The sequence below is a fragment of the Roseateles rivi genome (assembly GCF_043555845.1).
Classification (GTDB): domain Bacteria; phylum Pseudomonadota; class Gammaproteobacteria; order Burkholderiales; family Burkholderiaceae_C; genus Roseateles; species Roseateles rivi.
Genome location: NZ_JBIGHZ010000001.1, coordinates 736,925 through 793,288, shown reverse-complemented (window position 1 = coordinate 793,288; position 56,364 = coordinate 736,925). Strand labels below are relative to the sequence as shown.

The following is a 56,364-nucleotide window of genomic DNA, read 5'->3' as shown; positions in this document are numbered from 1 at the left end:
TGGGCCAGCTCATTCTGCGAGACCTCGCCAGCGGCAAGGAAACCGTGCTCACCCCCGAGCCGGGCAAATACCTCTCGCCCCAGCTCTCACCCGACGGCCGCCAGGTGGTCTACAGAAAGGCGCGCAGCGGTGCCCTCACCGGGCCGGGCGGCGGCTTGGACAGCGGCATCTATGTGGCGCCCACCCAAGGCCGTGGCGCGCCGGTGCGCATCACCCGCGACGGCGAGGCGCCGCAATGGGGCGCGGACGCCAGCGCCGTGTACGTGCAGCGCAGCCGCAGCACCAGCGAAGTCACCAGCCAGCAGCTGCTGGTGCGCATTGACCTGAGCACACGCGCCGAGCAGGAGCTGGTCAACGCCGAATACGCCAACAGCTTCACCCTCTCGCCCGATGGGCAGTGGCTGGGCTTTGTGGACCGCTACCACACCTATGTGCTGCCGCTGCCGCAAACCGGCCGCCCGCTGAGTGTGGGCGCGCAGCAAGACAGCCTGCCGCAGCGCCGCTTGGACCTCAATGCGGGTGCCGAGCTGCACTGGAGCGGCGACAGCCGCACCCTGCACTACGCGCTGGGGCGCGAGCTCTTCAGCGTGGCGCGCGAGCAAGCCTTCGCGCCGGGCTTCACCCCGCCCGAGCGTGGCCTGGCCATTGGCCCGCAGCTGCGTACCTCGTTGGCCCCAGGGCGGGTGGCCCTGGTGGGCGCGCGGCTGCTGACGCTGCGCGCCAATGCGCCCGAGGAAGTGATTGAAAACGGCACCGTGCTGGTGGAGAACGGCCGCATCGCGGCCATCGGTGCGCGCGACAGCGTGCCCCTGCCGCCCAACACCCAGGTGGTGGACGCCTCGGGCAAGACCATCATCCCCGGGCTGATCGACATCCACTGGCACGGCGCCATGGCCGAGCAGCAGATCACGCCGCAGCAAAACTGGCAGCAGTACGCCTCGCTGGCCTTTGGCGTGACCACGCTGCACGACCCCTCCAACAACACCGGCGACATCTTCACCCAGGCCGAACGCCAGCGCGCGGGCCTGAGCGTGGGGCCGCGTGTGTACTCCACCGGCACCATCCTCTACGGCGCGCGCGCGCCCATCATCTCGGAGGTGCGCTCGCTGGCCGATGCGCTCACCCACCTGCGCCGCCAGCAGGCGGCCGGGGCCTTCAGCGTCAAGAGCTACAACCAGCCGCGGCGCGAGCAGCGCCAGCAAATCCTCGAAGCCGCGCGCCAGACCGGCATGATGGTGGTGCCCGAAGGCGGCTCGCTGTTTCAGATGAACATGAGCATGCTCATCGACGGGCACACCACCATCGAGCACGCCCTGCCCGTGGCCAAGGTCTACGAAGACGTGCTGCAGCTGTGGCCGCAAACCGGCGTGGCCTACACGCCCACGCTCAACGTGGCTTATGGTGGTCTGGATGGCGAGCACTACTGGTATGCCCGCACCGAGGTGTGGAAGCACCCGCTGCTGAGCCGCTTTGTGCCGCGCAATGTGCTGCAGCCGCGCGCCGTGCGCCGCCCCACCGCGCCGGATGAGGACTACAACGTGCTGCAGGTGGCCCGCACGGCCACGCAGCTGGCGCGCGCCGGTGTGCGCGTGAACATCGGCGGCCACGGCCAGCGCGAAGGGCTGGGCGCGCATTGGGAGATGTGGATGCTGGGCCTGGGCGGCATGCGGCCGCTCGAAGCCCTGCGCGCGGCCACCCTGAGCTCGGCGCAAAGCCTGGGCTTAGACGCGCACCTGGGCTCGCTGGAAGTGGGCAAGCTGGCGGACCTGGTGGTGCTCAACGGCGATGTGCTCAAAGACATACGCCAGAGCGACCGCATCCACGCCGTGATGCAAAGCGGCCGCCTCTACAGCCTGCCGCGCCTGGACGAAGTCTGGCCACGCCAACGCGCCCGCGCCGCCTTCTTCTTTGAGGGCCGCGACGCCCAGTCCGCCGACGATGACGGCGAACTCACCCAAGGCCACGGCCACCAGCACTGAGCCCGTGGGCACGGCGCTGCGGCGCCTGCGCCACATAGCACCAACGCTGGGCCACTGGTCTGGCATGGATTGTCCCCACTTCGAGGGGCTGCAAGCATGCAGCCCCCCCCGCACTTCTTGCCCCAGATCGGGACAAAAAGTGCGCCGTCGCAACAGGCGCCCCTCCCCGGGCGTCTATACAAACGCCAAATTCAACAAGGGGTTTCCACCCCTTCATTTGACGGAGTTGTGAACTTTGTCACGCCAACCAAAGATGCATTCAGCCCCTGCCAAGGACGCAAGGGCATTCATCTTCGGGAAAGGACAACTCCATGGCTGCATCGTTCATCTTGCGTGCCACTGCCGCCGCCACCCTGCTGTTGCTGGGTGTCAGTGCGCAGTCGGCCATCACTGTCTACAACACAGCGGCGGCATTTGCCGGGGCTACAGCAAGCTCGGGCACTGACACCTTCACGGGCATGTCGGTGACTGGCACAACACCTTCACCCCTGAACCGCATGGCTGGCAGCTATGCCTACATGGCCACGTCCACCAGCGGCGCGTTTTATGCAGGCGGCACGACCAGCGACCCCTTCCTGTCGACCAACCGCTTCGACGACATCATCACCATCACGCCAACCAGCTCAGGCATCAGTGGCATTGCTGGGAATTTCTTTGGCTCCGACGTGTTGGGTTCCTATGCGGGTGGCCCCGTCACTCTGACGGTGACGGACAGCTTTGGCATGTCGCTGACCCAAGTCGTCAACGCCTCCAGCATCACCTCGGGCAGCTATATGGGCTTTGTGTCGGACGGCACCATCACCAGCCTAAGCATTGCCTCGGCCTCCAACCAGACCGCCCCTTTCGTCTGGCCCTCGGTGGACAACCTCACCCTGGCCACCGCAGCACCCGTGCCTGAGCCCGGCACCTGGGCCCTGATGGCCCTGGGCCTGGTGGGCATGAGCCTGACACGCCGTCGGCGCGCTGACTGAACCCGACGCCCTCCCTCCCTGGGAGCGGCGTTTGTGTTCTTGTATCGAGCGGTCAGTACCCAGAAGGTCGCTGACCGCTCGGCTGTGTATGACCGCGCTGTGCCCCCATCCAACGGCATGGTGCTTGGCCAAAGTCGTTATAAAAATGCATCAAACCCTCACTCTTCGCAGCGCCATTGCGGGCGCCTTGCTGCTTGTGGCAGCCAGCGCTCAGGCCGCACTCACCGCCTACAACACACCCGCGAGCTTTGCAGCAGCCACCACGGCTTCTGGAACAGACACGTTCTCTGACCTGATCGACAACGGCTCCGTGGGGGTCATGCTCGATCGCAACGCTGGCAGCTACAGCTACCGAGTCTCGGCACCCAGCGGCTTGTGGGCCTCAGGGCCGGCCGACAACCCCTTCATGTCAAGCTCCAACACCAACGACGCCATCACCGTGGCGCCGTTGGGCAGCATGGCCAATGGGATTGCGGGGAATTTCTTTTTCTCCGACATCGCTGGCAATTTCGCCGCTGGCCCCTTGGCCGTGACCGTGCAAGACAGCACCGGCGCCAGCTTGACCCTGACCGTGAACCCCAGCGGCTACAGCAGCGGCAGCTTCATGGGCTTTGTCTCCAGCGGGTACATCACCAGCTTGAGCGTCTCCGCCCCTGCTGGGCAACCCAACACCACCGCATGGTCCTCGCTGGACAACCTCACCCTGGCCGCCGCAGCGCCCGTGCCCGAGCCCGGCACCTGGGCCCTGATGGGGCTGGGGCTGGGGCTGGCAGGCCTGGGTCTGGTGCGCCGCCGCCGCACCCAGGGCTAAAGCCCGGGTCCACGGTGCAAGACCCGCGCTTGCACCGGTTCACTGCCCACCCCGTGCGCGTCAATGACGCGCTGCCAATTTGCATCGCGGGCGCTGGGCGCACGCCCTCAGTCACAGGGGTGACTCTGGACGCTGGCCTGCTGCAGAATCGTCGCCACCGACAACGACTGCCCGCAACGCCATGCGCCTCACCCTTCGGACCCTCGCCGCCGTGTCAGTTCTTGCGGCCTCCACCCTTTGTGCAGCCGCACCATCCATGACCGAGGCCGAACTGCGCCAAGCCATGGGGTTGCAGGGCTACCAGCTGCGCTACGAGGACGCTCAGGGTCGGCCGGTCAGTTTTGACGCCCTGATGGCCCTGCTCAAGACCACTGGGGGCCTCAGTATCGAGAAAGACGCGGACAAGAAAACGGCCGTGATCAAACAGAGCTCTGTGGACGCCAAAGGCAAGGCAGGCCAGATCAAACCTGAGGTCAAAGTCGGGCAAGTGCTGCCAGCGGCCACAGGCCAAACGCTGGAGGGGCAGGCCAGAACGGTGCCGCTCGAGGGCGCCAAGCCCACGCTGCTGAGCCTGTACTTCGCACGCTGCCCGCCCTGTGTGGCCGAAGTGCCGGAGCTCAATGCGCTGGCCCAAAAGTACCCAGACGTCAACTTCCTGGGCGTGACCTTTGACGACGCAAGCACCGCGAAGAACTTTATCGACGAGCACGGGCTGAAGATCCCGGTGCTCGTCAGCGCCCAGCCCTACTTGAAGCAAATCGGCGTCAGCCGATTCCCCTCCTTGATTCTGGTGGACACGGCCGGCCGCGTCAGTGCCGCCAAAACCGGGGGCACGCTTCCTGGGGACGCCGGCGGGACCGGCATCAGCGACTGGTTTGCCCAGGCCCTGAAAGGCCTAGCGCCCACCGCGCGCCAATGAACTGGCCGCGGTGAGCGGCCTCAGTCACCCGCCCGTGGGCCCGCGGTGGAAGATCAGTTCTTCCACCGGCTCCCCCCCCACCAAGTGCTCGTCGATGATGCGCTGCAAGTTGGCGCCACGGGCGTTGTAGTACCACACGCCGTCGGGCTGCACGCACATCACCGGCCCGCCTTTGCAGGCGGCAAAGCAGCTCACGCGGCTGCGCTTGACGCGCAGCTCGCCCTCGTTCAGGCCGGCGGCTTTGAACTTCTCACCCAGGCTGTCAAACAGCGCTTGGGACTCGCCGTCTTGCGTGCAGCGCGGGCCCGTGCAGACCAGCAAGTGGCGGCGGTAGGCGCCGATTTTGGGCTTGCTCACTTCGGGGCTGTCGGGGCTTGTGTCTGGCGGGGTCGAGCTCATGGGGAGCGTCCTTTCTTGCTGCGAATGGTGATGCGTTGGCGCAGGCGCCGCCAGGCCAGCACGCAGCCAGCCAGAGTCAGCACCGTGGCGGCCAGGGTCCAGCCGATGACGACCACATCCCGCGCCAGCGGCCAGCTGTGCAGGGGCGGCCAATCCCAGCGGTGCAGGGCCGAGAACAGCCAGCGGTCGGCGCGGTCGCTGCTGTCGCTGCGCAGGGCCACGCGCGCGCCTTGCGGGTCGAGGTAGTAGACGGTGGCGGCCGCGTCGGCCAGGGCCACGCGCAGCACCGGCAGGGGGCGGTTGCCTTGGGCTTGGCTGTGGCGCAGGGCGTAGTAGTGGAAGTCGTACTCGCGCAGCCAGCGCGCCTCTTGCGCCACGCCGGGGTACATGGCTTGCAGCGCGGCTTGCATCACCGCAGCGGGTAGGCCCTCGGGCAGCGGTTGGCCTTGCGCGTCCAGCAGCAGCGCGTGGCGCTGGCCCTGCGCCCAGGTGTGGGCCAGCCAGTAGGTCTGGCCGTTGACGCTGCGCCACTCCAGCTCGCGCCAGGCCATGGCCGTGGGCAGCGCAGGCACCGTGGAGGGCCAGCCGGCCGTGGCGGCCCAGGGCTGGGCGGGGCGGGTTTTGCTTGCCGCATCGTTCCAGCCCCAGGGGTGCATGGACAGCCAGCCGCTGAAGATCCAGGCCGCCAACACCAGCCCCGCGCCCAGGCCCCAGAGGTGGTGCTGGCGCTGCCAGGGCTCGCGGTAGGGGCTGCGGCTGCCGCTGGCATAGCCGCGCCAGCGCCAACGCTGCCAGCCCAGCACCAGCCCCAGCAGCGCCAAGCCCAGGGCCGCACCGCTGGTCCACAACACCACCTGGCGCCACAGCGCGTTGTCCGCGCGCAGGGGTGTGAAGTAGAGCCAGTGCGTGACGCTGCCCAGCCAGTTCCAGCCTCGCTCCCAGCGCGTGCTGTCCTGCACCCACTCACCGCTGGCTTGTGACAGATAGAACTCCGTGCCCAGCGCGTCGTCCAGCTGCACATGCCAAAACGGGCTGTGGGGTTTGAAGCGGCCGTAGATGGTCCATTGGTCGCGCTCGATCAGCGCCGCACGCGGCTGCGCCCCAGGGGTGCGCCCCAGCGCGCGCTGCAGGGCCTCGGCCTGGCTCAGGGCCGCGTGGCGCTGGCCGCTTTGCGCGTCCACCGCCACCCAGCGCCCGGGGGACTCGCGACTCTGCAGCAGCCAGCTGGCATGCGGGCCCTGCATGAGCAAACGCGCGGCTTGGGCCTGGCCCGTGAGACCCGCTTGCTGCGCGGCCTGCTGGGCCGACAACAAGCCCTGTGTGGGCGGCAGCGGGGCTTGGGCTTGCAGGCGCTCGGCCAGCGTCAGCGAGGGGCGCGGCACGTAGAGCAGCACCACGCCCGACACCAGCCAGGCCAGCACCAGCAGAGCCAGCGCAATGCCCAGCCAGCGGTGAATGAGGTGGAGCCAGCGCTTCATGGTCTCAATGCGTGTAGTGCAGCGTCAGCATGAGCTGGCGCGGCTCGCCCAGCATCACTTGCGTGGCGCTGTAGCTGCTGGTGGCGTAGACCGTGTCGGCCAGGTTTCTGAGCTGCGCGCCCACGCTGAGCGCGGGGCTAAGGCGCTGCGTCCAGTGCGCGTCAAACACGGCATAGCCCGGCAGCGAAAAGCTGTTGGCGGCACTGGTGTAGCGCTGCCCCACCCAGCGGCTGCGCAGCCCCAGCTCCTGGCTGTGCGCGGCCCATTTCAGCCCCAGATTGGCCAGCGTGCGCGCGGCATGGGGCGCTTGATGGCCGCTCAAATCTTTGCCGCTGAGCACCAGCTGCTGGTAGCGCGTGCGGTTGAGGCTGAGGTTGCCGTCCACCGACCAGCCCTGGCCCAAACGCCAGGCGCCACCCAGCTCCAGGCCGTAGGACTGCAGACGGCCGCCTTGCACGGTGCGGGGCTCCTGCCCGGGCAGCTTCTCGGTGGTCAAAAGCCCGTCTTTGTCGATGTGATAGAGCGCCGCCGTCAGCTCGCCGCGCGCGAAGGCATGCTTGCTGCCGAGCTCCCACTGGCGCCCACTGCTGAGCTGCCAGTTCGCCGCGCCCTTGCTGATGGTGGCGATATTGCTGACCGGGTCGGTGGCCACCCCGGTTTGCACATAGAGCTGGTGCCCGGCTTGCAGCTGATGCGACAGCGCCAGACGCCAGGTGTTGGGCGTGAAGCGGGCCGACCAGGCGTCTGCCTTGGGCACCATGACCTGGCGCTGCACGGCGGCGCGCTCGTGGCGCAGCGCGGCGCTGGCCGTCCAGCGCGGCAGCAGGGCCAGCGAGGCTTCGGCAAATGCCGCGCTCTGGCGCAGCTGCGAGCCCATGCGCGGCAGCATGGGGCGGCCACCCAGGTAGCTGCCCGCCTCGGGCTGCCAGGGGTCGACCACGGTGGTGACGGTGTAGTTGTAGCCGTCGTTGACGTGGGTGAAGTTCAGGCGCAGCTGCTGTGCGCCCAGCAGCAGCTTGAGTTCACGGCCCAGCACCTGGAGCTGGCCTTGCGCCTGCACACTGCCGCCGCGCTGGCGCAGCTGGTGCTCGATGGCCAGATAGCCCATGCGCTCGACCGCGCGCCCGTCCGCGCTCAGCGCGTACTCCTCCAGATTGCGCCAGCGCCGATTGATGTCGAAGTGGTAGAGCTCGGCCTGCAGCTTCCACTCGGGCGACAGCTCATAGCGGCTTTGCAGGCGGTGGCGGTCTTGGCGCACATGCCACAGCCCGTCTTGCACGTTGTAGTTGCGGTCGCGCAGGTCGCTGGCAATGCGGCCCTGGCGCAGCGGCGTGCCGAAGTAGGCGCTGTTGCGGTCGCGGTGGGTGTCGGTGAGCAGGTCCACCTGCCACTGCGCCAGCGGCTGCCAGCGCAACGTGCTCATGAGCTTGCGCTGGCGCCAGTCGCCGCGCTGCACGGCGCCGTCGCCGCCTTTGTCCAGCAGGTCCAGGCGCAGCGCCAGCAGCGGCTTGTCCGCGCGCAGCCCTTGCAGCAGGGGCTGGTTCAGGCCCAGGCCCAGGCGCCAGCTGTCAAATCGGCCCAGGCCCAGCTCCAGGTCTTGCGAGGCATGGGCCTGCGGCTGCTTGCGCACCAGGTTGATGGCGCCGCCAATGGCACCGTCGCCATGCAGCACCGAGGCTGCACCGCGCAGCACCTCCACGCGCTCGTAGCCAAAGCCGTCTTGCGGCAGGGACTGCGTGCCCGAGGTGGTGGGCACGCGCACGCCGTCTTCGAGCTGCGCAATGCTGTCGTTGCCCGAAAAGCCGCGGCTCTGGAAGGTGGAGCCCGAGCCGGGCGAGCCCTGGAAGCTGAAGCCCGCTGCACGCTGCACCAAATCGGCGGTGTTGCGCACGCCCTCGCGCGCCAGGCGGTCGACGTCCAGGCTGTCAGCGCTGGCAGGCGTGTCCAGCAGCGATTGACCCAGGCGCGAACCCGCCGTGCTGGTCTTCTTCAGCGGCGCGTAGGGGCTGGCATTGATATGCACTTTGCGCAGGCGCTTGCCTTTTTCAGGGGCCTTGGGCACCGCGCCCGCTTGGGCTTGGCGGGTGTCTGCATCGGCGGCCGCTTCGGTGGCGGCCCGGGCACTGAGGCCTGTGGCACACAACAAGGCCACAGCCAGCGCTACGCGGTGAAAGGGAGAGAACAACATGTCAGAACACTCTTAAAAAAGCAAACTCGAAAAATCTGGGCAAAGCTGCGCCCACAGCGCCTCTGGGGCCAGAGGCGGCTGGGCTTTGGCGCGCGCGCGAGCGCGGCGGGCTTATTCGTCTTGGCTGGCGGCGCTCAGCGTCAGTTCCTCTTGCAGCGGCTCGGCCAGCACGGCCTCGATGTAGTCCAGCGGCAGCTTGTGCAGCTGGCTGAGCGCGGCGGCGCTGGCACCTTGGGCATGGCGCTCATGCAGGTCTTGGTACCAGCCGCTCAAGCCCGTGGAGAGGGAGCGCCCGGGCTTTTCGCCCTCGCGCGTGCTGCCGCCGTCGGCCACGTCGTATTTGTTGGCGTAGCCACGCGGCGTGACCATGCGGCCATGCTGAATGGTGGTGTTGCTGTTGCCGATGAGCACGGTGGAGAGCATGCCGATATCGGCCTCGCACATCTGCGCCAGGGTGGTGAACTCAATGCGCTCGCGCCGCCGGTAGGCGCTCTTGACGATGGCCACCGGCGTGTCGGGGCGGCGGTGGCGCAGGAAGAGGCGCTGGGCCTGCACGATTTGCTGCGTGCGCCGCCCGCTCTTGGGGTTGTAGAGCGCCACCACAAAGTCGGCTGCGGCTGCGGCATCCAGGCGCCGGGCAATCACCGGCCAGGGTGTGAGCAGGTCTGACAGCGAGATGGAGCAGAAGTCGTGCGTCAGCGGTGCCCCCACCCGCGCGGCGCAGGCATTGATGGCCGAGGCGCCAGGAATCACCTCCACCTCCACGGGGTGTTCGGGGGTCCAGCCGGCTTGAAAGAGCACCTCGTAGGTGGGCCCGGCCATGCCGTAAACACCTGCATCACCCGAAGAAATCAGCGCCACCTTGTGGCCTGCCTGGGCCTCTTCCAGCGCTTGCACGGCGCGGTCTAGCTCCTCGGTCATGCTCTTGCGCACGATGCGCTTGCCCTCGACCAAATCGGCCACCAGCTTGATGTAGGTGACGTAGCCAATCACCACATCGGCCTCGGCAATGGCGGCGCGCGCGCGCAGCGTCATGTGCTCCACGCTGCCCGGGCCAATGCCCACCAGCATGATTTTTCCCGGCGCCACACCGGCGCTCTCTTCAATGACGGTGTCAGCAAAGTCCACCGCGTTGTTCTCAGTCATGCGTACTTCCTCCCATCAGCGCCACGGACACGGTGGCGTTCTTGCCGCACAGGCCCTGGTGCTTGTGTTTTTCAACTTGCAGCGCCGCCATGGGCTGCGCCCCTCTGCCCTGCCCCGCCGCCAGCAGCGCTGCGGCCTCCGAGACCGAAGGCGTGCCCATGAAGCGCAACACCGTGGCGCTGGGGTTGGGCACAGGCACGGCCGCCAGCTGCGCTGCGCTGTAGAGCTGCAGCGGCAGCGCCAGCTGCTGGGCCAGCTGCACAAAGGCCAGCTCGTCGCCCTTGGCCTCGATGCTGGCCAAGGCCGCCACCTGCGCGGGGCTGGCGCCCAGGCGCTGCAAGGCTTGCTCCAGGGCCTGGCGCACGGTCTGCAGGGGTGTGCCGCGGTCGCAGCCCAGGCCCACGGCGTAGCGCGCAGCGGCGGCGTTCTCCATCAAGCCTCAGCCTCCTGACCCAGCGGCGGGCGGTACAGCACCAGGGCCTCATGCCACTGCGCCCAGCATGCAGCGTCCACCTCGGCGCGCGTCACCCACAGACAGGCTTTGAAGCGCTCGCGCTGCACATCGCTCATGCGCTCAAACACATGGATGCTGGCCGGCAGCGGCGTGGCGCGCGTCCACCAGCGGCGGCTGCCCGCCTCTTGCACCAGGGCAATGGGCTCGCCATTGACCACATGGGCCGAGACGCGCGTGATGTTGATCTTGGGGCACTCCACCGCCCAGCCCAGCTCGCGCCCGAGGATGTCCACGGGAATGGTCTTGCCCACATCGCTGGCGGTGGTGAGCACGGGCGTGGCCTGCAGCAGCGCGGCGATTTTTTCCGCCCAGGCATTGGCCCCGCCCACATGGCCGGACAGCACGGGAATGACAAAGGCCGCAGCGTCGTCCACCACCAGCACACCGGGGTCTTCGTCCTTGCTCTTGAGGTGGGGCGCAATCAAGCGCACCACGGCCCCGAGCGAGACGAAGAACACGATCTGGTCGAACTCGGCAAACAGCCGCGCGATCTCGTCCTTGAACGCGCCCTCATAGGCTTGCACCGGGTTTTGCAGCGCGCCCATGAGCGGCGCGAACTTGGCCGCCACACACACGCTGGCCTGCGGCAAAGCCTGCGCCAGCGCAGCCACCTGGGCCGCGCCGTGTTTGGTGATGGCCACCAGCACCACGCGCACATGGGCGGCGGTGGCGGGGTCGGGGATGGGGTTGGTGGTGGTCATGTGGTCGGGATGTTGGGCAGAGGGTCCGGGAGAGGGGTTTTCTTCTTGCACCCCTTCACCCTGTCCCCCCGCAGCCGCTGCGGGTTCTTCACGATCAGCAGCGAGAGGTAGTTCACCTTGGTGCCTTGCAGCTGCAGCAGCTCCGTGCCGCGCAGCACGCGCTCGTCAGGTGCACCGGCGCGCTCCACAAAGTGGCTGTGTTCGAGCAAGCCACGGCGCGAGAGCAAGGTCAGCAGCTCGTCCAGCAGCGGCTTGATCTTCATGAGCACCAGGGTGTCGTAGTCGTCGAGCTGGCGCTCCACCATGTCCACGCCGTAGGCAGCCGGCACGATGGCCACGGTGTCGTCCTGCTCCGAAAACGGCAGCTGCAGCCGCGCGCAGGAGGCGTGAAACGAGGTCACGCCTGGGATGATTTCCAGCGCCACCTCAGCGTCCAGCGCCTGCACGGTGCGCGCCAGGTGGCCGAAGGTGGCGTAGGTGGAGGCGTCCCCCTCCACCAGGAACAAAACGTCGCGCCCGCTGCGCAGCACGGGCAGCACGGCCTCGGCCGCACGCAGCCAGGCACGGCTGAGCTTTTCCACGTCGTGCGTCATGGGAAAGATGAGCTGCAGTGCGTCCGCAGGCACGGCCAGCCCGGCGCGCTGCGCGATGGCCAGCGCATAGCTGTCGGTCTTGAGCGAGCGCTGCGGGTAGCTCCACAAGGCATCGCTGCGCTGCAGCTGGGCCCAGGCACGGCGGGTGATGAGGTCGGCATCGCCAGGGCCGAGGGAGACGCCGATCAAGCGACCGGGGGCCTCTCCCCTGGCCCCTCTCCCAATTTGGGAGAGGGGGATGGAAGTCGACACATCGCCAGTCTTCAGCCCCTCGCCCACCTTGGGAGAGGGGTTGGGGAGAGGGCCCCGCAGAGGGCCCGCACACACCACCCACACCGGGTTTTCAGCGGCCATGCGCTGCATGTCCAAAATCGGCTTGGAGCGCGCAGCCTGCAGTTGCAGCACATCCCAGCTCAAGCGCCCTTCGCCACTCAAACGCTTGAGCACCGCGGTGGCGGTGGCCAGGTTTTCCAGGGTCACGAAATTCATCACCAGCTGACCACCGGGGCGCAGGCGCGAGATGACGAGTTCAATCAAGCCCTCCAGCTCGCCGCCCGAGCCGCCCACAAACACCGCATCGGGGTCGGGCCAGTGCTGCAAGCCCTCGGGCGCTTTGGCGTGGAGCAGGCTGTAGTTGGACAGGCCGCTGGCCTGCCAGTTCTGCGTGGCAATGGCCACGTCGGCCTCGTTCTTCTCCACCGCGTACACATGGCCGCGCCGCGCCAGGCGTGCGGCCTCCAGGCCCACCGAGCCCGAGCCCGCGCCGATGTCCCACACCACGCTGTCCTCGCGCAGCTGCAGCCGCGCCAGCGACACGGCACGCACTTCCAGCTTGGTGATCAAGCCCTTGTCGGGCTGGCGCTGGGCGTAGCTGGCGTCGGGGCGGCCCATGAGCACGGGCAGCGCCTCGCGCCGCGTGCGCCACAGCAGCAACACATTGAGTTCGGCAAAGCGCATCTGCGCGGCCTGCGCCACGCTCAGGTCTTCGTGAATGCGCTCATGGGGCTGGCAGAGGTTTTCGGCCACGGCCAGCTGGAAGTCCTCGCCCAAGCCCTCGGCCAGCAGCATGCGGGCAATGCGGTCGGGGCTGTTGAGCGGGCTGGTCAGCACCGCCAGGCGTTCGTGTTGATTGATCAGCTGGCGCAGTGCGTAGAGGCCGTGGCGCGCGTCGGCGCCACGCACCCACTCGCCCGCGTCTTTGGCGTGGACGGAGGTGAACTTCATGTCCTGCCAAGGCAGCACCAGGCGCGCGCAGGCCAGCTGCAAGGTGCTGAGGTTGGGCAGCACTTGCAGCGCGTCAATGCAAAGCTGCGCAGCCAGGTAGGCGGCAATGCCAAAGCACAGCGGGTCGCCCGTGGCCAGCACCACGGCGCGCTGCCCCAAGGCCTGAGCCTCGCGCACCCACACGGGCACGCTGGCGAGCTGGCCGGTGAGATCGAGGCGCCGCGCCTCAGGGCGAATCTGCGCTTCGAGCAGCGCCAGCGTGCGCGTGCCGCCAATCACGCAGTCCGCACTGCGCAGCGCCGCCAGGCCCTGCTGGGACAGCGAAGCCACGCCATCGTCCAGCACCCCCAGCACCACACAGCGGTGGCCGCCCTTGAAGTAGCGGCCCTCGTAGGTCAAGTCTTCAGTCATGTTTGGTCTTGATTGAGCGGCGAGTCGCACTGCGCCTGGGCCAGCTTGCGGCCGTCAAAGTCACACACCAGCACGCGCAGCGCGAACTGGTGCGGGTAGCGGCCCTTGAGCGTGCGCACCACGCCTTGGGCCAGGGCGGTGTGGAAGGCCTCCACCAGGCCCAGCGCCTCCACGCGTTCGCTGGCGTAGCGCGCCGTCTCGGCGTTGCGGATGTCCTCGCACACCTCGGGCGGCACGCCAATGCCCGCACACAAATCGGCCAGATAGCCGGTGTCCACCTCGGCACGGTTGGCGTGGGTGATGGTCTCGCCCTGGGCAATCTTGGTGAGCTTGCCCACCATGCCGCCAATCACCACCTGCGCAATGCCGCTGGACACCGCCGTATCCAGCGCATAGCGCAGGAAGTCACCCATCTGCACATAGCAGGCCTCGGGCAGGCCGGGCAGCTCTTGCATGACGAATTTTTCCGTGCGCCCGCCGGTGGTCAGCACCACCACGCCCGCGCCGGTGGTGGCGGCCACCTCCACGCCCTGCACCACGCTGGCACGAAACGCCGCCGTGGAATAGGGTTTGACAATGCCCGTGGTGCCCAAAATGGAAATGCCACCCAGAATGCCCAGGCGCGCGTTGAGCGTCTTCTTGGCCATTTCCAGGCCTTGGGGCACGCTGATGCACACCTCCAGCCCCACCTCGCTCAAGAGGCTGTCGCCGACCTCGCGCACGTTGTCTTCGATATTGCGCCGGGGCACGGGGTTGATGGCGGGCCCACCCACCTCCAGCCCCAGTCCTGGCATGGTCACCAGGCCCACGCCATGGCCGCCCAGCAGGCGCACCACGCCGGGCTCCTGCGGCAGCAAGCGCACTTCGGCCGTGAGATGGGCTTTATCGGTGCAGTCCGGGTCGTCGCCCGCGTCCTTCACCACATAGGCCCGCGCCCACCGCGCCATGCCCTGCCCCTCCAGCTGCCCCCCCTGCACCTCAAAGCGCACACGCTGCCCGTTGGGCAGCAGGCTCTGCACCGCCTCCGGCATCAGCCCCTCCACCAGCCCCAGCACGCAAGCCCGCGCCGCCGCAGCCGAGCACGCCCCGGTGGTGAAACCGGTGCGCGTGCCTTTGGGTTTGGCTTTGTCCATCATGGCAAGGTTCGATCAAGTGCCAGACAGCGTTTTGGTGTAGGTGCGAAACACCAAGTCCCGCTCCCAGCCCCGGCTTTCGTACAGCGCCTGGGCAGTGGTGTTGGTGTGCGCCGTGGTCAGGTCCAGCCGTGCCACGCCGCGCTGGCGTGCCGCCTCCTCCACCGCAGCCATGAGGGCATGGGCCACACCCTGGCCACGCGCGTCGGGGTGAACGTAGAGGTCATACAGCACCCAAATCGGCTCTGCAATGACGGAGCAAAACGTGGGGTAGCACTGGCACAGGCCCAGCGCATCGGTGCCCGACCAAGCGCCCCACAGCAAGGCTTGGCGCAAAGTCTGGCGCTGCTGCAAAAAGCGCAGCGCGCGCGGCAGGTCCGAGGGCTGCTCGTAGAACTGGCGGTAGGCGTCGAACAAGGCCGCCAGCTGCGGCAGCTCGTGGCCCAGGGCCAGCTCCACACGGACATTGCTGCTCATGCGGGCTCCTGGGGCGATGTGGGGTGCGCCATCAAGCCGTCGCCGTAGCTGCGCAGCACTTGCGAGACCACCACGCGGTAGCCCTGCAGCCACTCGGTGTAGCGGGCTTTGGCTTGCAGGTGCGCGGGGTGTTGCATGAGTGCGCGCAGGCCGCTCTCATCGCTCCAGTAGTAGACGTTGCACAGGCGGCCCTGCGCCTCGTTGCGCCATTGCTCCTGGCCCAGATAGCCGGGGGTTTCCAGCACGGCGCGTTCGATGGCCGCGTCCAAGGCGTGAAAGGCTTCGTCGTAACGGCCTTCGTCGAAGATGAAGCTGGCGCTGATCACGGTGCCACTCCGGCCGCTTCTTGGGCTTCAGCCAAACCCAGCAGGGCGTGAATGGCCGCCACCACCAGGGTGGAGCCGCCTTTGCGGCCGCGGATGATGAGCCAGGGCACTTCGTCGACCTCGGCCATGAGGTCTTTGGATTCAGCCGCTGAGACAAAGCCCACGGGCAGGCCCACCACCAGCGCGGGGCGCAGGCCTTCTTCGCGGATCAGCCGCACCACCTCGATGAGGGCGGTGGGCGCGTTGCCAATGCCCACGATGGCGCCTTGCAGCAGGCCCTGGGCATGGGCTTTGCGCATGGCTTGCACGGCGCGCGTGGTGTCTTGCTCGCGCGCAGCGGCAATGACGTCCTCGTCAGAAATGAACTGGTGCGTGCCCATGCCGAAATGCTGCAGGCGCGGCTTGGACAGGCCCACGCAAATCATCTCCACATCGGCCACCACGCGGCTTTGGCGGCTGCGAATGGCGGCCACACCAGCGCGCACAGCTTGGGGGTGAAAGTCGGTGAGGCCGTTGAAATCAAAGTCGGCATTGGCGTGGATCATGCGCCGCACGATGGGCCACTGCTCAGGGCTATAGCGGTGCGACCCGACTTCGGCGTCGATGACGGCAAAGGAGTCATGCTCGATGGCGCGGCCCGCCGCGGTGAGCTGCTCGGTGACGGTGTTGTGCTGCGCGCTGGTGTGCAGCGCAGCGGCAGCATCCAGCAAGGCGGGGTTGAGGCTCATGGCGTGTCTCCCAGGGCTTTAGCGGCAGCGGCGCACCACGGCCACGGGGGTGGCGTGTGAGTGCTCGTGCGGGTGGGCATGAGTGTGCTCATGGGCATGGTCGTGTGGGTGCTCATGCTCATGGCCGTGCTCGTGGTGGTGATGGTGGTGCGCGTCATCGCCGTGAGGGTGGTGATGCTCGTGCCCGCCGGGGCCGTGGTGGTGGCCGCCGTGGCCCAGCTCCACCGCGATTTCGCGGTACTTGCAGCCATCGCAGGCCATGCGGCTTTCGGGCTGCAGGCCCAGCAGCTCGGCCACGCGCTGCTCGAGCAAAGCGGTGATCTCGGGCTCAAACCCGAAGTAGCCCGCGGCCGCAAAACGGATGTGCGGGTACTGCTGACGCAGGTGCTGCACCTGGCGCTCGATGCGGCTCATCAAGGTGCCGCTGAACAGGTAGTAAGGCAGCACCACGATTTGCGTCATGAGCTGCAGGCTTTGGCGCTGCACCACGCGCTCCAGGCGCGGGAAGGTGATGCCGGTAAAGGCAATGTCCACCAGCTCATGGTCGCCCTCTTCCATGAGCCAGCGCGCCATCTTGGCCACCTCGCCGTTGGCCCCGCGGTCTGAGGCGCCACGCCCCAGCAGGATGACGCCGGTGGAGCGCGGGTCGGGCATGTCCAGCTCGGTCATGGCGCGCCGCAGCTGGCGCTTGAGCACTTTCAAAATCGGCTCGCCCGCTTGCAGGTGCGGCACGTAGTCAAAGCGCACGGCGGGGCAGTCCAGCCGCGCCGTGTCGATGGCCTGGGGGATGTCCATCTTCACGTGCCCTGCGGCATTGAGGATGAGCGGCAGCACCACCACGCGCTGGCTGTCTTGCGCCGCGCGGCGCAAGCCCTCGTGCAGCATGACGGTGGCGAACTCGATGAAGCACACCTCGATGCGCCAGTTCGGGCGGCGCACACGCCAGGCGGCGGCAAAGCGCTCGATTTCCTCGTTGGCACCGGGCTCGCGCGAGCCGTGGCCCACCAACAGCAGCGTGGTGTGGGCCGGCAGGTCAATCGCGGTGGGGGCTGGATGCGTCATCTGGCAACTCGCTAGAGCTTGGGTTGGCGGGCGCTGTGGCCCGGCGGAATTTGTGGGTAAAGCTCGGGTCGTAGAGCTTGGAGCGCGTGAGCTGCGGCCACTGCCGCGCACCCAGCGTGGGGCTGGCGATGATCATGCTTTGGCTCACCACGCCGGCGGCGCGGCAGCGCGCTTTGATGTCGGCCAGCGTGCCGCGTATCAGCAGCTCCTCGCCGGGCCAGCTGGCTTTGTGCACCACCAGCATGGGGGCGTCTTCACGCCAGCCCGCAGCGCGCAGCGCGGCCTCAACCTTGTGCAGCAAGGTGATGGAGAGGTAGATGCACAGCGTGCAGTGGTGGCGCGCCAGGTCTTCCAGCGCCTCGCCCTCGGGCATGGGCGTGCGGCCTTCAACGCGCGTGAGGATCACGGTCTGCGTGAGCTCGGGCAGCGTGAAGCTCTCCACCGCCGCGGCCGCGCTGGCCATGGCCGAGGTCACCCCCGGCACCACGCGCAGCGGCACGCCTGCGGCATCCAGCGGCTGCACCAGCTCGATGAGCGCGCCGTAGAGCGAGGGGTCGCCCGTTTGCAGGCGCACCACCACGGCGTGGCGCGCCGCGCGTTCGATCAGCCAGGCGGCCATTTCTTCGAGCGTCATGCCCTTGGAGTCGGCCACCTCGCAGTGCGCGGGCGCAAAGCGCGTGGCCGCCTCGTTCACCAGCGAGCCGGCATACAAGATGGCCCCGGCTTGGGCAATGAGGTCGCGGCCCTTGAGCGTGAGCAGCTCAGGGTCGCCGGGGCCTGCGCCCACGAAGTAGACCGTGCCTGGCATGCCCGGCCTCAGGCTTGGGCCGTGCGCGACTCAAAACACCACGCCGCAAAGCGCTGGCGCATCAGCCAGCTCTGCGGGCGCAGCAGCCACAGCACGGCCAGCGTGACAGCAGGCTCCAGCAGCACCAAGGGCGCGTAGTGCAGCGCAAAGGTCTCAAAGCCTGCCAGTGCACCAGCGCCGCTGGAGAGCGACAGCCAAAACGCCACCATGGCCACCACACCGCTGTAAAACACGCCGTCGAGCTTGACCAGCGTGGCCACACGCACGGGCGTGCCCGCAGCCAGCAGGCGCTGGCCCAGCGTGAAGTGCACGGCCATGAGCGGCAGCATCAGCGACAGCGCGTTCACCGCCAGGTGCGGCAAGTCCTGCGGGTCAAACAAAAGGCCCTGCAGCAGCAGGCCCAGCGGCAAGCCCAGCAGCGTGGGCAAGTAGCCAAAGGCGATGTAGATGGGCATGGCACCGAGGAAGTGCAGCTCCGACGGGCCTGCGGGCATGTGAAAGGCCTGCATAAAGACCGAGAAGAACACCGCGGCCAGGAGCGTGCGCGGCGCGGCCGTGCCGAACTGGCGCAACCACTGCGGCAGGTGCGCCAGCAGCACGCCAACAGCAGCCACGGCGGCAAAAACGAGTTTGGGTTGGGCAATCAAGCCGGGTTCGATGTGCATGGCGGGCCTCACATGCGTCGCACATGGACCTCAGGCCTTTGCACCCACAGCGCTTGCCCGCAAAAGAATGGCAAACGCCGCAGCCCAAAGCCACAGCCCACGCAAAACGCCAACAGAAGATGAACAGGACGAACGAAAGAAGCGTCAAAAACGCTTCGAGCTTTTCACTCGCACCCACATCCCCGTAGGCACGCGCACATGGCGCACCGGCGCGGCCAACACAGCCACAGCGCAGCACCCCATCGTTGGCCGGTCTCCGGGCTGGTGGTCAACTCTCGAACCCTTCCCAGCGCATCAGACAGACACGCCAGTGGGTGAAGCACGAAAGCTCGTCCCTTGCAGGACCGACCACTCACCGTTGCGGGGGCAGCTCAGCTTCACCTACAGGGCAGCACAGCGGCCAGCCCCAGCGATCTGATTCCCGTTTCACTGGGCCCACCGGACGGCAGACCCGAGCACCAACGGCGCGCATGGTACTGCAATCCCCCGGGCCTTTGCGCGCTGAGCGTGCGTCACAAGCGCCGCGCCGCCTCGGCGCTTGTCGCCTGTGGTGGGCGCATGCTGCACCAGTCCCCCCTAAGCACGTGCGGCCCAACGCCCACACCGCTGGCGCTGCCAAGCGGCACTCGCCACTGCCGCATGCAGAATCAAGCGGCTTTGCAGCCACCACCCCAACGCTGACCATGTCAAACACCCCCCCCAGTCAATTCGCGCTGCTTGGCCAGCGCCGTTTCGCCCCGTTTTTCTGGACTCAGTTTCTGGGCGCGGCCAACGACAACTTGTTCAAATTCGCGCTCACGGTGCTGCTGACTTACCAGCTGCAGCTGAGCTGGCTGGCGCCCACCCAAGCCGGGCTGGTGATTGGTGCGCTGTTCATCCTGCCCTTTGTGCTGTTCTCGGCCTCCAGTGGACAGCTGGCGGACAAGGTGGACAAAGCGCACCTGATGCGCGCCATCAAAAACCTGGAAATCACCATCATGGCGCTGGCGGCTTGGGGGTTTTGGGCCGCACATGTGCCCACACTGCTGTTGTGCGTGCTGCTGATGGGGCTGCACTCCACGCTGTTTGGCCCGGTCAAATACGCCTACTTGCCCCAGCAGCTGCAGGAGCAGGAGCTGACGGGCGGCAACGGTTTGGTGGAGATGGGTACCTTTGTGGCCATCTTGCTGGGCAATGTCGTCGGTGGTTTGCTCATGGCATCACCCGAGCTGGGCACACACTGGGTGGCCCTGGGCGGGCTGGCCTTGGCCTTGGCCGGTCGTGCCAGCGCGCAAGCCATCCCGCCTTGCGCGCCTACCGATCCGGGCTTGCGCATCAACCACAACCCTTTGAGCGAAACCTGGCGCAATCTGCAGCTGGCACATGGCCACTTGGCGGTGTTTCGCTCGCTGCTAGGCATCTCTTGGATGTGGTTCTTCGGGGCCGTGTTCTTGTCCAATTTCCCGGCCTTTGCCAAAGAAGTGCTGCATGGCAACGCCCAGGTGGCCTCGCTGCTGCTGGTGGTGTTTTCGGTGGGCATTGGCGTGGGTTCGCTGCTGTGCGAGCACCTGTCGCGCCGCCATGTGGAAATCGGCTTGGTCCCACTGGGGGCCATTGGCATGAGTGTCTTTGCCATTGACCTGTACTTCGCCTCCCGCAGCCTGCCCACCCCAGCCCAAGGCACGTTGGGCAGCGCTGCATTTTTGGCCCAGGCGGCCCACTGGCGGGTGTTGATCGATTTGGCCTTGCTGGCGCTGTTTGCGGGGCTCTACAGCGTGCCCATGTACGCGCTCATCCAGTTGCGCACCCCGCCCACGCACCGCGCGCGCATCATCGCCACCAACAACATCTTGAATGCCTTGTTCATGATTGCCAGCTCCCTGCTGGCGGGGCTGATGCTGGGCGCCGGTGTCAGTCTGCCCGAGCTGTTTTTGTGGCTGGGCGTGGCCAATGCCGTGGTGGCCAGCTACATCTTTGCCGTGGTGCCGGAATACCTGCTGCGCTTTGTGGCCTTCATCGCCTCGCGCTGTGTCTACCGCTTTGAGGTCCGCGGTGAGGCGCACATGCCGACCCAGGGTGCAGCCGTGCTGGTGTGCAACCATGTGAGCTACGTCGACGCCGTGCTGCTGATGGCCGCCAGCCCCCGGCCCATTCGCTTCATCATGGACCACCGCATCTTCAGCACGCCGCTGGTCGGTTGGTTCTTTCGCCTGGCCAAGGCCATTCCCATCGCGCCCCAGCACGAAAACCCCGCTGTCTACGACGCCGCCTTTGCCAGCGCCCGCCAGGTGCTGGACGAGGGCGAGCTGCTTTGCATCTTTCCCGAAGGCGGCATCACCCGCGACGGGCAGCTGCAGCCTTTTCGCGGCGGCGTGATGAAGATCGTCGAACACCGCCCCGATCTGCCCGTCGTGCCCCTGGCCCTGACCAACCTCTGGGGCTCATTCTTCTCACGCATCGAAGGCGGTCGGGCCATGGTGCGGCCCTGGCGCCGTGGCTGCTTCAACCACGTCGGCTTGGTGGCTGGCGCCCCCATGAGTGCAAGCGACATCAGCCCCGAAAAGCTGCAACGCCAGGTGGGCGAGCTGCTGTGCGAGGGGGGGCAGCGGCCCTGATGCCCCCTCTTATGGCGCGCGGCCCAGATGGCGCAGCCAGAAGGCCTCGTATTTGCGGTGCCAGCCCGCGTTCTTGACGGCACCACCCAGGCCATGGCCGCCGTCGGGGTCCAGGAACAGGTCAGGCTGGGTGTAGAGGGTGTACTGGGTCTGGAAGCCCCCAAAGCTCCAGCCCGTCAGGCCCATGCGCTGGCGGTCCACCCCCAGGTTCTGGCTGATGTAGGCCACGGCGTCTTGCAAGTCCTCGGTCTGCGGTCGGCCTGGTTGCTCCCAGTTGGCGCGGGAGAAGGCTTGCCCATAGTTGGAGTGGCCACGCGTGTCCAGCGTGACCGTGACGTAGCCGTGCTTGAGCGCCATATACATCTGGAACCAGTAGGCGGTGTCCTGAAAGCTGTCGCGCTCCACCATATGCCCGTCACCCAGCACGCTGCCGTAGACATAGACCACGGCGGGACGTTGGTCGCTGGCGCGCCAGCCCGCTGGCTTGAAGACATAGGCCTGGAGCTCGTCACCATGGCGATTCTTGAAGGCAAAGCGTTCGGGCGTTTGCAGCAGCAATTGGCGCAGGGCCGGGTCGTGGCTTTGCGTGAGCACCTGGGCTGGTGCGGCAGAGCTGGTCAGACCTTGGATGAGCTTGAGCTCCGGCGGCTGCCCCCAGTGTCCGGCGTTGGCCGCCAGCCATTGCCCGCTGTGCGAGACCACGGATTTGCGGTGGTAGTCCAGCGCCTGGCCCAGCGCGGTCATGGCGCCGGTGTGCACATCCACCCGGTAGAGGTTCATGGCGGCAGGGTCGTCGCGGTTGGCCGCCACAAAGGCGCTGCGGCTGTCGGGCGTGAAGCCCAGCAGCTCCAGGGCCTCGAACTTGGGGTCGTCTCAGAAAACGGAATTTAAAGCACGCTAAGCGTTGATCTTCACCATCTGTCGGTACAAGCTCAAAGAGGCCTCGAGGCATGAAGAACGGCATCAAGCAATCCGGGGAAGCGACGATCAAGGTCGTCCTTTCGCAGAGAGTTGATGAACTGCGTTCCCTCCGGACGCATCCGAATAACGCCTGCTTCCCGTAGCACCCGGAAGTGGTGTGAAGCTGTGGACTTGGCCACTGTCAAATTCAAGGCACCACAAGCTTGTTCCCCCTTGGTTGCAAGGCTTTGTACAAGGCTAAGGCGCACAGGATCGCTAAGCGCGTAAAGCACCCTCGCTAATGACAGATTCTCGAGTGTTGGGTGGCTGGGTGACCTCATGCTTTCAGTGTTACACAAGTGGTGATAAAGTTCCATAGTTCGCTTATGATCGAACAATGGAACTTTAGGAGAAAACCAGCATGTCAAAAAATCGATTCATGAATCAAGTTGCAGTCGTAACCGGTGGGTCAACCGGCATTGGATTGGCCATTGCCAAGGCGCTGCTCGCTGAAGGAGCCAAGCGCGTCTATATAACGGGTAGAACCGAAAAGACTCTCAGTCAAGCGGCTGCTTCACTGGGGGACGGTGCGGTTGGGGTGGCATCTGATGTAGCCGATGTTTCAGACTTGAGAAAGCTCAAGGTCGAGATCGAAAAACGCGGGGATCAACTCGATGTCGTGTTTGCCAACGCCGGTATCGCCGAGAACAATGGTTTTGGTGAGACGACGGAAGTTGAGTTTTCCAAGACTTTCGATATCAATGTCAAGGGCGTATTTTTTACTACCCAGACGCTCTTGCCTCTGCTGAAGGATGGTGCCTCAGTAGTGTTGACGGCCTCCATCGTCGCCAACAAGGGTATGGCGAATTTGAGCCTATACAACGCTTCCAAGGCCGCCGTGCGCTCCTTTGCACGATCGTGGGCCAATGACCTGAAAGCGCGCAAGATTCGAGTCAATGCGCTCAGCCCCGGCTTAACAGAAACACCCATCATGAAAAATGGCTTAAAAATGGACGATGCGCAGATGGCGGCGCTCCATGATTATGCCGCTACCGCCGTGCCGTTAGGTTACATAGCACAACCAGATGAAATTGCGACAGCAGCGCTGTTTCTGGCTTCATCGGATGCGCGCTATGTCAACGGCATCGAACTGACGGTCGATGGTGGATTCTCTCAAGTCTAAGTTCTGCCGGCATCCAACGCCCGGCGCCTGTCCATCTGGGCTATACCCTAACTTGGCGTCAAGCATTGGCAGCGGATTGCGTCAGGTTAGAGTGTCATCAGATATTTCTTGACACAATGCACAAGGGGTCATAGATTATTTCCTGACACATTTGCGCAGGAGACACCCTTGAAAGGTCAACGCATCGGGTATGTGCGGGTCAGCAGCTTCGACCAGAACCCAGATCGGCAGCTTGAGCAGGCTCAGGTGGACAAGGTGTTCACGGACAAGGCATCGGGCAAGGATACGCAGCGGCCAGAACTAGACGCGCTACTCACCTTCGTGCGCGAGGGCGACACCGTGGTGGTGCATAGCATGGATCGTCTGGCGCGCAACCTAGACGACTTGCGCCGACTGGTGCAAAGGCTCACCAAGCGAGGGGTACGAATCGAATTCGTCAAGGAATGCCTGACCTTCACTGGCGAGGATTCGCCGATGGCCAATTTGATGCTGTCGGTAATGGGGGCCTTTGCCGAGTTCGAGCGCGCCCTGATCCGCGAGCGGCAGCGCGAAGGCATTGCCTTGGCCAAGCAACGCGGAGCCTACCGTGGGCGGAAGAAATCGCTGTCGCCTGACATGGTGATCGAGCTGCGTCAGCGGGCCGATGCTGGTGAGCAGAAGGCGAAGTTGGCCCGTGAATTCGGTATCAGCCGGGAGACCCTGTATCAATACCTGAGATTGGATCAATAGATATGCCTCGTCGTTCCATACTGTCTGCCGCAGAGCGCGAAAGCCTGCTGGAATTGCCGGACACCAAAGACGACTTGATCCGTCACTACACGTTCAGCGACACCGACCTCTCCTTCATCCGGCAGCGCCGTGGCCCGGCCAACCGGCTGGGCTTTGCCGTGCAGCTTTGCTACCTGCGCTTTCCCGGCATCATCCTTGGCGTCGATGAGCAACCGTTTCCGCCATTGCTAAGACTGGTCGCCAACCAGCTCAAGGTCACCGTCGAAAGCTGGGACGAATACGGGCAGCGGGAGCAGACCCGGCGTGAGCACCTGGTCGAACTGCAAACGGTGTTCGGCTACCAGCCATTCACCATGAGCCACTACCGGCAGGCCGTCCACACGCTGACCGAGCTGGCCATGCAAACCGACAAGGGCATTGTGCTGGCAAGCGCCTTGATCGAGCACCTGCGGCGGCAGTCGATCATCCTGCCTGCCCTCAACGCCGTAGAGCGCGCGAGCGCCGAAGCGATCACTCGCGCCAACCGGCGCATCTACGATGCCTTGGCCGAGCCACTGTCGGACGCGCATCGCCGCCGCTTGGACGATCTGCTCAATCGCCGCGACAACGGCAAGACGACCTGGCTGGCCTGGCTGCGTCAGTCGCCCGTCAAACCGAACTCGCGGCACATGCTGGAACACATCGAACGCCTCAAGGCGTGGCAGGCGCTCGACCTACCTTCCGGCATTGAGCGGTCGGTGCACCAGAACCGGCTGCTCAAGATCGCCCGCGAGGGCGGCCAGATGACGCCTGCCGACCTGGCCAAGTTCGAGGCGCAGCGACGCTATGCCACCCTGGTGGCGCTCGCCATCGAGGGCATGGCCACCGTCACCGACGAAATCATCGACCTGCATGACCGCATCCTGGGCAAGCTGTTCAACGCCGCCAAGAACAAGCATCAGCAGCAGTTCCAGGCATCCGGCAAGGCGATCAACGCCAAGGTTCGGCTGTTCGGGCGTATCGGCCAGGCACTGATCGAGGCCAAGCAAGCGGGCCGCGACCCGTTCGCCGCCATCGAGGCCGTCATGTCCTGGGATGCCTTAGCCGAGAGCGTCACCGAGGCGCAGAAGCTCGCGCAGCCCGAGGACTTCGATTTTCTGCACCGCATCGGAGAGAGCTACGCGACGCTGCGCCGATACGCGCCGGAATTCCTCGACGTACTCAAGCTGCGGGCCGCGCCTGCCGCCAAGGACGTGCTCGATGCCATCGAGGTGCTTCGCAGTATGAACAGCGACAACGCCCGCAAGGTTCCTGCCGACGCGCCGACCGACTTCATCAAGCCGCGCTGGCAGAAGCTGGTGAAGACCGACGCTGGCATCGACCGGCGTTACTACGAGCTGTGCGCGTTGTCGGAAATGAAGAACGCGCTGCGCTCCGGCGACATCTGGGTGCAAGGCTCCCGCCAGTTCAAGGACTTCGAGGACTACCTGGTGCCGCCCGAGAAATTCGCCAGCCTCAAACAGCCCCGCGAATTGCCTCTGGCCGTGGCCACCGATTGCGACCAGTACCTGAATGAGCGGCTGACGCTGCTGGAAACGCAGCTCGCCACCGTCAACCGCGCGGCGCTGGCGAATGAGCTGCCGGACGCCATCATCACGGAGTCGGGCCTGAAAATCACGCCGCTCGACGCGGCGGTGCCAGACACCGCGCAGGCCCTGATCGACCAGATGGCGATGATCCTGCCGCACGTCAAGATCACCGAGCTGCTGCTTGAGGTGGACGAATGGACGGGCTTCACCCGGCACTTCGCGCACCTGAAATCGGGCGACCTGGCCAAGGACAAGAACCTGCTGCTGACCACGATCCTGGCCGATGCGATCAACCTGGGCCTGACCAAGATGGCCGAGTCCTGCCCCGGCACGACCTACGCCAAGCTGGCCTGCCTGCAAGCCTGGCACATCCGCGATGAAACCTACGGGGCGGCGCTGGCCGAACTGGTCAACGCGCAGTTCCAGCATCGTTTCGCCGGGCATTGGGGCGACGGCACCACGTCATCGTCGGACGGCCGGAATTTTCGAACCGGCAGCAAGGCTGAAAGCACGGGGCACATCAACCCGAAGTACGGCAGCAGCCCAGGACGGACGTTCTACACCCACATTTCCGACCAGTACGCGCCGTTCCACACCAAGGTGGTCAATGTCGGTGTGCGCGACTCGACCTATGTGCTCGACGGCCTGCTGTACCACGAGTCCGACTTGCGGATCGAGGGGCACTACACCGACACGGCGGGCTTCACCGATCACGTCTTTGCACTGATGCACCTCTTGGGCTTCCGCTTCGCGCCGTGCATCCGCGACCTGAGCGACACCAAGCTATACATCCCGAAGGGCGATGCCAGCTATGACGCGCTGAAACCGATGATCGGCGGCACGCTCAACATCAAGCACGTCCGAGCCCATTGGGACGAAATCCTGCGACTGGCCACATCAATCAAGCAGGGCACGGTGACGGCCTCGCTGATGCTGCGCAAGCTCGGCAGCTACCCGCGCCAGAATGGCCTAGCCGTCGCCCTGCGCGAGCTGGGCCGCATCGAGCGCACGTTGTTCATCCTGGACTGGCTGCAAAGCGTCGAACTGCGTCGCCGTGTGCATGCCGGACTGAATAAGGGCGAAGCCCGCAACGCGCTGGCCCGCGCCGTGTTCTTCAACCGCCTGGGCGAAATCCGCGACCGCAGTTTCGAGCAGCAGCGCTACCGGGCCAGCGGCCTCAACCTAGTGACGGCGGCCATCGTGGTGTGGAACACGGTGTACCTGGAACGGGCCGCAAACGCCTTACGCGGCCACGGCCAGACCGTCGATGACAGTCCGTTGCAGTACCTGTCGCCGCTGGGCTGGGAACACATCAACCTGACCGGCGATTACCTCTGGCGCAGCAGCGCCAAGATCGGCTCGGGCAAGTTCAGGCCGCTACGACCGCTGCAACCGGCTTAGCGTGCTTTATTTTCCGTTTTCTGAAGCGCCCCCAGATAGCGCCCGGATTTGGAGAACGCCATGTCCTTGGCGTTTTGCCCCCGGTAAGACTCGGCACGAAACAGGGTTTCCAGGCTGGGCACCGGGGCGGGTGCAGGTGTGGCGCCCAGTGGCGCAGCCTCTAAGGGGCGGCCCACACTGACAAAGGCCAAACCCATGGCCCACAGCACGGCCACGCTGGCCTGCTTCCAAGAGATGTTTTGCATGACACAAAGCGAAAAATAGAAAACGCCCGCAGACCCATCGGGCGTGTGGGCGCCTGGGCGGAACCAGCCGCTGATGCGCGGCTGGGCCCGTCAGAAGAAGCGGTAAGAGGCACTGATACGGAAGGTGCGGCCCATCACGTCTTCGAGGTTTTGAGGCACCACGCCCCAGTAAGCACCGAACTGTTTGAAGTCCACCGGCGGGCGGCGGTTGAGCACATTGCCAACGTGCAGGCCCAACTCCAAGTTTTTGAAGCCCGACCAGGCCAGGTGGTAGTCCAGGCGCTGGTAGGCCTTGACCTGGCATTGATCGGCAGAGAGCTTCAAATCAGCGCAGCCTTCCACGCTCCAGAGGCTGTCGTAGAAGTCCCCCTGCAAAGACTGGCCACCGCGGTAGCTCAGTCGCAGCGCGTTGTTCCAATCGCCGCTTTGCAAAGCCGCCCCCAGGCCCAGGCTCAGGCGCGAGTAGCCGTAGCGGCCCACCAGGTTGTCACCCCAGCCCTTGCGCTCCAGATTCCAGTAGCGCTGGCTCAGCAGCACCATGCCATCCAGGTCCAGCGTGAAGCGCCCCAGCTGGGGCAGCGCCACCTCGCTGCGCGCCAGCACGTCCAGCCCGCTGGTCTGGGTGCGCGACTGATTGCCAAACTGCGTGATAACGCGCTTCAAGTGCCCCACTTTGACGCCGTACTGGGCCTGCTCTTGCGCGTTGAAGGTGGGGTCTTGCGCTAGGCTGCCGCGCAGCAGCAAGCCGGGCTCCAGCCCCCCTTCTTCGTTGAGCAAATCGCCCAGGCCCTTGATGCCGATTTCGCCCTTGCGCTGAATGCGCCACCAATCCAGCGCCACGCGGCTGCCTCTGAAGGGCTCGAACACCAGGCCAAAGGTGGCCGACAGCGAGGTCTCGGGCTTGAGCGCGGGGTTGTTGCGCGTCACCTTGGGAATGCCGGTGTTGCACTCGGCCGCGCGCACGCTGTCGGCGCGCTGGGTTTGGCCCTGGGCCTCCAGGGCATCAGCCAGCTCCTGCGCGGCGGGGCAGCGCCGTGGGTCAGAAATCCCCGTGGCCCAGCTGTATTTGTTGGAGTCAGCACTCTCGGCCAGATTGGGCGCGCGAAACCCCGTCTCTACCGTGCCGCGCAGCAGCAACTGCTGGGTGGGCTGGTAGCGCAGCGCCACCTTGGGCGAGAAGTGCGCGTCAAAGTGTTGGAATTTGTCGGCCCGTCCAGCCAGCTCCAGGTTCAGGTTTTTGAGCAAGGGCACGTTCAGCTCAGCAAATGCCGCGCCGAAGTTGCGCGCCGCATCGGCGCTAGAGACCCCTGAGCCCAGCAGCTCGCCGGTGCGCAGGTTGGCCGTGGGCGTCATGGTGAACGAATCGCGCCGCACGTCAAAACCCGCAGCAAAGCTCAGCGGCCCTGCGGGCAGCTGCGTCAGCTCGCCGCTGAGCCGCCCGTCAACAAACAGCTGGCGCGTCTGGCCCTCATAGCCGAAGGTGGGGAAGAGCTTGGCCAGCACCTCGGGCGAATTGAGCTGCCCAATGCGGTAGCCGCCAGGCTTGTTGAAGAAGCTCGCATCCAGTGTGGCCGCGTTGTAGTCGCCAATCACTTCCACAAAGCCCTTGTCGCTGAAGACCTGGCGCTGCGAGCGCTGCGCATGCCCGCCCAGCGCGCCTGCGGCCAGCTCGAAGTCATAGCCCGACCACGTGCCACGCAGCCCGCCAAGGGCGCGGTACTGCTTGGCATCGACATGGTGGAAGGGCTGGCTGTCGGCAAACAGGTACTGGAAGCTGGCCTCCTTGTTGCTGGGGTTCAACGGGTGGCCCGCAGGCAGGCCCCGGTAGGTGAAGCTCTTGGGCAAATCGGTGCTGGGGTCGCCCCAGGTCCAGGTGCCCCAGCTGCTGGAGTAGGTCAGCGCATCGCCCAGGTACTCGGTCTGATTGCGCGAGAGCGACAGCTCGGCGAACGCGTCCACGTCCTTGTTCAGACGCAGCGTGCCGGTGCTGAGCCAGTTCAAACGCGTGCTGGAGGGCATGATCAACCCGCCCTCAATTGGGTCCGACATGCAGCGCTTGTTGACGATGGTCTCGCAGCCCGGCACCGCCTGGCCGTTGACATTGCCGGGGTAGGAGCGCGCAGACAGCGCGCCCAAGCCCGTGGCCACTTGGCGGTACTGGGGGTTGACCTCATCGAGCAAGTGACGCCAGCCCTGCACCAGCTCGCGCTTGTAGTACTCCAGATTGCTCAGCACATTGAAGCCGTCGCGAGCCAGGTCGCCCACACCCGCCCCCACGCTGAGGGTGCCGTCACCAAAACGGCCCTTGCTGGAGGTTTGCCCCCAGTTGCCTTTGAGGCTGAGGCCCTGGAAGTCTTTGCGCGTGATGATGTTGATCACCCCGGCCACGGCATCGGAGCCATACAGGGCTGAGCCGCCGGTCTTGAGAATCTCGACCCGCTCGATCGCATCCATGGGCAGGGCGTCGATGTTGACGAAGATCTCGTTGAAGTCGGCCAGCGGAAAAGCGGCCACGCGGCGGAAGTTCAGCAGCACCAGCGTGCTTTGCTTGCCGAAGTAGCGCAGCGACACGGCCGAGGCCCCGGGAGCCTCGGTGTTGCCGTAGTAGTTGTTGTTGTCGGCCAAGGCCGCGGTGGACCCGGCCAGGCTGGACAGCAGCTGCTGCACGGTCGATGCGCCCAGGCGCGCAATGTCCTCGCGGCGCAGCACCTGCACGGGCGTGGTGCCCTCGCTGTCCAGGCGCTTGATGTGGCTGCCAGTCACCTCCACGCGCTGCAAAGTTTCCGGAGCTTGGTCCTGCGCTTGGGCGCCAAGTGTCAAACAAGCCAGGCTGATCAAAGCCAATGCGCTGCGGGGTCGGGTCTGCCTGCGTGAAGAAACGATCGTCATCATCTGCTGCTGCGGTTGCTCAAACAATGAGGCCGCAGCGGGGTGCCTGCGGCCTGGGTTTTGCGCCCCTCGTGGGGTGCGCTTGCCCAGCAGCTTAGGTTTGATGTGACGTTTGGCTGAAGCGCTAAATCGCTATTAGGAAATCTGAAAATCGCGCTTGGTGCAGCGCGCGGCGCGCGCTAGCACCAACACAGCACGCTCACAACAACCGCGACACCAGCCCGCCTTCGGCGGGCAGGCCCAGCGGCACCCACACGCGCACGGGGTCGCCGGGGGCGACTTGCACGGGCTCGCCGTCGAGGTTGTGCATTTCTTTGAGCTCGACCACGCGGTTGCCGCTGGGGTGCAGCACTTCCAGGCGGTCGCCCACGGAGAAGCGGTTTTTGGCTTGCACCTGCACCCAGCCGTCGTCGCGCACAGCGGTGACTTCACCCACAAAGTGGCTGCGGTGCAGTTCGCTGTGGCCGTTGATGTAGTTTTGGTAGTCCTGCGCGGGGCGGCGCTCCAGCAAGCCGCCGGTGTAGCCGCGGTTGGCCAGGCCTTCGAGTTCCAGCAGCAGCTCGGGGTTGAAGGGGCGACCGGCCACGGCGTCGTCGATGGCGCGGCGGTAGACCTGTGCGGTGCGGGCCACGTAGTAGAGGCTCTTGGTGCGGCCTTCGATCTTGAGCGAGTCCACACCAATGCGCGCCAGACGCTCCACATGCTCCACAGCGCGCAGGTCTTTGCTGTTCAAGATGTAGGTGCCGTGCTCGTCTTCCATGATGGGCATGAGCTCGCCGGGGCGGCCCTTCTCTTCCAGGAAGTAGACCTTGTCCGCGGCGGGGTGGCGCTGGCCGCTGCCGCAGGTGGAGAAGCTGCCTTCGGCTTCGGCCTGGGCCTCGGCGAAGTTGAAGTCGGCGTCGAGCTTGCCCACGGGCACGGCTTCGCCGCTGGGGGACTGTTCGCTGGCGGCGGTGGTGCCGTACTCCCAGCGGCAGGCGTTGGTGCAGGTGCCTTGGTTGGGGTCGCGGCGGTTGAAGTAGCCCGACAGCAGGCAGCGGCCGGAGTAGGCAATGCACAGCGCGCCGTGGACGAAGACTTCAATCTCCATGTCCGGGCACTCGTTGCGGATGGCTTCGATCTCGTCGAGGCTGAGTTCGCGCGAGAGGATGATGCGCTCCACGCCCACCTTCTGCCAGAACTTCACTGCGGCCCAGTTGGTGGTGTTGGCCTGCACCGAGAGGTGGATGGGCACCTTGGGGAACACGCCTTTTTCCATCTGCGCCAGCACCTGCATGATCAGCCCGGCGTCGGCCATGATGAGGGCGTCGGGCTTCAACTCCACCACGGGCTGGATGTCGCGGATGTAGGTGCGGACCTTGTCGTTGTGCGCAATCAGGTTGCTGGTGACAAAGAACTTCTTGCCGCGCGTGTGCGCCTCGGCAATGCCCTGGGCGATTTGCTCCAGGCGGAATTCGTTGTTGCGTGCGCGCAGGGAGTAGCGCGGCTGGCCAGCGTAGACCGCATCGGCGCCGAAGTCGTAGGCGGCGCGCATTTTCTGCAGGCTGCCCGCGGGCAGCAGGAGTTCGGGGGCTTTGAGTGACATGGGGCGGTATTGTCCCAGCTTGGCCGCTGCTGTGCACAAATCGGGGCCTTTGCACCCGGTGGCAAGCAGGGGAAATCACAGGTCCGATAAGGTCCAAGCGCCAGGCGCTGCGCGCCCTACCATGGCGACATGCCACTCCAAGCCACCCCCTGCTATGCCGCGCTCTTGGCCCGCGATGCGCGTTTTGACGGGCGTTGGTTCGTCGGTGTGCGCACCACCGGGGTGTATTGCCGCCCCATTTGCCGCGTGCGCACGCCCAAGTTCGAGCATTGCGAATTCTTCGAACGCCCCGCGCAGGCCGAGGCCGCAGGCTTTCGCCCCTGCATGAAATGCCGCCCCGAGCTGGCCCCGCGCCCGCAGCGCTGGAGCACCATGGACGCCTCGCAAACGCTGGCCCACCAAGCCCTGGCCTGGCTGCAGCAGCCGCATGACAAAGCACCCACGGTGGCGGCTTGGGCGGCGCAGCTGGGGGTGTCGGCGCGGCATTTGCAGCGCCTGCTGCTGCGCGCTTATGGCGTGGGGCCCCAGCAGCTCATCCACACCCAGCGCCTCTTGCTGGCCAAGCAATTGCTGGCCGACAGCGGCCTGCCCTTAGAGGACGTGGCCGCGGCCGCAGGCTTTGGCAGCCGCCGCCGTTTGGATGCCGCCGTGGTGGCGCACTACCGCGTGACGCCCGCACAGCTGCGCCGCGCGCCGCGCTCGGCCCTGGCGGGTTCGCCCATCTTGCCCCTGGCCTACCGCCCGCCCTATGCGGTGCAAGCGCTGTTGCAGTTCCTGGCGGCACGCGCCATTCCCGGCGTGGAGTGCGTGGACGTGGCCGCAAGGCGCGTGCAGCGCAGCCTGCGCGTGCTGCACCAAGGCCAGCTCATCAGCGGCGTGCTGCAAGTGCACTGGCCCGCCCCCAAAGCCACAGCAGCCAGCGGTGCCCACCAGGTGCAGCTGCAGCTGGACGCCGCGCTGCTGGGCGCCGCGGCCACGGTGCTGCCCCTGGTGCGCCAGTGGCTGGACCTGGACGCCGACCCCCAAGCCGTGGCCACCACGCTGCAAGCAGCCCTGCCTGCAGACTTGTGCGCGCCCGAGGGCCTGCGCCTGCCGGGCTGTGTGGACCGCTTTGAGCTGGCCGTGCGCGCGGTGCTGGGGCAGCAGGTGAGCGTGGCGGCAGCGCGCACCCTGGCCTCGCGCCTGGTGCAGTGCTGCGCCACGCCCCTGGGGGCTGCGGCCTGGGCCGAGGCACCGTCCATCACCCACGGCTTTCCCAGCCCCGAGCAGCTGCTGGCCGTGGGCGAAGACGCCTTGGTGGCCCAGGGCATCTTGCGCCAGCGCGCGCAGGCCCTGCGCAGCTTGGCGCAAGCCTGGCCCCAACTGCACTACGCCCGCGGCGAAGGCAGCGTGGCGCAGGCGCAGGACCAGCTCTGCGCCCTGTCGGGCATAGGCCCGTGGACAGCGCAGTACATGCTGATGCGCGGCTGGAGCTGGCCCGATCAATTCCTGGGCGGCGACTTGGTGCTGCGCCGCATGCTCAGCCCCGACCCCGCCAAGCCGCTGAGCGCCGCCGCGCTGCAGCGCTGGTCGACCGCCCTCGCCCCCTACCGCAGCTATGCCGTCATGCACACCTGGCACCATGCCAGCGCCGCGGCCACCCACCCCGCAGCGCCCCGCTGACAAGGAGTTCCATGCCCCACCCCACCGCTTTGTGGCGCGCCCAGTGCCGCATTCCCACCCCGCTGGGCGAGCTCAGCGCCGTCTGCTCAGACACGGGCTTGGTCGGGCTCTGGTTTGATGGGCAAGCCCATCACCCCGGCCCCATTGATGCCCCCAGCGCGCCACAACACCCGCATTTGCAGGCCGCGCGCGCGTGGCTCGAGGCCTATTTCGAAGCTCCCGCTGCCGCGCTGCCAGCGGGGCCTGCCCTGGCGCCATGGGGCAGCGCATTTCAGCAGCGGGTGTGGCAGGCGCTGCGCCAAATCCAACCGGGGCAGACCTTAAGCTACGGAGCTTTGGCCGCAGCACTGGGCAGCAGCGCGCGCGCCGTGGGCACAGCGGTGGGGCGCAACCCCTGGAGCGTGCTCGTGCCCTGCCACCGCGTGGTGGGAGCCCAAGGGCAGCTCACGGGCTATGCCGGGGGGTTGGCGCGCAAGCGCTATTTGCTGCAGTGGGAAGGCGCTCTTGGCGCTGACGCGGCCATGGAATTGGAGACGCTTTGAGTCCTTTGCAACACCTTCCCAGCCTGCTTTTGATGGCAGCGATTTGGGGCAGCAGTTTCTTGTTCATGCGCGTGAGCGTGCCGGAGTTCGGACCGCTGGCCCTGGCCGGTGTGCGGGTGGCCGGAGCCGCCATGCTGCTGGTGCCGCTGCTGGCCTGGCGCGGTCAGCTCTCGGTGCTGCGCCAGCACGCAGGGCCGCTGGCCTTGATGGGACTCATGAACACGGCCATTCCCTTTGTGTGTTTTGCCTTTGCGGCGCAGTCCATCACGGCGGGCTTGTCCAGCATCCTCAACGCCACCACGCCAATTTGGGGCGCGGTGCTGGCCTGGGTCATTCTGGGGCAGCAGATTCGCGCCAGCCAGGTGCTGGGCATGTTGTTGGCCTTGGTGGGCGTGGTGGTGCTGGGCGCGCCTGAGGCCAGTTTCAAAGCCGGCGGCTCGGGCTGGGCGGTGCTGGCCTGTTTGCTGGCCGCGCTGTTCTACGGGCTGGGCGCGCTCTACGGCAAGCAGCGTTTGGGGCAGCTGCCACCGCTCACGGTGGCCGGTGGCAGCCAGTTGTTTGCGGCACTCGCGCTCCTGCCAGCGACGGCGTGGTTTTGGCCGGCGCAGTGGCCCTCGCTGGCGTCATGGGGCGCGGTAGCGGCCCTGGCCTGGGTGTGCACGGGCCTGGCCCTGGTGCTGTTTTTCCGCCTGCTGGCGGTGGTGAGCCCGCCCGTGGCGATGTCAGTGACCTTCTTGATCCCAGTCTTTGGCCTGCTGTGGGGAACGCTGCTTTTGCACGAGCCCTTCACCCTGCGCATGGCCTTGGGCTGCGCGGTGGTGCTGCTGGGTACAGGTTTGGCCGTGGGTGTGGTGCAACCGCTGCTCAAGGGCAAGCTCGGCCGCTCAACCCGCTGAGCCCAAGGCGCACCGGCGCACCCACCTTCACTGCGGAGTGTGCGCTGTGCTGGCCGTGGCAGCCTGCTGCAGGGCGTGCAAGTGCTGCATGAGCTGAGGGGTTTCTTGAATCATGCGCTCGGCGGCATCCATGGCGTCGAGCTCGGCCAGCTCGGCGCTGTCAAACAAGCTGCCCCAGGCGCGCTGCGGCGCTTGGTGGTCGACCGAGCAATACCAAGTCCAGCGCCCGCTGAGGGTTTGCGTGACTTCGATGGACACGTGGTGCCCCTGGTGGTCGTAGCTGAAGAGCATGAGCATTCCTTTGGCGTTGTTTACAGCTTGCTGGTGATTTCGTCGTAGCTGCCTTCGGGCACGAACAGGCGCACGCAGTTGCCGCCTGCGGCCTTGGCCTCGGTGCAGGCCAGTTCGGCCGCGCCGAGCACAGCTTCCACCGTGTCCAGCGCCCCTTGCACCTGCACGGCACCCACGCTGGCAGTGATGCGGTCGCGGTGCAGGCCCCAGTGCAAGCGGTGGCTGGCAATGGCACTGCGCACCTTTTGCGCCACCAGCTCGCCAAAGTGCTGGTCGCAGTTGGGCAGCAGCACGGCAAAGTGGTCAGCATCCAGCCGCGCCACCAGGTCTGAGGTGCGGAAGGTGCGCACCAGCAGCTGGCCCAGCTCGTTGAGGTAGTGGTCAGAGACCTCGCGGCCTTGCTTGTCGACGATGCGCGCGAAGCGGTCCAGGTCGATGTAGAGCACGGACACCGGCTCGCGCCGACGGCTGCCCACGTGGTCGGTCAGGCGGCGCGCGAACTCGCGGCGGTTGGCCAGCTCGGTCACGGGATCGTGGCGGGCAATCCAGTTGGGCTGCATGCGCAGGGCACGCGCCTCGCTGACGTCGTGCAACACCCACAGCGTGGTCGATACATCCTCGGGCGATACCGGCCATGCCTGCACATCGGCCCAGAAGCGCGAGCCGTCATGGCGCTGCAGTTCCAGCTCCGCACGCAGAGGAATGCCCTGTGCCAGGCACTGGGCCAAACGCTCCATGCACTGCTGCAACGCACCACTGCTGGGGAACATACTTTGCAGGGGCGCGCCCTCGGCGGCATGGGCGTCGTCCCAGGCCAGCAAGCGGCGGCAGTGCTCAGACATGCCTTGGTAATGCGCATCCCGCACAAAGGCCATGGCCGTGGGTGCGTGCTGCAACACGGCGTGCAAGCGCGCCGCAGCAGCGGCGCTGGCAATATCAGTCATTCGAAACCCCGTCTTGAAACCAGCCCAGGCACGCAGGGCGTGCGATAGGCAAATCGTCAAGGCATAGGTGTATCGCCGCAGCGCCCCTGACCATGCGCGAAACAAACCGGTTTGAACCCGTCAAATGGATGTCAAAACACCGTCGATGGCGTTGCATACACTCGCGCCAACGCCCTCCATACCCTTACTTCGCCAGTCATGGAAAAGACCTCGCCCGCTGCTCGCCCGTCGCCCGCCCACCACGCTGCCCGAGTGCGCCCAGCAAGCGCATGGCAGCGGGCTCTGCCACTGGCCTTGGCCGTGTTGCTGTCGGCCTGCGCCTCCGTCCCCGAGCCCAAGACGGCAGCCACACCCGCCCCGCTGCAGCTCAAGCTGCTGGCCATCAACGATTTCCACGGCAATCTGCAAGCGCCCACGGGTGGGCTGCGCATGCCCGACGCTGAGCGCCCCGGCCACTGGGTGTCAGTGCCCGCCGGAGGCGCCGAGCACCTGGCCACCGCGGTGGCCCAGCTCAAGGCCAAGAACCCGAATCACTTGTTTGTGGCCGCAGGGGACCTCATCGGCGCGAGCCCGCTGTTGTCCTCGCTGTTTCACGATGAACCCACCATCGAGTCGCTCTCGCTCATGGGTTTGGATTTGGCGGCTGTGGGCAACCATGAGTTCGACCACGGCTTGGCCGAGTTGCTGCGCAAGCAAAACGGCGGCTGCCACCCCCAACAAGGCTGCAGCGGCCCCCAGCCTTTTGCCGGTGCGCGCTTTCAATACCTGGCAGCCAGCACCCGCTATGCGGACAGCGGCAAAACCGTGCTGCCGGCCTATGCCGTGCGCCACTTCGAGGGCGTGCCGGTCGGCGTGATTGGGCTCACGCTCAAGGGCACACCGGGTGTGTCTTTGGCTGAAAACATGGTGGGCCTGCGCTTTGAGGACGAGGCCGACACCGTCAACGCCCTGGTGCCCCTGCTGCAGCGCCAAGGCGTGCAAGCCTTTGTGGTGCTGGTGCATGAAGGCGGCGAAACCAGCGGCGGGCCCAACGAATGCCCGGATTTGTCGGGCGCCATTGTCAACATCGTGCAGCGCCTGCACCCCGCTGTCGACGTGGTCATCAGCGGCCACACCCACCGCGCCTACAGCTGCCAGCTGCAGGGCAAGCTGCTCACCAGCGGCAGCCCTTATGGCGCCATGCTGACCGAAATCGACCTGCAACTGGACCGCAAGAGCGGAGAAGTCTTGCAAGCCAAGGCGCACAACCTCGTGGTCAAACGTGAGCAATTCGCCAAAGATCCACAACAGACCGCGCTGATTGCCCGCTACGAGGCCCTGGCTGCACCCAAGATGCAACGCCGTGTGGGGCACATCAGCGCCCCCTTCAGCCGCGAGCAAGATGCTGCGGGCTCCAGCGCTCTGGGTCTACTGGTGGCCGACGCCGCCCTGGCCGCCACGCAGGCGCCACAAAGCGGAGGTGCGCACATCGCCTTCACCAACCCCGGCGGCCTGCGTGCCGACCTTCTGCCGCGTGAAGATGGCAGCGTGAGCTTTGGCGACATCTACAGCGTGCAGCCCTTCGGCAACAAACTGCTCACACTGGAACTCAGCGGTGCTGAGTTGCTGGAGGTGCTGGAACAGCAGTGGCGCACCGACCGCTTCGTGCCGCTGCAGCCCTCCAAGGGCCTGCGCTACACCTGGGATGCGCAGCGCCCCATCGGTCAGCGTGTGCTGCCGGGTTCGGTCTTCATTCAGGACTCCCCGCTGCAACAGAGCCAGCGCTACCGTGTGACGGTCAACAATTTCTTGGCCGGGGGTGGCGACGGCTTCACGCTGCTGCAGCGAGCCAAAGTGCTATCCCAAGGCCCACAGGACGTGGCCGCGCTGGAAGCCCTGCTGAGCCAGGGCCCGCAGGCACCCAGCCCAGCTGAGCGCATGCGCAAGCTCGGGGCTCGCTGAGCCCCGCAGCGCTTCAATAGGCCGTCAGCGCAGCCTCTGCAGAGAAGTCCTGCACATGGACGGCAGGAACGGCCTGCACAACAGCGCTGGCAGGCTTGGGGGACTGGCGGAACATTTGTGTGAGGCCACTGCAGACCCCCTCCTCAATCCGCGCCCAATGCGCGCGCCGCATGGCCGAGCGCTTGCGGTGCTTGGGCGTCACTTCAGACAAGGGCTTCAGGTAGAAGGGCACGGGAATTTCAAAGTGCCCGCTCGTGCCTTCCTCGCCGCCAAAGAGTTTCCAGAACTCGTCGTAGGTTTTGACAAAACGCTGTACACGCTCTGCCTTTTCATCGTCGTAGCAGTACTGCTGAATGCCTTTGACCGCCAGCACCCGACGCGCCCCAATGGCTTGCGCAATGCCCTGCAGCGCGGCGTAGCAGAAGTAGGACGGTGAGTTGTTCGGATACATGGCCTCGAACCACTCCAGCGGCTCGGGCTCGCTCTTCCACAGACCCTGGTTGCGCGCGACAAAGGGCACCATGCCACCGTCCTCATCCTTGAACCAAGAAAAGGACATGTTGTGCACCGGTTTTCCGTCGATGCACAAGCTCATGCGGTAGTTACCTTCTGGCATGTAGGCCAAACAGGCTCGAATGATCACACTCAGCGTCCGACCTTCAACCTCTTCCTGCCAGACAACAAGCTCTTTCCCGCCATAAACGTCAGCCAGGAATTGCTTTGACAAAAACTCATTCTCGAACTTGAAATGATCACACGCGCGTTCAAAACGCTGATCCAAACTCAAGCCCTTGAAAACATATTTTTTACAACTCACATGCTGCAGCGCCGCTGGCGTGCCCAACACATATTCGCGGTAGCTAGGAATGTCATTCAAGCGCTGCTGCGCAAAGGGCCGAAAAAGCACTCGAATACCGCGCACCAGCGTAGTCAGCGCAATTCGAGAGCTCAGGCTTTTTCGATAGTGATTGGCAACAGAAATCAGCTCACCAGAAATGCGAATTTGCGAGTTAATGAAAGACATTATTTGCCCATTTAAGGAAGATTCCAGACAAGAAAACAACCCAACAGAAAGTCGTTTTCGCATAACGGACACCGTACGAGATGACCGCTTGTCGGCAAAGACAGAGCTCATGCTAGTGAGCCGCTGATCTTTGAGAAGCCTCCAAAGATGGGGGACGCTGATACTCCCGGAAAATTTCGTGAAATACTGGGCATCATTCGGGCAAATGATGAACCCCAGGAATGCGTTCGCGCAGCCCATCTGCGCGCTTGAACTGGCGCTTTCGCCACACCCTGAGCAGAGTGTTGCAGCACATGTGGCGCCTGCCAAAGGCCCAGACGCTCCCCTCGCTCCAGAATGAAGGCAGCCCGTCAGCCTCCAGCGCAGCTGGAGCGGCCCTGGCAGCCGCCCCCTGCTACTTGGCCCGGACCACCTGCTTCATATAGTCCAAATCGGCTGCGGAAAAAAAGCGTCCGAATATCAAATATCCGACCCAAAAAATCGGACCAATAATTGCGACATAGGTTCCAACAACGGGAACCCCTGAAAACGCCGCCACTACCAAAGACAGCACAACGGGAACCATGGGAACAGCCACGAATTTAGCAACCGCCGCAAAGCCCACTCCAAATGTGCGTCTCAACACATACATGGCAACCACAGTACTGGCCACCAAGCCCGCCAGCCAAGCCAAGGCAGCACCAACTGCTCCAAGATTTAGCACAACGTACACAAACACAGGCATCACCAGCGCCGCAGCAATTGAGCCCCAAAATACGGGCAGCGTGTCGTTCACTGCAACCCCATATGCCGAAATAGTAGCCTGATATCCCAAAACAAGCACACCCAACAGCAGCACATATATTGCCAAATAGGAATTTACAAAATTCCCATCAGAAACAAACCCAACAAATCCAACCCCAAAGGCCGCAAAGAACACCAAAATAGAACCACACAAAAGCACATTTAGCTTGCTGACAAGCCCAACCAGCGACCAAAGCCCATACCCACCCGAAGTCTCCCCGCCACCAACGCGGACAAACACCGGGCGAATAACACCACCAAAAACGAAAATTGGCAAATACCGCTGCACCATCAGGGCCAGAGAGAGCGCAAAGCCAAATTCAGCAACTGCTTGTGATTGATTGGCTGAACTCAGGACCACCTTGATCATGTCGGCACCAGAGAGCAACCCAACCAATTGGGCCAAGTATCCCGGCATTGCAAACTTCACCATCTCGACAATCTCTGACTTCTGATAGGCAACCCTTCGTACCAAATCCGGCATCAGGCTTCGATAGACATACATCAAATAGGCACAAGAAGCCAAAAGCCCCACAAGCTCGACTATCAGGATAGTTTGAATCGAGAGGTGGCCAAATGCATAGCACAAAAAAAATCCGAACGGCCTTGTCAGCGTTCGGATCAACATAGATATTTGAGCAGCCAACTGATTCATCATTGAATCCAGTAGCAACTCACAGTGCCGCAGTACGCCCTCCAGAGAGGCAGCCACCACAACGGCAGCACTCAAATACAAGGGGCCGATCGACGAAAATTCCGAAAAAACGGTCGCACCAAAAACAACAAAAAAGACCACCCCGACAGAAAATAGACTGAAGGTACGGAGTACAACAGTCTCACGCACCGGGCCATCAATCACAATTCGTCCGTCGGCCTGAACCTCTGATCGAATATATCGATACCCAATGTGCATCAATCCAAACTGAGAAATTATTAGAATAATTTCTACACTGGCCCAAACAGCAAAGTAGGCGGCATATTCAACCTTATCAACATATCGCGACAAAAGAAATAATGTCGCCAGCCCAGCAAATGCAGATAACGGCTTTGATATGACGATTGATTTAAGGCCCTTCTTGGCGCGCAGCGTATCAGCAGACTTCACAGCTCACCCGAATCATCAAACGCCACGCCCCAAATATCGTCGAATGACGCCTTGATCGACAGACCCGAACAGCTGATTCAAAAACTGCTCTTGCAGTGCATATTCCCGCGCCGCGTCAGAACCGACGCTGGACACGCGGAACAACAAGCCATCAGGGATCACGCCAGAAAAGGTGTGCGACATCTCGGCTACCTTTTTATCCACACCAGACCGGACTGATGTTTCCCCTACCACCGACCAATAGGTAATTTTTTCATTCCGATTGGAACCCAGTGCCGCAGACATCCGCCGAGCAGGAACCACTCGGCCAGCAACAGAAATATCAGCACTGGAAAGAGACTCAACTCTAAACCCCTGTGCCGGATAGCAAACATCTGGGTAATGCATCTGCATGCCATCGCGTTGATCTTTGCCGTAGGCAATGGAGAGCATGACACGGGCACCGGATTTTGAAATATATGTTCGGCTCAAAGTTTCACTATAGATGCGACGCAACACCTCCTCCTGCTGAGGGTTAACAACAATCGCACCAACAAATTGATCAACCTGCCAATCCCCGAATTTCTCAGGAATAGTATTCTTCAAATCCAAAACACCTTCAACATCACTCCGAAAAACCCTCGGAGTAACCAAATAGGAAACAACATGAAAGCCCACGAACAGTGCACAGAGCACAACAACATAGCGTAAATTTTTTGCTCGCATATTTTGTATACTTATATTACAAGCGCATCATCAACGCGCGGAAATTTTCCTCGCCCCAAATCTCAAGAATGTATCAACAACAATAATCAAACCCAACGCACTCAAAAACAGAACCATACCTGCAAATGTATGCAAAAACCCTTGCCCCGCCTCATCTCCAAAATGATATGTAATCAAAGTCAAAACAAGGACCCGGATCACATTCGCAGTAAAACTAATAGGCACAATCAGGGTTGCAAGGCAAATATTCCTCATCAAGGAAGAATGTTTCACGACATTCAGATAGAGCAGCCCCAGGGCTTCCAGCGTGAACAAAGTGTGCAAGCCGGCGCATGCATCAGCCACCAATAATTGATAAGGCCCCACCTCCAACACGACACCCGTTCTACTCACCGGGTAACCAAAGCCGCGGAGGATTATTTCAGCCACATAGGAAACTGCTGTTTTCATGGGCTGGGTCAACATGTCCACAAGCGCACCCGGCAGTGGGATCATGAACAGCATAAAGAACAATGGGAAGGCCATGACCACAATGCCGCGCCAACCCAAAAACACCAACAGCACGCCCGACAGACTGAGCACTAAAGAGCCCACTTCAAAGAGCAAGATGCCCTGCGAACGACCAACGGCAAACAAAATACCGGAGACCAACACAAGCATCCACCCCTGCCAGCGGAAATGGGGGGTGCTAGGAATTTCGTTGATTTTCTCAATTCGCTTGGTCAACAGCCACAAGCTGATAGCGAAGACAATGGGACCATGTCCATATTCATCCGTCGCCCAAATTCCGTTGAACAAGTCATAGAACGTCGGCGCATACGCCAGCGCAAGACCCATGGCGGCAAGCAATAGGGACAAATGCAAACCATCGTCACTGTCCCATAGCTCGCCAAGCTTGGTCTTTAGCAATTGCTTATCGATGTTCATTCAGAACCACCCCAGCCATCAATGAGGCCCCTGCTGCAATGGTGGTGTTCATTCCCTTGAGAGAATCAACACGGGAATGATTTTTCCTCACAATCGTGAGGGATGCTCCGCACCGGGCTGCGATCACGGCATAGTCAGAGCCAAACTCAGCCGCAGGTGTATCAACAAAAATATAGTCAAATTTATTAACCAATTCTTGCATCAACAAACCAAATGCCGGGCGCTCCAGCAGCTCTGTGGGATTAGGCGGCACTGTACCCACGGGCATCAAGAATAGGCTCGGAAGATCAGAAATAGCCCGAATGGCGCCGCTTTCAGCACGACCTGACAATATCCCTGACAAGCCTCCTTGCATATCAATATTGAAGATATGATGGAGCCGGGGGTTTCGCATGTCTGCGTCAATCAGCAGGGTTCGCCCCCCAATTTGGCTAAAAGCAATTGCCAAATTTGCCGCGAAGAATGTTTTTCCGTCGCCACTCTCAGGGCTAACGATTGCAACTGCCCGCCTTGGTTGATCAGGCGTGAAGATTCGCATATTAAGCTGACTACGCAGAGTTCGAATCGCTTCAGCCTGGTGACTAAATGGCTTGTGTGCCAACACAAGCTCTTCCCCCAGTTTGTTCTCCCCTCCGGTTGCGTAGGGGTAATGAAACTGCTGGCTGAGCGCCCAAAGAACGTCCTCCCCCTTGGCCAAACCCAACGCAACTGCAGCTTCACCGAACCGGACGCCATGGCTCTTTTGATACTCAAGTATCAATCCGACCTGCTCAGGAGACAACTTATTTGCCTCAGCAATGATGTTGCCAATTGATCGGTCCCTAACATCGCTAGCTGAACTTTGTGTGTTATTTTTCATATTGGCCATCTGAAGATATTCAAGCGGGTCGAGCTTCGCTGTTTGCAGCCATCCCAATCAAGCCAGTTCGCTTTGGACTGGCCAACACCTCTTGGCCACAGGGGAGCACGCCAAGCACTGGCATCGACAACAAGGCCGTCAGATCAGCCGTGTCTCTGATTTTTCTATCCTTCAACTCCAAGCCGATGACTGCAGCTGCCCCAAAAAGTGCACCAATAATTACAGAGAGCGCAATATTCAATGTAATTTTCGGGAACGAATGAATAAGAGGAGGAGTGGCTGGCGTCAAAAGGCTGATGTTGCTCGACGTCACCTGACTCTCTAGACTGGTTTGCGTCAAACGTTGCTGAATTTGATCGTATGCACGCTGAGCTGCCTCGACGTCACGAAATATCAGCATGCCTTCGTCGCGCACCTGCTTGAGTTTCAAAACCTTGGCTTTTTGCTCGTCCAACTCGGCACGAACCTGAGCTTCGCGTTGCTTGGTAATGGTGTTTGTTACCGAAACACCATCAGAAAGACGTTTAACTTCAGTCGACAGCCTAGCCTTCAGCTCATTGACGTTTGCCAACAGCTCTTGAATCTGGGGATGCGATTCGCCCAGGCGCGAGGACATTTCCTTGTATTTCGCTTCCAATCGCGTGAGATCAGACCTCAGACCTGCGACAACAGGGTGGCTGTTGACCTCAGACATTTTCTCGGCTGCTCCGCCCTGGGCTTGCACATTGCGGCTGCCAGAGTCGGCGGACATGGCTTGAATGGCGACCAATTGGGTCGTCAATTCATTCAGGCGTTGTGTCTCGACGTCCATGCGCTCGTCGGTCATCACCACACCTTTTTCACGCTGGAATGCACTGAGCTTGGTTTGGGCACGCTCTAGGGCGTCACGAGCATCTTTTGCTCTGGCATCAAAGAATGTGCTGTACTGACGTGCCGGGTCCACACGCAATTCCAAAACCGTGTCCAAGTAGGCTTGCACAAATGCATTCGAAAGCGCGGCTGCGAAGCGTGGTTCCGCACCTTGATAGGAAATATTGATCACGCTGGATTCACGCGATGGTCGGACGTCAAGGTTCTTCTGAAACAGCTCTACCAGCCATGTTTCATATTCGCCTTCGCCATCGGTCTCGGAACGCCATTGCTCACGCAATGCTGGGTTTTCTTCCAGCTTCAGGCCTTTGATCACGCGACGTGCGACTCTGTCGCTGGTGATGATATCAACCTGAGTGGCAATCATTGATGAAGTCATCATCGATTGCATGCTCAAGCCAGTAATTGGGTCAGGCTTTACATCAAGCACCACACTGGCTACCGCGGTGTAGCGCTTGGGCAGCAAAAAGCTGACCAGAACCGCCGGTATCACAATACCGAGCAGCACTAACAAGAACGCTAGCTTTCTGGCCTTGAGAATATTTATGAATTGCTGCAAATTCATCGTCGCACCTCAGAACAAGCTTTCTTTGACGTAGACGACATCACCGTTTTTCAGGATTTCGTCCATTTTTGGTTCAACGACGACGACTTTTCCTGAGGCATCTTTGCGGTGCACCTTGATGCCATTGACTGTGCCCCGCGCACTGACACCACCGCCAGAGGCCAACACCTGCATCAAAGTCATACCCCGCTCCAACCGCAAGGGTCCTGGGCGCTGCACTTCCCCGTAGATATACACAAGGGGGTAGCGGTCCACCCAAATCACATCACCGTTTTTGATGGTGATATCCAGCCCTTTGCCTCCGCGCTCGAAAATCGAATTGATATCAATCTCAATCCAAAATGGCTTACCATCCCGATCACCGCTTACAGTAATTACATCACTGCCGGATGGAATGATGCCGCCAGCTGTTGCGATCAGATCTGTCAGCCGATTTTCCGCCTGCTCCAGGGGATATCGTCCAGGACGTCCCACTTGCCCGAGCACATTGGCCTGGTTACCGCGAACTTGCAGAATCAAGATGGTGACCTGGGGATTTTTGATAAAGTTCCCCGCCTTCAAACCATCGGTCAGCACTTTTTCTGCTTGGCTGGTGCTCATGCCACCGACCACAACATTCCCCAGCAGGGGGTAGGAGATGATGCCGGACTCAGAAACCCGAGCCTCAAGCTGAAGGTCAGGGTTTTGATACACCGAGATGCGCAAGACGTCTCCTGCGCCAATACGGTATTCAGGGGTGGCTTCCTTGGTCTGTTCTACCTTGGCAGCTGACCGAGCGCCGTTGCCACCTTTGTCCGAAGATTGGGCAGCGGTTGGGTATGACGCGCACGCCAATGCTGCGATCACCGAAAATATTGTCAGTTGACGTTGCATATTCATTCGGAAGTTCACTTGATTCCCAAGCCCTTGCTGACGGCATCAGCATCCAATGCGTTAGGTTTGGGAGCAGAGGCCACCGGCGCGGCTGGCTGCGCCTTGGCTGGAGCTTCCGCGCCAGGGGCTGCGCTTGCGTTTTCTTTGAATTTGCCGATGTATTCGATTTTGGCGCTGTCACGCAGCTGCTTGATGTCAGCCTTCATCAGCTCGCCTTTACGCTGATTCAGCAGGAACTGCTCAATGGCGGGCTTGGCTTGCTCGAGTGTGATGGATTGGACTTTAGAGGCCGCCAAGTGCAGCACCTGCAAACCATTGGCGGTGGAATTGACGATGGAGTCGCCATCCTTCAGTCTGGACATGGACTCAACGCTGGACAGTGGCAGCTGTTCAGCGGGCCGCACCGTTTGATTCACACCAAAACGAATTTGCTCGGCCTTGAGGTACTCGACGAACTCCTGGATTGACTTGGCTTGGCGCAGCTTGTCGCGCACAGCGGCTTGCTTTTCAGCATTGGCCTCAATACCAATTTCCTGGAAGTTGTAGACGCGGCGCTCTTTGAAGAGAGCGGGGTTAGCGTCGTAGTATTTGGTTACTTCGTCAGCGCTGGGCTTGGACGCCGATTGGCTGATTTTCTCGGCATAAGCGCGCGCGAGAATCTCGCGCTTGGCATATTCGACCTGCTGAACCACATTGGAGTCGCGATCGAGCTTGAGGTCCTGCGCCTTTTGCACAGCGAGCTCTTGATCGATCAAGCGCTCGAGAATTTGCTTGGTTGCAGCTTCTTGTTGCTCGGGCCGAATGCCCTGCTGGCGCTGCAGCACATAGTTGATTTGGTGAACCGTCACCTCTTCACTGTTGACCCTGACCGCCGTCTGGCTGGCCTTTTTTTCACCATCGGATTTGCCGCATGCCGTCAGCGTCAACGCAAGGGCAATGACGGAGACTTTCAACAGGGAGGGGGAATTGGCGGTCATTGCTTCGATCATCTCTAGGCCTTTTCAATTGGAGCAGTCACGTCAGCTGGAGGTCCTTATCTGGCAATCCTCCCAACCAGCAGCTTGTGGTGCCACAGGAGTGTGGACTTTGACACAGACAGCCAAAGCCTCAACAAGTTCCCGACGTGAACCCACTTGGTTGGGGGCAGAGGGTGGCAAACGGCCGACATGCCTGTATTTGCCCCCAGGACCAGTTACGTGAGCCTCCGCTGCCCCTTTTGCAACCAGTCCGCAGCGCCCTCACCGGCCACCACACCGCTGGCCAGGCTGGCGCTCAGCAGATAGCCCCCCGTGGGCGCCTCCCAGTCGAGCATTTCGCCCGCGACAAACACGCCGGGCAGAGCCTGCAGCATCAAGTCGGCGCTCAGCGCCTCTAGCTTGACCCCGCCTGCCGTGCTGATGGCCTCGGCAATCGGGCGTGCGGCCTGCAGGCGCAGCGGCAGGCGATGGATGGTTTGCGCCAAGGTTGCCGCGTCAGCGCAGTCGCTCTTGCTGAGCACTTCATAAAGCAGTCCGGCCTTCACCCCGTCCAAGCCCAGGCGGCTTTTGAGGTGGGATGAGAGGGAGCGCGAGCCACGAGGGTGCACCACTTGCTGGGCCACGTAGGCCGCATCGCGCGCGGGCAGCAAGTCGAGGTGGATGAGTGCATGGCCCTGCGCTTCGATGGCGTCTCGCAACAGGGCCGAGGCGGCGTAAACCAGCGAGCCCTCGATGCCAGTGCTGGTGATCACAAACTCCCCCTGGCGTGCAAAGCGAGCCCCGGATGGGCTCTCGAAGTGCAGCACCACCGACTTCACCGGTGCGCCCGCATGGCGCTGGGCAAACAGCTCAGACCAGCCTGGGTTTGGGGCGTCGGCGCGGCGTGGCCCGAGGTCAAAACCGCAGTTGGCAGCGCGCAAGGTCGCCACCTCCACGGCACGGCTTTGCAGCAGGGGCAGCCAAGCGCCGTCAGAGCCCAGTTGCGGCCAAGAGGCGCCGCCCAGCGCCAACACCACGGCTTGCGCCTGCACCACCACTTCCCCTTGCGGGCTGTCAAAACGCCAGCCGCCGTCACTCGACCAGCCCGTCCAGCGGTGACGCATGTGCAGGCGCACACCCTGGGCGCGCAGGCGCTGCAGCCAGGCTCTGAGCAAGGGCGCAGCCTTCATGTCTTGAGGGAACACCCGGCCAGAGCTGCCGACAAAGGTTTCAATGCCCAGTCCAGCAGCCCAGTCGCGCACGGCCTGCGCGTCAAAGCGGTCCAGCCAGTGCCCCACCTCGGCGCTGCGCGCGCCGTAGCGCTCGTCAAACCGGGGGCGGGCTTCGGAATGGGTCAAATTCAGCCCGCCCTTGCCCGCGAGCAGAAATTTGCGCCCCACCGAGGGTTTGGCGTCGTACACATCCACTTGGCAGCCGCTGGCGGCCAGACGCTCGGCGGCCATCAAGCCTGCAGGGCCTGCGCCAATGACCACGGCATGGGGCGCGGCGGCGGGTGTTTCGGGGGTGGGGCTAAACGCTACTTCTTGCACGGCGGCCGTCCAGTCTTCAGGGGTGCGGGGTCTTGGGGCGGCGCAGTGTGCCAGAAGCCGCGCCCGCCGCGAATCAAGTCAGACGCACCAGCAGCTTGCCCAGGTGCTGGCCCTGCAGCATGCCTATAAAAGCTTCCGGGGCCTGCTCCAGCCCGTCCACGATGGTGCTGTGCTGCTGCAACTGCCCTTGCCGCCACAGCGCCAGCAACTCCTGTCGGGCCTGCGGCCATAGCGGCAAATGCTCGGTGATGATGAAGCCCTGCAGCCCAATGCGCTTGGTCAGCAGCAGCTGCGGCGCGGCCAGCGGTATGGGCTCGCCGTTGTAGCCAGCCATGGCGCCGCACAGCGCAATGCGTGCGTGGGGGCTGGCCAGCTGCAAGGCCGCGTCCAGCAAAGCGCCCCCCACGTTTTCAAAAATACCCTGAACACCATCCGGGCAGGCCTGCCTGAGGCCTTGCAGCATGGCGTCGGGCCCATCGCGGTAGTCCACACAGGCCTCATAGCCCAGCTGCTGCACCGCGTGCGCGCACTTATGGGCACCGCCCGCCAAGCCCACGGCGCGCAGCCCGCGCGCGCGCGCCAGCTGCCCCACCACCGAACCCACAGCCCCCGTCGCACCGCTGACCAGCAGCGTCTGGCCGGGGCTCAGGCGCAACAGCTGGGTGAGCCCATACCAGGCCGTAATGCCCGGCATGCCCAACGCCCCCAGGTAGGCAAAGGCGGGCACTTCAGAGCGCTCCAGCTTGAGCGGTGCGGCAGGCCCTTGAGCATCCGCCAAGCTGTAAGCCTGCCAGCCGCCCATGCCCAGCACCAAATCGCCGGGCGCATAGTTCGAATGCTTGGAAGCCTGCACCACCCCCACGGTGCCGCCCAACATCACCGCCCCCAACTCCAGAGGCGGGGCGTAGCTGGGGGTGTCGGCCATGCGTCCGCGCATATAGGGATCGAGGCTGAGCCACTCATGGCGCACCAGCAGCTGACCATCAGCTGGAATGGGCAAGGGCTCCGAGGTGAATTGAAAGTCAGCCAACACCGGGCGCCCTTTGGGGCGGCACGCCAAGCGAACTTGCAAATTCAGATCGGGGCTCGGACTGTGATGCATGGCAGGTTGGCCCCAAAGGCAATGGCGACACGTGCGGCGCGGCGTGCATTGTTCTCACATCCGCGAAAAATGTGGGCAATGCCAGCGATTGTCAGCCCAATTCGGCCCATGCATGGAAGAGGCCTGCCGATATAACAGCTATCAAAGCGTGGCTCCACGGGTGCAAGCTGCACTGCACTATAGATTTGTGTAGACCCGTCGGCGCTGCCATCAAAACGACCCTCTTCTCAAAGGCTCAAACATGCAGTTGTCAAACTTTCGCATCGCCACCAAATTGGTGGTGGGTTTCGTATTGGTCGCCGTCTTTGGTGCCGCCCTGGGCATTCTGGGGATCGTCAACACGGGCAAGTTGAGCGACGCCGCATACCAGCTGTATGAGCGCGAGACCATGGGATTGTCAGAAATCAAAGAAGCCAACATCGACCTGCTCTACATCGGGCGAGACCTGCGCAACGCCTTGCTCTCCTCCACCCCAGAGGGGCGCGAAAAATCCATGCGCAGCCTGGATGCGAACCTGAACAAGATCAAAGGCAGTTTGGACTCCGCACGAAACCGCTTCAGAAGCCCAGCAGGAAAGGCAGACTTTGCCAAACTCGACGAGGCTTGGGCAGAGTACGAAAAAATCGCGCATGGCCTGCGCGAGAAAGTCCAAGGCGCCCCACTCAGCAATGACAACGCGGCCACCACCTACCTGTTCCAAGAGTTCGCACCCCGGGTCAACAAGGTCGACGACTTGATGACCGTTCTGTCCAAGCGCAAAGAAGACAACGCCAAACGCCTCTCCGAGGAAAGCCTCAAGGCCTACACCTCAACACGCAACCTCTCGGCCGCCCTGGTGTTGGTGAGCTTGGTGACTGGCGTCGGCCTGGGTCTGCTGATCAGCCGCAATGTCACGGGCTCGGTCAACCTCGCCGTTGACAACGCCAAGCGTATGGCGCAAGGCGACCTCACCCAGCCCATCCACGCCAAGGGCAAGGACGAGACCGCGCTGCTGCTCAGCGAGCTCGAGCACATGCGCAGCAAGCTGCGCGACACCGTGCAGTCCGTGCGCAGCAACGCCGAGAGCGTGGCCACGGCCAGCGCCGAAATCGCCATGGGCAATGCCGACCTGTCGCAGCGCACCGAAGAACAAGCCAGCGCGCTGGAGCAAACCGCCGCCACCATGGACGAAGTGGGCTCCACCGTGCGCAACAACGCCGACAACGCCCAGCAAGCCAACCAGTTGGCCATGAGTGCCTCGCAAGTGGCGCTTCAAGGCGGTCAGGTCGTGGCCGAGGTGGTGGACACCATGCGCGGCATCAACGACAGCTCCAAGAAGATTGCCGACATCATCACCGTCATCGACGGCATCGCCTTCCAGACCAACATCCTGGCGCTCAACGCCGCCGTCGAAGCCGCTCGCGCCGGTGAGCAAGGCCGCGGCTTCGCCGTGGTGGCCGGTGAGGTGCGTCTGCTGGCCCAGCGCTCGGCCGAGGCCGCCAAGGAAATCAAATCCCTCATCAACGCCAGCGTGGAGCGCGTCGAGCAAGGCACAGCCTTGGTGGACCGCGCGGGCAGCACCATGGACGAGGTCGTCAGCTCCATCCGCCGCGTCACCGACATCGTCGGTGAGATCTCCACCGCCAGCCGCGAGCAAAGCACCGGCGTGGCGCAGGTGGGCGAGGCGGTCAACCAAATGGACAAGGCCACGCAGCAAAACGCCGCGCTGGTGGAGCAAAGTGCCGCGGCGGCCGAAAGCCTCAAGCAGCAAGCCGCTCAGTTGGTCGAGGCTGTGGCCGCCTTCAAGCTCAGCCAGACCGACAGCCGCGCTGCTGCCCCAGCTGCGGCGGCATCCCCAGCCCGACACTCTGCACCCAGCCCGGTGCGCGCACCCAGCGCCGCCAGCACACCGCCCAAAGTGCTGGCCAGCCAGACCATCTCCAAAGTCGCTCACGCCACCAAGACCTCCCACGCAGGCAAAGCGGCAGCAGCCAGCGCCCCTGCGCCCACAGCCCACGACAGCGATGAATGGGAAACTTTCTAAATCCTGAGCAAACTCATGGGCTTCTAAGCGGCGTATAGCCGGGTTCCGATAAGTCTTACAGCTGCAGGTCTTCAGTTGCGGGGTGCCCCCCTTGCCACTGAAGGCCGCGCCCCTGTGAGCACTTGCCGAGGACCCCACCATGCGCTTGTCGCAATTTCAGATCACCACGCAGCTGATCACCGCTTTCATCGTCGTCACCGTGATCGGTGCCGGACTGGATGTGATTGGCATCTACAACCTGAACCAGCTGCGGCAAAACGCCGAGCGCATGTACCAGTACGAAACCCTGGGCATCGTGCGCATCAAAAGTGCCCATATCCACTTGCTCGGTGTCGGACGCCATGTGCGCAACGCCATGCTGGTGCAGGACGCCTCGCAGCGCCAAGCGCAACTGGCCAAGATTGAGGGCTTGGTGGTTGAAATCAAACGCGATGTCGAATCTGCCGAGAACCTCTACACCAGCTCACAGGGTCGAACCCAGGTGCAGCAGCTCAAAACAGCCCTGTCCACCTACCTGCCCACACTGAGCAAGCTGCAAAAAAGCATCTCCGAAGCAGCCGGGCATTCGCAGACCAGCAGCGAAGTCTTGTACAAAGAGTTCGAGCCCCAGGTCAGCCGCGTCTACGCCGCGCTGGACGCCCTGGCCGAGCGCAAAGAAAACAATGCGCAGGCCCTGGCCGAAAAGGGTGCATCGGCCTATGCCCAGATGCGCAATCTCACAGCCTTTTTGGTGCTGGCTGGGGTGGCCATCGGTGTCGGCCTGGGCATGCTCATCAGTCGCAGTGTGACCGCCTCCATCAAAACCGCAGTGGAGGCCGCATCGCGCATCGCCAGGGGCGATCTGACCCAGCCCATCCACGCCAAGGGCAAAGACGAAACCGCGCAGCTGCTGCAGGAACTCGAGCACATGCGCAGCAAGCTGCGCGACACCGTGCAGTCCGTGCGCAGCAACGCCGAGAGCGTGGCCACGGCCAGCGCCGAAATCGCCACAGGCAATGCCGACCTGTCGCAGCGCACCGAAGAACAAGCCAGTGCGCTGGAGCAAACCGCCGCCACCATGAACGAGGTGGAGTCGGCAGTGCGCAACAACGCCGACAACGCCCAGCAAGCCAACCAGTTGGCCATGAGTGCCTCGCAAGTGGCGCTTCAAGGCGGTCAGGTCGTGGCCGAGGTGGTGGACACCATGCGCGGCATCAACGACAGCTCCAAGAAGATTGCCGACATCATCACCGTCATCGACGGCATCGCCTTCCAGACCAACATCCTGGCGCTCAACGCCGCCGTCGAAGCCGCTCGCGCCGGTGAGCAAGGCCGCGGCTTCGCCGTGGTGGCCGGTGAGGTGCGTCTGCTGGCCCAACGCTCGGCCGAGGCCGCCAAGGAAATCAAATCCCTCATCAACGCCAGCGTGGAGCGCGTCGAGCAAGGCACAGCCTTGGTGGACCGCGCGGGCAGCACCATGGACGAGGTCGTCAGCTCCATCCGCCGCGTCACCGACATCGTCGGTGAGATCTCCACCGCCAGCCGCGAGCAAAGCACCGGCGTGGCGCAGGTGGGCGAGGCGGTCAACCAAATGGACAAGGCCACGCAGCAAAACGCCGCGCTGGTGGAGCAAAGTGCCGCGGCAGCCGAAAGCCTCAAGCAGCAAGCCGCTCAGTTGGTCGAGGCTGTGGCCGCCTTCAAGCTCAGCCAGACCGACAGCCGCACTGCACCAGCAGCCCCACCCGTGGCACACAAGCCCGTGCAGGCAGTACCCCGCCCTGCCAGCGCAGCGCTCAAGGCCACAGCCAGCCCTGCACCCAAGCCCGCACCCGCCGCCAAGAAGCTGTCCGTCAGCGCCAAATCTGCAGCCCAGCCGCCAACGGCCGCACCAGCGCCCTCACCGCACAGCAGCGACGAGTGGGAGACTTTCTAAAGCGGGCGGGCCTCAAGCCTGCGGCTCGGTGGAGGGAAGGCGCTGCACCGAGCCACGCCCCACCGCCAGCGCGCGCACGTACTTGAAGCTGCCCGTGGCGTGGGCGCAGAGGCGCCCGGCGGCATCGCGCAGCTCGGCCTGGCAAAAAGCCAGGGTGGGCGTGCGGTGCAGCACCTGCGCGTCGCAGCACAGCGCACCTTGTGCGGGCTGCATAAAGCTGGTTTTGAGTTCCACCGTCACCACACCCATGGTGGGGGCATCAGCCACCAGGCTGCGCGCGGCCTGCGCCATGGACACATCCAGCAGCGTCATGAGCACGCCGCCATGCGCCACCGCCCAGGCGTTGTGCTGTGCGTCTTGCAGCGCCAGGCGAACCTGCGCCTGGCCGGCCTCTGAGCGCCACAGCTCCAGGCCCAGCGCCTCCACAAAAGGCACGCGCAGCGGCCAAGCCAGGGGCGCTGTGGGTGTATCGGCTTGGGGCGGGATTGAGCTCTTCATGCGTGCAGGCCAGCCCTATGGGCTTGTGGGAGGACTTCACATCATCGCTCAAGCCCCCCAACAAATGCCCGCGCAAGCCCTGCTGCAAAGCCCCTAGGCACAACCAGGCCCCGCGCCCAAAACGGTCCTCGCCTAAAATACGGCCTGTGACTTCCCCCCTGCACCTTCAGAGCAATGCCGATTTGCATTGCCACTCCACCGTCTCTGACGGCACCCTCAGCCCTGAGGCTTTGGCCGCGCGCGCCGTGGCCAACGGAGTCGAACTCTGGGCGCTGACCGACCACGACGAAGTCTCTGGGCAGGCCCGCGCCATGGCCACCGCCCAAAGTTTGGGTCTGCCCTACCTCACCGGGGTCGAGATCTCCGTGAGCTTTGCGGGCAAGGTGGTGCACATCGTGGGCCTGGGCTTTGAGCACGACGACAGCGCGCTCATCGAGGGCTTGCGTCAAACCCGCGGCGGGCGCGAGCAACGCGCCAAAGAAATGGCGCAGGGCTTGCAAAGCGTGGGCATCAAGGGCGCGTTTGAAGGCGCGCTGCGCTATGTGGGCAACCCCGAGCTGATTTCGCGCACCCACTTCGCGCGCTTTTTGGTGGATGCCGGACATTGCAGCGATGTCCCCGAGGTGTTTCGCCGCTTTCTCACCGAAGGCAAACCCGGCTATGTGCCGCACCGCTGGGCCGGCCTGGGCGACGCGGTGGGCTGGATCACCCGTGCGGGCGGCTTGGCGCTCATTGCCCACCCCGGCCGCTACGGCTTCACGCCCACCGAGGAATATGCCTTGATCACCGAGTTCATGGCCCATGGTGGGCGTGGCATCGAGGTGGTGACAGGTAGCCACAGCCTGGCCGAAATGCAGCAGTACACCGAGACCGCACTGGAGTTCTCGCTGCTGGCCTCGCGTGGCTCGGACTTTCACAGCCCCGAAGAGAGCCGCTGTGACCTGGGGCGCCTGAGTGAGCACCTCAGCGGCCGCCTCACGCCCGTGTGGAGCGCCTTGCAAGAACGCATCCACTGGCCTCACGGCACCCAGCCGTGAAGCGCGCCTCACCCCAAGCAGGGCTGGGCATTGCGCTGATTGTGCTGATGACCTGGTGCTTTGCCACCATGGATTCGGCCATACGCTGGCTCGGTGCTTTCTTGCCGGTGCTCTTGATTTTGTGGTCACGCTACCTCACGCAGGCGGTGGTGATGCTGGTGTGGCTGGGCCTGCGGGCGCGCCGCCAGGGTTCGCTGCGCGGCTTTGCCGTGGCGCACCCGCGCTTTCAGCTGCTCAGGGGCAGCTTGTTGCTGGCCACCAGCGGCATCAACTTCTGGGGCGTGCAGCACATGCCCGTGGGCGAGTACACGGCCATCAACATGCTCTCGCCCGTCATCGTCACGCTGCTGGCGGGCATGGTGTTGCAAGAGCGCGTGACGGCGCTGCGTTGGGCGCTGGTGCTGGGCGGCTTTGCGGGTGCTTTGGTGATGATTCGCCCGGGCAGCGGCAGCTTTGGCTGGGAGGTGCTGGCGCCCTTGGCCGGGGCCTGCACCTATGCTTGCTTTCAAGTGCTCACCGCCAAGCTCAGCGGCTTGGACGACCCCTACACCACACACCTCTACACCGGCGCCACCGGCGCGCTGCTCTTGCTGCCAGTGGTGTGCTTCTATGCCGAGCCGCTCTTGGCAGCACTGCAGGGCGCCAGCGCCGTGCAGCTGGGCTGGATGCTGGCCATCGGGCTCTTGGGCACGCTGGGGCACTTGCTCCTGATCCTGGCCCTGCGTCTGGCCTCCACAGCCACGCTGATGCCCTTCATCTACGTGCAAATTGGCGCGGCGGCCCTCATCGGTTTGCTGGCCTTTGACCACCACCCTGACGCCATGAGTTGGCTGGGCATGGGCATCATCAGTGCCTGCGGCGCCGCCTCGGTGTGGCTCAATGTGCGCCGCACGCAACGCTAGGGCACACAGCGCCGCCGCACAATGGGCCAATGGCTCAGACCTTTGAAGTTCACCCGCTCAATCCCCAGCCGCGCTTTTTGCGCCAGGCCGCTCAGCTGCTGCATCAAGGCGGCATAGGCGCCATCCCCACGGACTCCAGCTACGCCCTGGTCTGCCACCTCGACGACAAAGCCGCCGTCGATCAGCTGCGGCGCATCCGCGGCGTGGACGACAAACACCAGCTCACCCTGCTGTGCCGCGACCTCTCGGAGCTGGCCAGCTACGCGCGCGTGGACAACCGCCAATACCGCCTGCTCAAAAGCGCCACGCCCGGGCCCTACACCTTCATCCTGCAAGCCACCAAGGAGGTGCCGCGACGCATCTCCCACCCCTCGCGGCGCACCATAGGCCTGCGCGTGCCGGACCACCGCGTCACCCAGGAGCTGCTGGCCGTGCTGGGCCAACCGCTGCTGGCCACCACCTTGATTCCACCGGGCGAGCACGAGCCACTCAACGACCCGCAAGAAATCACCGAGCGCTACGAGCGCCTGGTGCAGCTCATCATCGACGCCGGAGCCTGCGCCATGCAGCCCACCACGGTGGTGGACATGAGCGCTGAGGAGCCCGTGGTGCTGCGCACCGGCGGGGGCGATCTGGAACGCCTGGGCTTGTCGGCAGACTGACAGCCTTCAGCGCTGCTGCTGGGCCAGCGCCTGCAGGCGCGGCAAGTCCAGGCCCAGCACCACCTGCTCATGCAGCACAAAAGTCGGCGTGCCGCGCGCGCCCAGCGC

The 56,364-nt window shown here is 63.9% G+C and carries 50 protein-coding genes, 1 pseudogene and 1 riboswitch (2 of these 52 only partly in view); of the genes and pseudogenes, 17 read left to right on the top strand and 34 right to left on the bottom strand.

The annotated features are described in order from the left end of the window. The 4 genes from ACG0Z6_RS03565 to ACG0Z6_RS03550 all read left to right on the top strand — a co-directional run. A protein-coding gene (locus ACG0Z6_RS03565) for an amidohydrolase family protein (RefSeq protein WP_394458684.1) crosses the window boundary here: on the top strand, positions 1–1,979 show its 3' portion. It extends 1,339 nt beyond the left edge of the window; the window shows 1,979 of its 3,318 coding nt (coding positions 1,340–3,318); its start codon lies beyond the left edge, outside the window; the stop codon is at positions 1,977–1,979. A gap of 311 nt (positions 1,980–2,290) precedes the next feature. Further along, positions 2,291–2,950 carry a PEP-CTERM sorting domain-containing protein gene (locus ACG0Z6_RS03560; RefSeq protein ID WP_394458683.1) on the top strand — a complete coding sequence of 220 codons (660 nt, stop codon included), beginning with the start codon at positions 2,291–2,293 and terminating at the stop codon, positions 2,948–2,950. A gap of 145 nt (positions 2,951–3,095) precedes the next feature. After that, a complete protein-coding gene (locus ACG0Z6_RS03555; RefSeq protein ID WP_394458682.1) occupies positions 3,096–3,761 on the top strand; it encodes a PEP-CTERM sorting domain-containing protein in 666 nt (221 codons plus the stop codon). Positions 3,762–3,942: 181 nt separating this feature from the next. After that, positions 3,943–4,680: a TlpA family protein disulfide reductase gene (locus ACG0Z6_RS03550; RefSeq protein ID WP_394458681.1), complete on the top strand. Its 738-nt coding sequence runs from the start codon at positions 3,943–3,945 to the stop codon at positions 4,678–4,680. Between the two features lie 24 nt (positions 4,681–4,704). Here the strand turns inward: ACG0Z6_RS03550 and ACG0Z6_RS03545 are convergent, their stop codons facing one another. The 15 genes and pseudogenes from ACG0Z6_RS03545 to ACG0Z6_RS03475 form a co-directional block, all read right to left on the bottom strand. Further along, positions 4,705–5,079 carry a (2Fe-2S) ferredoxin domain-containing protein gene (locus ACG0Z6_RS03545; RefSeq protein ID WP_394458680.1) on the bottom strand — a complete coding sequence of 125 codons (375 nt, stop codon included), beginning with the start codon at positions 5,077–5,079 and terminating at the stop codon, positions 4,705–4,707. Further along, on the bottom strand, positions 5,076–6,557 hold the full coding sequence (locus ACG0Z6_RS03540) for a PepSY domain-containing protein (RefSeq protein WP_394458679.1): 1,482 nt from the start codon (positions 6,555–6,557) through the stop codon (positions 5,076–5,078). The genes ACG0Z6_RS03545 and ACG0Z6_RS03540 overlap by 4 nt, the downstream gene beginning before the upstream one ends. A gap of 4 nt (positions 6,558–6,561) precedes the next feature. Next, positions 6,562–8,745: a TonB-dependent receptor gene (locus tag ACG0Z6_RS03535; RefSeq protein WP_394458678.1), complete on the bottom strand. Its 2,184-nt coding sequence runs from the start codon at positions 8,743–8,745 to the stop codon at positions 6,562–6,564. Between the two features lie 111 nt (positions 8,746–8,856). Continuing rightward, complete coding sequence (gene cobJ, locus ACG0Z6_RS03530; RefSeq protein ID WP_394458818.1) at positions 8,857–9,816, bottom strand: precorrin-3B C(17)-methyltransferase; 960 nt, start codon at positions 9,814–9,816, stop codon at positions 8,857–8,859. Positions 9,817–9,883: 67 nt separating this feature from the next. Continuing rightward, positions 9,884–10,324 carry a cobalamin biosynthesis protein gene (locus ACG0Z6_RS03525; RefSeq protein WP_394458817.1) on the bottom strand — a complete coding sequence of 147 codons (441 nt, stop codon included), beginning with the start codon at positions 10,322–10,324 and terminating at the stop codon, positions 9,884–9,886. Further along, on the bottom strand, positions 10,324–11,106 hold the full coding sequence (locus ACG0Z6_RS03520; RefSeq protein ID WP_394458677.1) for a cobalamin biosynthesis central domain-containing protein: 783 nt from the start codon (positions 11,104–11,106) through the stop codon (positions 10,324–10,326). Before ACG0Z6_RS03520 ends, ACG0Z6_RS03525 begins: the two co-directional genes overlap by 1 nt. Further along, positions 11,103–11,924, bottom strand: a complete 822-nt coding sequence (cobI, locus tag ACG0Z6_RS03515; protein WP_394458816.1) for a precorrin-2 C(20)-methyltransferase — start codon at positions 11,922–11,924, stop codon at positions 11,103–11,105. The genes ACG0Z6_RS03520 and cobI overlap by 4 nt, the downstream gene beginning before the upstream one ends. Positions 11,925–12,017: 93 nt before the next feature. Next, positions 12,018–13,334, bottom strand: a pseudogene (cbiE, locus tag ACG0Z6_RS03510) (precorrin-6y C5,15-methyltransferase (decarboxylating) subunit CbiE); the annotation flags it as partial. Continuing rightward, positions 13,331–14,470 carry a cobalt-precorrin-5B (C(1))-methyltransferase gene (locus tag ACG0Z6_RS03505; protein WP_394458676.1) on the bottom strand — a complete coding sequence of 380 codons (1,140 nt, stop codon included), beginning with the start codon at positions 14,468–14,470 and terminating at the stop codon, positions 13,331–13,333. The pseudogene cbiE and the gene ACG0Z6_RS03505, both read right to left, overlap by 4 nt. 12 nt (positions 14,471–14,482) lie before the next feature. Further along, the gene (locus tag ACG0Z6_RS03500) at positions 14,483–14,944 is read right to left on the bottom strand and encodes a GNAT family N-acetyltransferase (protein ID WP_394458675.1); all 462 of its coding nucleotides are present in this window, start codon (positions 14,942–14,944) and stop codon (positions 14,483–14,485) included. Continuing rightward, a complete protein-coding gene (locus tag ACG0Z6_RS03495; protein WP_394458674.1) occupies positions 14,941–15,270 on the bottom strand; it encodes an antibiotic biosynthesis monooxygenase family protein in 330 nt (109 codons plus the stop codon). The genes ACG0Z6_RS03500 and ACG0Z6_RS03495 overlap by 4 nt, the downstream gene beginning before the upstream one ends. Beyond that, complete coding sequence (locus ACG0Z6_RS03490; protein ID WP_394458673.1) at positions 15,267–15,998, bottom strand: precorrin-8X methylmutase; 732 nt, start codon at positions 15,996–15,998, stop codon at positions 15,267–15,269. The genes ACG0Z6_RS03495 and ACG0Z6_RS03490 overlap by 4 nt, the downstream gene beginning before the upstream one ends. 18 nt (positions 15,999–16,016) lie before the next feature. Further along, positions 16,017–17,060, bottom strand: coding sequence for a sirohydrochlorin chelatase (locus ACG0Z6_RS03485; RefSeq protein ID WP_394458672.1), 1,044 nt, complete (start codon positions 17,058–17,060; stop codon positions 16,017–16,019). Continuing rightward, positions 17,032–17,868, bottom strand: coding sequence for a precorrin-4 C(11)-methyltransferase (gene cobM / locus ACG0Z6_RS03480; RefSeq protein ID WP_394458671.1), 837 nt, complete (start codon positions 17,866–17,868; stop codon positions 17,032–17,034). Before cobM ends, ACG0Z6_RS03485 begins: the two co-directional genes overlap by 29 nt. Positions 17,869–17,876: 8 nt before the next feature. Next, positions 17,877–18,533, bottom strand: coding sequence for an energy-coupling factor ABC transporter permease (locus tag ACG0Z6_RS03475; RefSeq protein WP_394458670.1), 657 nt, complete (start codon positions 18,531–18,533; stop codon positions 17,877–17,879). 230 nt (positions 18,534–18,763) lie between these two features. Further along, a riboswitch (cobalamin riboswitch) is annotated at positions 18,764–19,011 on the bottom strand. A 205-nt stretch (positions 19,012–19,216) separates the two neighbouring features. On the opposite strand from ACG0Z6_RS03475, the gene ACG0Z6_RS03470 reads away from it, so the two are divergent. Further along, on the top strand, positions 19,217–21,127 hold the full coding sequence (locus ACG0Z6_RS03470) for an MFS transporter (protein WP_394458669.1): 1,911 nt from the start codon (positions 19,217–19,219) through the stop codon (positions 21,125–21,127). Between the two features lie 9 nt (positions 21,128–21,136). Here ACG0Z6_RS03470 and ACG0Z6_RS03465 read toward each other — a convergent pair whose 3' ends face one another. Further along, positions 21,137–21,937: an alpha/beta hydrolase family protein gene (locus ACG0Z6_RS03465; protein ID WP_394458668.1), complete on the bottom strand. Its 801-nt coding sequence runs from the start codon at positions 21,935–21,937 to the stop codon at positions 21,137–21,139. Between the two features lie 122 nt (positions 21,938–22,059). Beyond that, the gene (locus tag ACG0Z6_RS03460) at positions 22,060–22,368 is read right to left on the bottom strand and encodes an ArsR/SmtB family transcription factor (protein WP_394458815.1); all 309 of its coding nucleotides are present in this window, start codon (positions 22,366–22,368) and stop codon (positions 22,060–22,062) included. 80 nt (positions 22,369–22,448) lie between these two features. Between ACG0Z6_RS03460 and ACG0Z6_RS03455 the strand changes: the two genes are divergently transcribed. From ACG0Z6_RS03455 to ACG0Z6_RS03445, 3 genes are all read left to right on the top strand, one after another. Then, positions 22,449–23,210 carry an SDR family oxidoreductase gene (locus ACG0Z6_RS03455; RefSeq protein ID WP_394458667.1) on the top strand — a complete coding sequence of 254 codons (762 nt, stop codon included), beginning with the start codon at positions 22,449–22,451 and terminating at the stop codon, positions 23,208–23,210. 168 nt (positions 23,211–23,378) lie between these two features. Then, a complete protein-coding gene (locus ACG0Z6_RS03450) occupies positions 23,379–23,939 on the top strand; it encodes a recombinase family protein (protein ID WP_394458666.1) in 561 nt (186 codons plus the stop codon). Between the two features lie 2 nt (positions 23,940–23,941). Then, positions 23,942–26,908: a Tn3 family transposase gene (locus tag ACG0Z6_RS03445; protein WP_394458665.1), complete on the top strand. Its 2,967-nt coding sequence runs from the start codon at positions 23,942–23,944 to the stop codon at positions 26,906–26,908. Here the strand turns inward: ACG0Z6_RS03445 and ACG0Z6_RS03440 are convergent. The 3 genes from ACG0Z6_RS03440 to trhP all read right to left on the bottom strand — a co-directional run bounded on the left by ACG0Z6_RS03440 (position 26,905) and on the right by trhP (position 31,627). After that, positions 26,905–27,153, bottom strand: coding sequence for a hypothetical protein (locus ACG0Z6_RS03440; protein WP_394458664.1), 249 nt, complete (start codon positions 27,151–27,153; stop codon positions 26,905–26,907). The two genes, ACG0Z6_RS03445 and ACG0Z6_RS03440, sit on opposite strands and share 4 nt — an antisense overlap. A gap of 90 nt (positions 27,154–27,243) precedes the next feature. Continuing rightward, complete coding sequence (locus tag ACG0Z6_RS03435) at positions 27,244–30,042, bottom strand: TonB-dependent receptor domain-containing protein (protein WP_394458663.1); 2,799 nt, start codon at positions 30,040–30,042, stop codon at positions 27,244–27,246. Positions 30,043–30,241: 199 nt separating this feature from the next. After that, positions 30,242–31,627 (bottom strand): prephenate-dependent tRNA uridine(34) hydroxylase TrhP, encoded by a 1,386-nt coding sequence (gene trhP / locus ACG0Z6_RS03430; RefSeq protein ID WP_394458662.1) that lies wholly within the window; start codon positions 31,625–31,627, stop codon positions 30,242–30,244. Between the two features lie 129 nt (positions 31,628–31,756). Here trhP and ACG0Z6_RS03425 point away from each other — a divergent pair, with 129 nt between their 5' ends. The 3 genes from ACG0Z6_RS03425 to ACG0Z6_RS03415 are packed head-to-tail and all read left to right on the top strand — an operon-like array spanning position 31,757 to position 34,727. Beyond that, positions 31,757–33,289 (top strand): DNA-3-methyladenine glycosylase 2 family protein, encoded by a 1,533-nt coding sequence (locus tag ACG0Z6_RS03425; protein WP_394458661.1) that lies wholly within the window; start codon positions 31,757–31,759, stop codon positions 33,287–33,289. 11 nt (positions 33,290–33,300) lie between these two features. Further along, positions 33,301–33,831: a methylated-DNA--[protein]-cysteine S-methyltransferase gene (locus ACG0Z6_RS03420; RefSeq protein WP_394458660.1), complete on the top strand. Its 531-nt coding sequence runs from the start codon at positions 33,301–33,303 to the stop codon at positions 33,829–33,831. Continuing rightward, positions 33,828–34,727 (top strand): DMT family transporter, encoded by a 900-nt coding sequence (locus ACG0Z6_RS03415; protein ID WP_394458659.1) that lies wholly within the window; start codon positions 33,828–33,830, stop codon positions 34,725–34,727. The genes ACG0Z6_RS03420 and ACG0Z6_RS03415 overlap by 4 nt, the downstream gene beginning before the upstream one ends. A 27-nt stretch (positions 34,728–34,754) precedes the next feature. Here the strand turns inward: ACG0Z6_RS03415 and ACG0Z6_RS03410 are convergent, their stop codons facing one another. Then, on the bottom strand, positions 34,755–35,018 hold the full coding sequence (locus ACG0Z6_RS03410) for a hypothetical protein (RefSeq protein ID WP_394458658.1): 264 nt from the start codon (positions 35,016–35,018) through the stop codon (positions 34,755–34,757). 20 nt (positions 35,019–35,038) lie between these two features. After that, a complete protein-coding gene (locus ACG0Z6_RS03405; protein ID WP_394458657.1) occupies positions 35,039–35,962 on the bottom strand; it encodes a GGDEF domain-containing protein in 924 nt (307 codons plus the stop codon). A gap of 198 nt (positions 35,963–36,160) precedes the next feature. Here ACG0Z6_RS03405 and ACG0Z6_RS03400 point away from each other — a divergent pair, with 198 nt between their 5' ends. Next, positions 36,161–37,903: a bifunctional metallophosphatase/5'-nucleotidase gene (locus ACG0Z6_RS03400; RefSeq protein WP_394458656.1), complete on the top strand. Its 1,743-nt coding sequence runs from the start codon at positions 36,161–36,163 to the stop codon at positions 37,901–37,903. A gap of 13 nt (positions 37,904–37,916) precedes the next feature. Here the strand turns inward: ACG0Z6_RS03400 and ACG0Z6_RS03395 are convergent, their stop codons facing one another. The 10 genes from ACG0Z6_RS03395 to ACG0Z6_RS03350 form a co-directional block, all read right to left on the bottom strand. Then, positions 37,917–38,927, bottom strand: a complete 1,011-nt coding sequence (locus ACG0Z6_RS03395; protein WP_394458655.1) for a DUF535 family protein — start codon at positions 38,925–38,927, stop codon at positions 37,917–37,919. A 394-nt stretch (positions 38,928–39,321) separates the two neighbouring features. Further along, the gene (locus tag ACG0Z6_RS03390) at positions 39,322–40,815 is read right to left on the bottom strand and encodes an oligosaccharide flippase family protein (RefSeq protein ID WP_394458654.1); all 1,494 of its coding nucleotides are present in this window, start codon (positions 40,813–40,815) and stop codon (positions 39,322–39,324) included. A gap of 15 nt (positions 40,816–40,830) precedes the next feature. Continuing rightward, entirely contained in the window at positions 40,831–41,520 is a 690-nt protein-coding gene (gene epsI, locus ACG0Z6_RS03385) for an exosortase-associated protein EpsI, B-type (protein ID WP_394458653.1), read from the bottom strand. Between the two features lie 30 nt (positions 41,521–41,550). After that, positions 41,551–42,447 carry an exosortase B gene (xrtB, locus tag ACG0Z6_RS03380; RefSeq protein ID WP_394458652.1) on the bottom strand — a complete coding sequence of 299 codons (897 nt, stop codon included), beginning with the start codon at positions 42,445–42,447 and terminating at the stop codon, positions 41,551–41,553. After that, the gene (locus ACG0Z6_RS03375) at positions 42,434–43,363 is read right to left on the bottom strand and encodes a polysaccharide biosynthesis tyrosine autokinase (protein ID WP_394458651.1); all 930 of its coding nucleotides are present in this window, start codon (positions 43,361–43,363) and stop codon (positions 42,434–42,436) included. Before ACG0Z6_RS03375 ends, xrtB begins: the two co-directional genes overlap by 14 nt. Continuing rightward, positions 43,326–44,741, bottom strand: coding sequence for a chain length determinant protein EpsF (epsF, locus tag ACG0Z6_RS03370; protein ID WP_394458650.1), 1,416 nt, complete (start codon positions 44,739–44,741; stop codon positions 43,326–43,328). The genes ACG0Z6_RS03375 and epsF overlap by 38 nt, the downstream gene beginning before the upstream one ends. A gap of 9 nt (positions 44,742–44,750) precedes the next feature. After that, a complete protein-coding gene (gene epsE, locus ACG0Z6_RS03365) occupies positions 44,751–45,620 on the bottom strand; it encodes a polysaccharide export protein EpsE (protein ID WP_394458649.1) in 870 nt (289 codons plus the stop codon). Between the two features lie 8 nt (positions 45,621–45,628). Further along, positions 45,629–46,591 (bottom strand): EpsD family peptidyl-prolyl cis-trans isomerase, encoded by a 963-nt coding sequence (locus ACG0Z6_RS03360; RefSeq protein ID WP_394458648.1) that lies wholly within the window; start codon positions 46,589–46,591, stop codon positions 45,629–45,631. A gap of 215 nt (positions 46,592–46,806) precedes the next feature. After that, positions 46,807–48,120 carry a TIGR03862 family flavoprotein gene (locus ACG0Z6_RS03355; RefSeq protein WP_394458647.1) on the bottom strand — a complete coding sequence of 438 codons (1,314 nt, stop codon included), beginning with the start codon at positions 48,118–48,120 and terminating at the stop codon, positions 46,807–46,809. Positions 48,121–48,193: 73 nt separating this feature from the next. Beyond that, complete coding sequence (locus ACG0Z6_RS03350) at positions 48,194–49,222, bottom strand: NADP-dependent oxidoreductase (protein WP_394458646.1); 1,029 nt, start codon at positions 49,220–49,222, stop codon at positions 48,194–48,196. 241 nt (positions 49,223–49,463) lie between these two features. Here ACG0Z6_RS03350 and ACG0Z6_RS03345 point away from each other — a divergent pair, with 241 nt between their 5' ends. After that, positions 49,464–51,245 (top strand): methyl-accepting chemotaxis protein, encoded by a 1,782-nt coding sequence (locus ACG0Z6_RS03345; protein ID WP_394458645.1) that lies wholly within the window; start codon positions 49,464–49,466, stop codon positions 51,243–51,245. A gap of 139 nt (positions 51,246–51,384) precedes the next feature. Beyond that, positions 51,385–53,157 (top strand): methyl-accepting chemotaxis protein, encoded by a 1,773-nt coding sequence (locus ACG0Z6_RS03340; RefSeq protein ID WP_394458644.1) that lies wholly within the window; start codon positions 51,385–51,387, stop codon positions 53,155–53,157. Positions 53,158–53,169: 12 nt separating this feature from the next. Here ACG0Z6_RS03340 and ACG0Z6_RS03335 read toward each other — a convergent pair whose 3' ends face one another. Continuing rightward, entirely contained in the window at positions 53,170–53,655 is a 486-nt protein-coding gene (locus tag ACG0Z6_RS03335; RefSeq protein WP_394458643.1) for a PaaI family thioesterase, read from the bottom strand. 146 nt (positions 53,656–53,801) lie between these two features. Between ACG0Z6_RS03335 and ACG0Z6_RS03330 the strand changes: the two genes are divergently transcribed. From ACG0Z6_RS03330 to ACG0Z6_RS03320, 3 genes are read left to right on the top strand one after another with little or no spacing between them, the layout of a single operon-like run. Continuing rightward, the gene (locus ACG0Z6_RS03330) at positions 53,802–54,692 is read left to right on the top strand and encodes a 3',5'-nucleoside bisphosphate phosphatase (RefSeq protein WP_394458642.1); all 891 of its coding nucleotides are present in this window, start codon (positions 53,802–53,804) and stop codon (positions 54,690–54,692) included. Then, positions 54,689–55,594 carry a DMT family transporter gene (locus ACG0Z6_RS03325; protein WP_394458641.1) on the top strand — a complete coding sequence of 302 codons (906 nt, stop codon included), beginning with the start codon at positions 54,689–54,691 and terminating at the stop codon, positions 55,592–55,594. Before ACG0Z6_RS03330 ends, ACG0Z6_RS03325 begins: the two co-directional genes overlap by 4 nt. Positions 55,595–55,623: 29 nt before the next feature. After that, positions 55,624–56,256, top strand: a complete 633-nt coding sequence (locus tag ACG0Z6_RS03320) for an L-threonylcarbamoyladenylate synthase (protein ID WP_394458640.1) — start codon at positions 55,624–55,626, stop codon at positions 56,254–56,256. A gap of 6 nt (positions 56,257–56,262) precedes the next feature. On the opposite strand, the gene ACG0Z6_RS03315 is transcribed toward ACG0Z6_RS03320, so the two are convergent. Next, positions 56,263–56,364: the final stretch of a glutaredoxin family protein gene (locus tag ACG0Z6_RS03315; RefSeq protein ID WP_394458639.1), read on the bottom strand. It continues 270 nt past the right edge of the window; 102 of the gene's 372 nt are visible here — the last part of the coding sequence; the start codon falls outside the window, past its right edge; its stop codon occupies positions 56,263–56,265.

What these genes read in the sequence shown, in the direction of transcription:
- ACG0Z6_RS03560 (WP_394458683.1), top strand. Translation starts at nt 2,291, where the DNA reads ATGGCTGCATCGTTCATCTTGCGTGCCACTGCCGCCGCCACCCTGCTG.
- ACG0Z6_RS03555 (WP_394458682.1), top strand. Translation starts at nt 3,096, where the DNA reads ATGCATCAAACCCTCACTCTTCGCAGCGCCATTGCGGGCGCCTTGCTG.
- ACG0Z6_RS03550 (WP_394458681.1), top strand. Translation starts at nt 3,943, where the DNA reads ATGCGCCTCACCCTTCGGACCCTCGCCGCCGTGTCAGTTCTTGCGGCC.
- ACG0Z6_RS03545 (WP_394458680.1), bottom strand. Translation starts at nt 5,079, where the DNA reads ATGAGCTCGACCCCGCCAGACACAAGCCCCGACAGCCCCGAAGTGAGC.
- ACG0Z6_RS03540 (WP_394458679.1), bottom strand. Translation starts at nt 6,557, where the DNA reads ATGAAGCGCTGGCTCCACCTCATTCACCGCTGGCTGGGCATTGCGCTG.
- ACG0Z6_RS03535 (WP_394458678.1), bottom strand. Translation starts at nt 8,745, where the DNA reads ATGTTGTTCTCTCCCTTTCACCGCGTAGCGCTGGCTGTGGCCTTGTTG.
- cobJ (WP_394458818.1), bottom strand. Translation starts at nt 9,816, where the DNA reads ATGCTGGTGGGCATTGGCCCGGGCAGCGTGGAGCACATGACGCTGCGC.
- ACG0Z6_RS03525 (WP_394458817.1), bottom strand. Translation starts at nt 10,324, where the DNA reads ATGGAGAACGCCGCCGCTGCGCGCTACGCCGTGGGCCTGGGCTGCGAC.
- ACG0Z6_RS03520 (WP_394458677.1), bottom strand. Translation starts at nt 11,106, where the DNA reads ATGACCACCACCAACCCCATCCCCGACCCCGCCACCGCCGCCCATGTG.
- ACG0Z6_RS03505 (WP_394458676.1), bottom strand. Translation starts at nt 14,470, where the DNA reads ATGATGGACAAAGCCAAACCCAAAGGCACGCGCACCGGTTTCACCACC.
- ACG0Z6_RS03500 (WP_394458675.1), bottom strand. Translation starts at nt 14,944, where the DNA reads ATGAGCAGCAATGTCCGTGTGGAGCTGGCCCTGGGCCACGAGCTGCCG.
- ACG0Z6_RS03490 (WP_394458673.1), bottom strand. Translation starts at nt 15,998, where the DNA reads ATGAGCCTCAACCCCGCCTTGCTGGATGCTGCCGCTGCGCTGCACACC.
- ACG0Z6_RS03485 (WP_394458672.1), bottom strand. Translation starts at nt 17,060, where the DNA reads ATGACGCATCCAGCCCCCACCGCGATTGACCTGCCGGCCCACACCACG.
- cobM (WP_394458671.1), bottom strand. Translation starts at nt 17,868, where the DNA reads ATGCCAGGCACGGTCTACTTCGTGGGCGCAGGCCCCGGCGACCCTGAG.
- ACG0Z6_RS03475 (WP_394458670.1), bottom strand. Translation starts at nt 18,533, where the DNA reads ATGCACATCGAACCCGGCTTGATTGCCCAACCCAAACTCGTTTTTGCC.
- ACG0Z6_RS03470 (WP_394458669.1), top strand. Translation starts at nt 19,217, where the DNA reads ATGTCAAACACCCCCCCCAGTCAATTCGCGCTGCTTGGCCAGCGCCGT.
- ACG0Z6_RS03460 (WP_394458815.1), bottom strand. Translation starts at nt 22,368, where the DNA reads ATGAGGTCACCCAGCCACCCAACACTCGAGAATCTGTCATTAGCGAGG.
- ACG0Z6_RS03455 (WP_394458667.1), top strand. Translation starts at nt 22,449, where the DNA reads ATGTCAAAAAATCGATTCATGAATCAAGTTGCAGTCGTAACCGGTGGG.
- ACG0Z6_RS03445 (WP_394458665.1), top strand. Translation starts at nt 23,942, where the DNA reads ATGCCTCGTCGTTCCATACTGTCTGCCGCAGAGCGCGAAAGCCTGCTG.
- ACG0Z6_RS03440 (WP_394458664.1), bottom strand. Translation starts at nt 27,153, where the DNA reads ATGCAAAACATCTCTTGGAAGCAGGCCAGCGTGGCCGTGCTGTGGGCC.
- ACG0Z6_RS03435 (WP_394458663.1), bottom strand. Translation starts at nt 30,042, where the DNA reads ATGACGATCGTTTCTTCACGCAGGCAGACCCGACCCCGCAGCGCATTG.
- trhP (WP_394458662.1), bottom strand. Translation starts at nt 31,627, where the DNA reads ATGTCACTCAAAGCCCCCGAACTCCTGCTGCCCGCGGGCAGCCTGCAG.
- ACG0Z6_RS03425 (WP_394458661.1), top strand. Translation starts at nt 31,757, where the DNA reads ATGCCACTCCAAGCCACCCCCTGCTATGCCGCGCTCTTGGCCCGCGAT.
- ACG0Z6_RS03420 (WP_394458660.1), top strand. Translation starts at nt 33,301, where the DNA reads ATGCCCCACCCCACCGCTTTGTGGCGCGCCCAGTGCCGCATTCCCACC.
- ACG0Z6_RS03410 (WP_394458658.1), bottom strand. Translation starts at nt 35,018, where the DNA reads ATGCTCTTCAGCTACGACCACCAGGGGCACCACGTGTCCATCGAAGTC.
- ACG0Z6_RS03405 (WP_394458657.1), bottom strand. Translation starts at nt 35,962, where the DNA reads ATGACTGATATTGCCAGCGCCGCTGCTGCGGCGCGCTTGCACGCCGTG.
- ACG0Z6_RS03400 (WP_394458656.1), top strand. Translation starts at nt 36,161, where the DNA reads ATGGAAAAGACCTCGCCCGCTGCTCGCCCGTCGCCCGCCCACCACGCT.
- ACG0Z6_RS03395 (WP_394458655.1), bottom strand. Translation starts at nt 38,927, where the DNA reads ATGTCTTTCATTAACTCGCAAATTCGCATTTCTGGTGAGCTGATTTCT.
- epsI (WP_394458653.1), bottom strand. Translation starts at nt 41,520, where the DNA reads ATGCGAGCAAAAAATTTACGCTATGTTGTTGTGCTCTGTGCACTGTTC.
- xrtB (WP_394458652.1), bottom strand. Translation starts at nt 42,447, where the DNA reads ATGAACATCGATAAGCAATTGCTAAAGACCAAGCTTGGCGAGCTATGG.
- epsF (WP_394458650.1), bottom strand. Translation starts at nt 44,741, where the DNA reads ATGAATTTGCAGCAATTCATAAATATTCTCAAGGCCAGAAAGCTAGCG.
- epsE (WP_394458649.1), bottom strand. Translation starts at nt 45,620, where the DNA reads ATGAATATGCAACGTCAACTGACAATATTTTCGGTGATCGCAGCATTG.
- ACG0Z6_RS03360 (WP_394458648.1), bottom strand. Translation starts at nt 46,591, where the DNA reads ATGACCGCCAATTCCCCCTCCCTGTTGAAAGTCTCCGTCATTGCCCTT.
- ACG0Z6_RS03350 (WP_394458646.1), bottom strand. Translation starts at nt 49,222, where the DNA reads ATGCATCACAGTCCGAGCCCCGATCTGAATTTGCAAGTTCGCTTGGCG.
- ACG0Z6_RS03345 (WP_394458645.1), top strand. Translation starts at nt 49,464, where the DNA reads ATGCAGTTGTCAAACTTTCGCATCGCCACCAAATTGGTGGTGGGTTTC.
- ACG0Z6_RS03340 (WP_394458644.1), top strand. Translation starts at nt 51,385, where the DNA reads ATGCGCTTGTCGCAATTTCAGATCACCACGCAGCTGATCACCGCTTTC.
- ACG0Z6_RS03335 (WP_394458643.1), bottom strand. Translation starts at nt 53,655, where the DNA reads ATGAAGAGCTCAATCCCGCCCCAAGCCGATACACCCACAGCGCCCCTG.
- ACG0Z6_RS03320 (WP_394458640.1), top strand. Translation starts at nt 55,624, where the DNA reads ATGGCTCAGACCTTTGAAGTTCACCCGCTCAATCCCCAGCCGCGCTTT.